The sequence below is a fragment of the Nocardiopsis flavescens genome (assembly GCF_900141985.1).
GTDB lineage: Bacteria > Actinomycetota > Actinomycetes > Streptosporangiales > Streptosporangiaceae > Nocardiopsis > Nocardiopsis flavescens.
In genome coordinates this window covers 173,015-230,685 of sequence record NZ_FQZK01000008.1, presented here as the reverse complement: position 1 = coordinate 230,685, position 57,671 = coordinate 173,015, and the positions used below count along the sequence as shown (strand labels likewise).

At 76.7% G+C, this 57,671-nt stretch carries 42 protein-coding genes and 3 tRNA genes (1 of these 45 cut by a window edge); 32 read left to right on the top strand and 13 right to left on the bottom strand.

Annotated features, from left to right (window positions below; translation table 11 throughout):
• From BUE45_RS15560 to BUE45_RS15465, 20 genes are all read left to right on the top strand, one after another.
• A protein-coding gene (locus BUE45_RS15560) for a non-ribosomal peptide synthetase (protein ID WP_073380033.1) crosses the window boundary here: on the top strand, positions 1–6,039 show its 3' portion. It extends 510 nt beyond the left edge of the window; 6,039 of the gene's 6,549 nt are visible here — the last part of the coding sequence; its start codon lies beyond the left edge, outside the window; its stop codon occupies positions 6,037–6,039.
• A 52-nt stretch (positions 6,040–6,091) separates the two neighbouring features.
• Entirely contained in the window at positions 6,092–11,584 is a 5,493-nt protein-coding gene (locus tag BUE45_RS15555) for a non-ribosomal peptide synthetase (protein WP_084737324.1), read from the top strand.
• Positions 11,581–12,717: a saccharopine dehydrogenase NADP-binding domain-containing protein gene (locus tag BUE45_RS15550; protein WP_073380032.1), complete on the top strand. Its 1,137-nt coding sequence runs from the start codon at positions 11,581–11,583 to the stop codon at positions 12,715–12,717. Before BUE45_RS15555 ends, BUE45_RS15550 begins: the two co-directional genes overlap by 4 nt.
• The gene (locus tag BUE45_RS15545) at positions 12,714–13,805 is read left to right on the top strand and encodes a Gfo/Idh/MocA family oxidoreductase (RefSeq protein WP_073380031.1); all 1,092 of its coding nucleotides are present in this window, start codon (positions 12,714–12,716) and stop codon (positions 13,803–13,805) included. Before BUE45_RS15550 ends, BUE45_RS15545 begins: the two co-directional genes overlap by 4 nt.
• Positions 13,802–14,587, top strand: coding sequence for a thioesterase II family protein (locus BUE45_RS15540; RefSeq protein ID WP_073380030.1), 786 nt, complete (start codon positions 13,802–13,804; stop codon positions 14,585–14,587). The genes BUE45_RS15545 and BUE45_RS15540 overlap by 4 nt, the downstream gene beginning before the upstream one ends.
• A 63-nt stretch (positions 14,588–14,650) precedes the next feature.
• Positions 14,651–15,385 carry a class I SAM-dependent methyltransferase gene (locus BUE45_RS15535; RefSeq protein ID WP_245833236.1) on the top strand — a complete coding sequence of 245 codons (735 nt, stop codon included), beginning with the start codon at positions 14,651–14,653 and terminating at the stop codon, positions 15,383–15,385.
• Positions 15,382–17,199, top strand: a complete 1,818-nt coding sequence (locus BUE45_RS15530; RefSeq protein ID WP_073380029.1) for an ABC transporter ATP-binding protein — start codon at positions 15,382–15,384, stop codon at positions 17,197–17,199. Before BUE45_RS15535 ends, BUE45_RS15530 begins: the two co-directional genes overlap by 4 nt.
• On the top strand, positions 17,196–18,932 hold the full coding sequence (locus BUE45_RS15525) for an ABC transporter ATP-binding protein (RefSeq protein WP_073380028.1): 1,737 nt from the start codon (positions 17,196–17,198) through the stop codon (positions 18,930–18,932). The genes BUE45_RS15530 and BUE45_RS15525 overlap by 4 nt, the downstream gene beginning before the upstream one ends.
• A 37-nt stretch (positions 18,933–18,969) precedes the next feature.
• Positions 18,970–20,202: a cytochrome P450 gene (locus BUE45_RS15520; protein ID WP_073380027.1), complete on the top strand. Its 1,233-nt coding sequence runs from the start codon at positions 18,970–18,972 to the stop codon at positions 20,200–20,202.
• Positions 20,199–20,411 carry a ferredoxin gene (locus tag BUE45_RS15515; RefSeq protein WP_073380076.1) on the top strand — a complete coding sequence of 71 codons (213 nt, stop codon included), beginning with the start codon at positions 20,199–20,201 and terminating at the stop codon, positions 20,409–20,411. Before BUE45_RS15520 ends, BUE45_RS15515 begins: the two co-directional genes overlap by 4 nt.
• Positions 20,412–20,503: 92 nt before the next feature.
• Positions 20,504–22,018, top strand: coding sequence for an ABC transporter substrate-binding protein (locus BUE45_RS15510; RefSeq protein WP_073380026.1), 1,515 nt, complete (start codon positions 20,504–20,506; stop codon positions 22,016–22,018).
• Positions 22,015–23,013: an ABC transporter permease gene (locus BUE45_RS15505; protein WP_073380025.1), complete on the top strand. Its 999-nt coding sequence runs from the start codon at positions 22,015–22,017 to the stop codon at positions 23,011–23,013. Before BUE45_RS15510 ends, BUE45_RS15505 begins: the two co-directional genes overlap by 4 nt.
• Positions 23,010–23,822 carry an ABC transporter permease gene (locus BUE45_RS15500; RefSeq protein ID WP_073380075.1) on the top strand — a complete coding sequence of 271 codons (813 nt, stop codon included), beginning with the start codon at positions 23,010–23,012 and terminating at the stop codon, positions 23,820–23,822. The genes BUE45_RS15505 and BUE45_RS15500 overlap by 4 nt, the downstream gene beginning before the upstream one ends.
• The gene (locus tag BUE45_RS15495; RefSeq protein ID WP_073380024.1) at positions 23,809–25,224 is read left to right on the top strand and encodes an ABC transporter ATP-binding protein; all 1,416 of its coding nucleotides are present in this window, start codon (positions 23,809–23,811) and stop codon (positions 25,222–25,224) included. The genes BUE45_RS15500 and BUE45_RS15495 overlap by 14 nt, the downstream gene beginning before the upstream one ends.
• A 171-nt stretch (positions 25,225–25,395) precedes the next feature.
• Positions 25,396–25,998: a helix-turn-helix domain-containing protein gene (locus tag BUE45_RS15490; protein WP_073380023.1), complete on the top strand. Its 603-nt coding sequence runs from the start codon at positions 25,396–25,398 to the stop codon at positions 25,996–25,998.
• Between the two features lie 72 nt (positions 25,999–26,070).
• Positions 26,071–26,736 (top strand): SAM-dependent methyltransferase, encoded by a 666-nt coding sequence (locus tag BUE45_RS15485; protein WP_073380022.1) that lies wholly within the window; start codon positions 26,071–26,073, stop codon positions 26,734–26,736.
• A 121-nt stretch (positions 26,737–26,857) separates the two neighbouring features.
• Complete coding sequence (locus tag BUE45_RS15480; protein WP_073380021.1) at positions 26,858–27,349, top strand: DinB family protein; 492 nt, start codon at positions 26,858–26,860, stop codon at positions 27,347–27,349.
• An 86-nt stretch (positions 27,350–27,435) separates the two neighbouring features.
• Positions 27,436–28,056 carry a helix-turn-helix domain-containing protein gene (locus tag BUE45_RS15475; protein ID WP_073380020.1) on the top strand — a complete coding sequence of 207 codons (621 nt, stop codon included), beginning with the start codon at positions 27,436–27,438 and terminating at the stop codon, positions 28,054–28,056.
• A 2-nt stretch (positions 28,057–28,058) separates the two neighbouring features.
• Complete coding sequence (locus BUE45_RS15470) at positions 28,059–28,946, top strand: CPBP family intramembrane glutamic endopeptidase (protein WP_084737322.1); 888 nt, start codon at positions 28,059–28,061, stop codon at positions 28,944–28,946.
• A 239-nt stretch (positions 28,947–29,185) separates the two neighbouring features.
• Entirely contained in the window at positions 29,186–30,430 is a 1,245-nt protein-coding gene (locus BUE45_RS15465; RefSeq protein WP_073380019.1) for an acyltransferase family protein, read from the top strand.
• Between the two features lie 490 nt (positions 30,431–30,920).
• Here BUE45_RS15465 and BUE45_RS15460 read toward each other — a convergent pair whose 3' ends face one another.
• Positions 30,921–32,345: a sensor histidine kinase gene (locus BUE45_RS15460; RefSeq protein WP_073380018.1), complete on the bottom strand. Its 1,425-nt coding sequence runs from the start codon at positions 32,343–32,345 to the stop codon at positions 30,921–30,923.
• Positions 32,342–33,016, bottom strand: a complete 675-nt coding sequence (locus BUE45_RS15455; RefSeq protein WP_073380017.1) for a response regulator transcription factor — start codon at positions 33,014–33,016, stop codon at positions 32,342–32,344. The genes BUE45_RS15460 and BUE45_RS15455 overlap by 4 nt, the downstream gene beginning before the upstream one ends.
• A 112-nt stretch (positions 33,017–33,128) precedes the next feature.
• On the opposite strand from BUE45_RS15455, the gene BUE45_RS15450 reads away from it, so the two are divergent.
• Entirely contained in the window at positions 33,129–33,914 is a 786-nt protein-coding gene (locus tag BUE45_RS15450; RefSeq protein ID WP_073380016.1) for an SGNH/GDSL hydrolase family protein, read from the top strand.
• A gap of 194 nt (positions 33,915–34,108) precedes the next feature.
• On the top strand, positions 34,109–34,897 hold the full coding sequence (locus tag BUE45_RS15445; RefSeq protein WP_073380015.1) for a 2-keto-4-pentenoate hydratase: 789 nt from the start codon (positions 34,109–34,111) through the stop codon (positions 34,895–34,897).
• Between the two features lie 16 nt (positions 34,898–34,913).
• Here the strand turns inward: BUE45_RS15445 and BUE45_RS15440 are convergent, their stop codons facing one another.
• On the bottom strand, positions 34,914–35,606 hold the full coding sequence (locus BUE45_RS15440; RefSeq protein ID WP_073380014.1) for a TetR/AcrR family transcriptional regulator: 693 nt from the start codon (positions 35,604–35,606) through the stop codon (positions 34,914–34,916).
• Between the two features lie 466 nt (positions 35,607–36,072).
• On the opposite strand from BUE45_RS15440, the gene BUE45_RS15435 reads away from it, so the two are divergent.
• Positions 36,073–36,531, top strand: a complete 459-nt coding sequence (locus tag BUE45_RS15435) for a nitroreductase/quinone reductase family protein (RefSeq protein WP_073380013.1) — start codon at positions 36,073–36,075, stop codon at positions 36,529–36,531.
• Positions 36,532–36,547: 16 nt separating this feature from the next.
• Here the strand turns inward: BUE45_RS15435 and BUE45_RS15430 are convergent, their stop codons facing one another.
• Together BUE45_RS15430 and BUE45_RS15425 are read right to left on the bottom strand one after the other, a co-directional pair.
• Positions 36,548–37,000 (bottom strand): hypothetical protein, encoded by a 453-nt coding sequence (locus BUE45_RS15430; RefSeq protein ID WP_073380012.1) that lies wholly within the window; start codon positions 36,998–37,000, stop codon positions 36,548–36,550.
• A 135-nt stretch (positions 37,001–37,135) separates the two neighbouring features.
• A complete protein-coding gene (locus tag BUE45_RS15425; RefSeq protein WP_084737321.1) occupies positions 37,136–38,092 on the bottom strand; it encodes a D-2-hydroxyacid dehydrogenase in 957 nt (318 codons plus the stop codon).
• A 78-nt stretch (positions 38,093–38,170) separates the two neighbouring features.
• Between BUE45_RS15425 and BUE45_RS15420 the strand changes: the two genes are divergently transcribed.
• The 8 genes from BUE45_RS15420 to BUE45_RS15385 all read left to right on the top strand — a co-directional run bounded on the left by BUE45_RS15420 (position 38,171) and on the right by BUE45_RS15385 (position 48,501).
• The gene (locus BUE45_RS15420) at positions 38,171–38,935 is read left to right on the top strand and encodes a FadR/GntR family transcriptional regulator (RefSeq protein ID WP_073380010.1); all 765 of its coding nucleotides are present in this window, start codon (positions 38,171–38,173) and stop codon (positions 38,933–38,935) included.
• Positions 38,936–39,039: 104 nt separating this feature from the next.
• Positions 39,040–39,870: a hydroxypyruvate isomerase family protein gene (locus tag BUE45_RS15415; RefSeq protein WP_084737317.1), complete on the top strand. Its 831-nt coding sequence runs from the start codon at positions 39,040–39,042 to the stop codon at positions 39,868–39,870.
• A 25-nt stretch (positions 39,871–39,895) separates the two neighbouring features.
• Positions 39,896–40,969 (top strand): 2-hydroxy-3-oxopropionate reductase, encoded by a 1,074-nt coding sequence (locus BUE45_RS15410; RefSeq protein ID WP_342746025.1) that lies wholly within the window; start codon positions 39,896–39,898, stop codon positions 40,967–40,969.
• Between the two features lie 176 nt (positions 40,970–41,145).
• Entirely contained in the window at positions 41,146–43,272 is a 2,127-nt protein-coding gene (locus tag BUE45_RS15405; RefSeq protein WP_073380008.1) for an alpha-amylase family protein, read from the top strand.
• Positions 43,269–45,299 carry an alpha-amylase family protein gene (locus tag BUE45_RS15400; protein ID WP_073380007.1) on the top strand — a complete coding sequence of 677 codons (2,031 nt, stop codon included), beginning with the start codon at positions 43,269–43,271 and terminating at the stop codon, positions 45,297–45,299. Before BUE45_RS15405 ends, BUE45_RS15400 begins: the two co-directional genes overlap by 4 nt.
• A 113-nt stretch (positions 45,300–45,412) precedes the next feature.
• Positions 45,413–46,699, top strand: a complete 1,287-nt coding sequence (locus tag BUE45_RS15395; RefSeq protein ID WP_073380006.1) for an ABC transporter substrate-binding protein — start codon at positions 45,413–45,415, stop codon at positions 46,697–46,699.
• A 3-nt stretch (positions 46,700–46,702) separates the two neighbouring features.
• Positions 46,703–47,623, top strand: a complete 921-nt coding sequence (locus BUE45_RS15390; protein WP_073380005.1) for a carbohydrate ABC transporter permease — start codon at positions 46,703–46,705, stop codon at positions 47,621–47,623.
• Positions 47,623–48,501 carry a carbohydrate ABC transporter permease gene (locus BUE45_RS15385; RefSeq protein WP_073380004.1) on the top strand — a complete coding sequence of 293 codons (879 nt, stop codon included), beginning with the start codon at positions 47,623–47,625 and terminating at the stop codon, positions 48,499–48,501. The genes BUE45_RS15390 and BUE45_RS15385 overlap by 1 nt, the downstream gene beginning before the upstream one ends.
• A 6-nt stretch (positions 48,502–48,507) precedes the next feature.
• On the opposite strand, the gene BUE45_RS15380 is transcribed toward BUE45_RS15385, so the two are convergent.
• The 8 genes from BUE45_RS15380 to BUE45_RS15345 all read right to left on the bottom strand — a co-directional run bounded on the left by BUE45_RS15380 (position 48,508) and on the right by BUE45_RS15345 (position 55,898).
• Entirely contained in the window at positions 48,508–49,188 is a 681-nt protein-coding gene (locus tag BUE45_RS15380; RefSeq protein WP_073380003.1) for a GntR family transcriptional regulator, read from the bottom strand.
• Between the two features lie 382 nt (positions 49,189–49,570).
• Positions 49,571–50,308 (bottom strand): SDR family NAD(P)-dependent oxidoreductase, encoded by a 738-nt coding sequence (locus tag BUE45_RS15375; RefSeq protein ID WP_073380002.1) that lies wholly within the window; start codon positions 50,306–50,308, stop codon positions 49,571–49,573.
• 878 nt (positions 50,309–51,186) lie between these two features.
• Complete coding sequence (locus tag BUE45_RS15370) at positions 51,187–52,188, bottom strand: phosphatidylinositol-specific phospholipase C (protein ID WP_245833233.1); 1,002 nt, start codon at positions 52,186–52,188, stop codon at positions 51,187–51,189.
• 312 nt (positions 52,189–52,500) lie between these two features.
• Entirely contained in the window at positions 52,501–54,807 is a 2,307-nt protein-coding gene (locus tag BUE45_RS15365; protein WP_073380001.1) for a transcriptional regulator, read from the bottom strand.
• 1 nt (position 54,808) lies between these two features.
• Positions 54,809–54,880 (bottom strand) — tRNA-Gln (locus BUE45_RS15360).
• A 40-nt stretch (positions 54,881–54,920) separates the two neighbouring features.
• Positions 54,921–54,993, bottom strand: a tRNA-Arg gene (locus tag BUE45_RS15355).
• Between the two features lie 18 nt (positions 54,994–55,011).
• Positions 55,012–55,084: transfer RNA gene (locus tag BUE45_RS15350), tRNA-Met, on the bottom strand.
• A gap of 61 nt (positions 55,085–55,145) precedes the next feature.
• Positions 55,146–55,898: a hypothetical protein gene (locus BUE45_RS15345; protein ID WP_245833231.1), complete on the bottom strand. Its 753-nt coding sequence runs from the start codon at positions 55,896–55,898 to the stop codon at positions 55,146–55,148.
• Between the two features lie 1,077 nt (positions 55,899–56,975).
• Here BUE45_RS15345 and BUE45_RS15340 point away from each other — a divergent pair.
• Positions 56,976–57,470, top strand: a complete 495-nt coding sequence (locus BUE45_RS15340; protein WP_073380000.1) for a hypothetical protein — start codon at positions 56,976–56,978, stop codon at positions 57,468–57,470.
• The last annotated feature ends 201 nt before the right edge of the window (positions 57,471–57,671 follow it).

Sequence of the window (57,671 nt, the reverse complement as noted above, 5' to 3'; positions counted from 1 at the left end):
CTCACCGTCCACGACCTGCGCGACGCCGACCCCGAGCGGGTCCGGCGCACCCTCGACCGGCTGCGGGACGAGAACACCCACCGGCGCATGGACCTGTCCCGCGGGCAGGTCCTGGACGTCGCGCTGACGCTGCTGCCGCGGGGCCGCACCCGCCTGCACGTGGACCTGGACATGGCCGTGGCCGACGCCCTCAGCCTGCGCGTCCTGCTCGACGACCTCGTGGCCGCCTACGAGGGGCGCGACCGCGCCCCGCTCGACTACGACTTCGCCCGCTACCTGGCCGACCGCGCCGCCCGCGACACCGGAGCCGCCGAGCGGGCCCGCGCCTGGTGGCACGGGCGCCTGCCCGACCTGCCCCCGGCCCCCGCGCTCCCCACGGTGGTCGACGCCTCCCGGCCCACCCCCGCCGGCTCCCGCCTGGCCCGCTCCACCCGCCTGCACCACCGGCTCACCCCGGAGCGCACCCGGGCGCTGGCCGACCGCGCCCGCGCCGCCGGGTCCACCCCCGCGGCGGCCCTGGCGGCGGCCTTCGCCGAGGTCCTGGGCGCCTGGAGCGCCGCACCCGCGTTCACCCTCAACCTGCCGCTCTTCGACCGCGCCCCGCTGCACCCCGACGTGGACCGGCTGGTCGGCGACTTCAGCGGTTCGGTGCTGCTGTCCGTCGACACCGCCGACGCGGTCCCCTTCGCCGAGCGCGCCAGGACGGTCCGGCGCGACCTGCACGCCGCCGTCGACCACGGCGCGTACGGGGGCGTTGAAGTGCTGCGCGACCTGGCCCGGCTCCACGGCGGGCCGATGGTCCCCATGCCCGTCGTCTACACGAGCGCGATCGGCCTGGGCCCGCTGTTCGGCGACGCCGTCCAGCGCGTTTTCGGCGCACCGGTGCACATCATCTCCCAGGGCCCCCAGGTGTGGCTGGACGCCCAGGTCACCGAACTCGACGGCGGCCTGCTGCTCAACTGGGACCTGCGCGAGCACGCCTTCGAGCCCGGGACCGCCGAGGCGGCCTTCGACGCCTACCGCGACCTCGTCGAGTCCCTCGTCGACGACCCGGGGGCGTGGTCGCGGCCGTTCCGCCCGCACGTGCCCGCCGCCCACGACGGCACCAGGGACACCCCGGCCGCCGGCCCGCCCGCCCCCGCCCCCCGCACCCTCCACGCGCGCTTCTTCGAGCACGCCCGCACCGCGCCCGCGGCCCCGGCGCTGGTCGCCGCCGACGGCACGGAGACCTCCTACGGGGAGCTGGCAGACCGCGCCCTGCGCATCGCCGGGGCGGTGGCCGACGCCGCCCCGCCGGGGGAGGCCGTCGCCCTGTGCCTGCCCCGGGGCGCCGACCAGGTCGCCGCCCTGCTGGGGATCCTGGCGGCGGGCCGCGCCTACCTGCCGGTGGGCGCGCAGCAGCCCCCCGCCCGCCGGCGCGCGATCCTGGAGCGCGGCGCCCCCGCGCTGCTGCTCTCCGACGACCCGGCCGTCCTGGCCGGCGCCGACGTCCCCGCGCTCACCCTCGCCCAGGCCCTGGAGGGCCGGGCCGCCGCGCCCCGGGAAGCCTCCCCGGACGCCCCCGCCTACGTGCTGTTCACCTCCGGGTCCACCGGGGAGCCCAAGGGCGTGGAGGTCCCCCACCGGGCCGCCGCCCACACCGTGGACGTCCTCAACGCCCTGCTGGGCACGGGGCCGCGGGACCGCACCCTGGCCCTCGCGGAGATCGACTTCGACATGTCCGTCTTCGACCTGTTCGCGCCCCTGTCGGCCGGCGGGTCCGCCGTCCTGGTGGACTCCGACGCGCGCCGCGACGCGGCGGGGTGGGCGCGGACCGCCGCGCGCACCGGGGCCACCCTCCTCAACTGCGTGCCCGCGCTGCTCGACATGCTCCTGACCGCCGCCGAGTCGGGCCAGGCCCCGGCCCCGCCGCTGCGCGCCGTCCTGCTCGGCGGCGACCGCGTCGGCGCCGACCTGCCCGGACGCCTGCGCGCGCTCGCCCCGGAGTGCCGCTTCCTGGCGCTGGGAGGCATGACCGAGGCCGCCGTCCACTCCACCCTGCTGGAGGTGGCGGAGCCCGACCCCGCGTGGGGCCACGTCCCCTGGGGCCGCCCGCTCCCCGGGGTGCGCTGCCGGGTCGTCGACACCCGGGGAAACGACCGCCCCGACCTGGTGCCCGGCGAGCTCTGGGTGGGCGGGGCCGGCCTGGCCCTCGGGTACCGCGGCGACCCCGGCGCCACCGCCGACCGGTTCGTCCGGGCGGACGGGCGGCGCTGGTACCGCACCGGCGACGGGGCCCGGTACCTGCCCGACGGCTCCCTGGAGTTCCTCGGCCGCCTGGACCACCAGGTCAAGGTCAACGGCGTGCGGATCGAGACCGGCGAGGTCGAGGCCGCCCTGACCGCGCACCCCGGGGTCGCGGCGGCCCTCGCCCTGGTCCTGCGCGGCCCGGCCCCCGTGCTCGCCGCCGCCGTCGTCCCGGCGCCGGGCGCCGACCCCCTCGACCCGGCCGCGGCGCTCGGCGCCCACCTGCGGGACCTGCTGCCCGCGTCCATGGTCCCCGCCGTCCTGGAGGCCGTCCCCGCGCTGCCGCTCACCCCCAACGGCAAACCCGACCGCGCCGCCCTGGAGCGCCTGCTGCGCGACCGCGCCGCCGGCGCCCCGGACGCGGGCGACCCGCCCCGCGGGGAGCGCGAACGGGAGGTGGCCGACCTCTGGTCCGGCCTGCTCGGAGCCGCCTCCGTCTCGCGCACCTCGTCCTTCTTCGCCCTGGGCGGCGACTCGCTGCTGGCCACCCGGCTGGTGGCGGCGCTGCGGGAGCGCGGCTACGCCGGCGCGGGCGTGGCCGACCTGTTCGTCCACCCGGTCCTGGCCGACTTCGCCGCGGCCCTGCCGGAGCCGGGCGAGGCGGACGGCCCGCGGGTCCTCGCGCACGACCCCGGCTCCCGCCACGAGCCCTTCCCCCCGACCGGCGTGCAGCGCGCCTACCTGACCGGCCGCGACCCCGCCTTCACCCTGGGCGGCGTCGGCACCTACCACTACACCGAGTTCGACGGCGCCGACGTGGACCTGGGACGGCTGGAGCGCGCGCTGGACCGGCTCGTCGCCCGGCACGACATGCTCCGCGCGGTCTTCGACGACAACGGGGACCAGCGGGTCCTGCCCGAGGTCCCCGCCGTCCGCATCCCCGTGCGGGACGCCGGCCCCGGCGACCCGGGGGCGGCGCTCGACGCCTTCTTCCACACCATGTCCCACCGCGTCCTGGACCCCGCCCGCTGGCCCCTGTTCGACATCCGCGCACTGCGCTACACCGACGGCGGCACCGAACGCGTCCGGCTGGGCGTGGGCCTGGACTACCTGGTCCTGGACGCGCTCAGCATCATGACCTTCTACACCGAGCTGGACCTGCTGTACCGCGACCCCGACGCGCCCCTGGAACCCCTGGAGGTCACCTTCCGGGACTACGCCACCGGTGTCGCGCAGGACCCGCGGCGGCGGGAGCGCGCCCTGGAGTACTGGCGGGAGCGCGTGCGCGACCTGCCGCCCGCCCCGGCCCTGCCCCTGGCCGCCGACCCGGCGCGGGTCGAGGCGCCCCGCTTCACCCGCCGCGCCGACCACCTGGACCCCGGCCAGTGGCGCGCCCTCACCGCCCTGGCCCGGGCCGAGGGCCTCACCCCCTCCGCCCTGCTCCTGGCCTGCTACGGCGAGGTGCTCGCCGCGTGGAGCGGGCAGACCCGGCTCAGCGTCACCCTCACCCTGTTCAACCGCCGCGACGTCCACCCCGGCATCGGCCGGGTCCTGGGCGACTTCACCTCCCTGTCCCTGGCCTCCTACGGGCGCGAGCCCGGCCAGGACCCGCTGGAGGCCGCCCGCGAACTCCAGCGCGGCCTGGGCCGGGACCTGGACCACCGGGAGGTGTCGGCCGAGGAGGTCCTGCGGGAGCTGACCCGGCGCGACGGCACCGCCCAGGCCGGGGTCCCGGTGGTGTTCACCGGCTCCCTGGGCGTGGGGGAGGGGGTCTCCCTGGACCTGTCCCCGGAGTTCCCCGCCCGGGTCCGGGGCCTGTCCCAGTCCCCGCAGGTCCACCTGGACAACCAGGTCCTCGAACGCGAGGGCGGCCTGGACGTGTACTGGGACGCGGTCGAGGAGCTGTTCCGCCCCGGCGTGCTGGACGGCATGTTCGCCGCCTACCTCGACCTGCTGCGCGGCCTGGCCCGCGGCGGCGCGCGGGCCTGGCCCGCCCTGGCGGCCGACCCGGTGCCCACCGCCCAGGCGCGGGTCCGGGCCTCCATGAACGACACCGGCGGGCCCCTCCCGGCGGGGACCCTGCACGGCGCCTTCTTCGCGCGGGCCGCGCGGCGCGGCGCCGACCCCGCCCTCATCACCGCCGACGGCGTCCTCACCCACGCCGGGACCGCGGAGCGGGCCCTGCGGATCGCGGCCGGGCTGCGCGCCCGCGGCGTGCGCCCCGGCGACGCCGTCGGCGTCCACCTGCCCAAGGGCGCCGACCAGGTCTGCGCCGTCCTGGGCGTTCTGGCGGCCGGGGCCGCGTACGTGCCCGTCGGCACCGGCCAGCCGCCCCTGCGCCGGGCGCGCGTGCACGCAGCCGCCGGGACGGTCCTGACGGTCGGCGCCGACGAGGCCGCCGGGCGCTCCGTGGAGGTCGGCGAGCTGGCGGCGTCCGAGCCGCTGGAGGCCCCCGTCCCGGTCGCCCCCGGCGCTACCGCCTACGTGGTGTTCACCTCCGGGTCCACCGGCGACCCCAAGGGGGTGGAGATCACCCACGCCGCGGCCCTGAACACCGTCGCGGAGATCAACGACCGCTACCGCGTCGGCCCCGGCGACCGCGTCCTGGCCCTGTCGGCGCTCGACTTCGACCTCTCCGTCTACGACGTGTTCGGCCTGCTCGGCGCGGGAGGCGCCCTGGTCGTCCCGCGGGAGGAGGAGCGGCGCGAGCCCCGGCGATGGCTGGAGCTGTGCGCCGAGCACCAGGTGACGGTGTGGAACACCGTGCCCGCCCTGCTGGACATGCTGCTCCTGGCGGCCGGCGACGCCGGGCCCTCCCGCTCCCTGCGCCTGGCCCTGGTCTCCGGGGACTGGGTCGGTACCGACCTGTCCCGCCGCCTGCGCGCCGCCACCGGCGGCCGCACCCACCTGGTCGCCCTGGGCGGCGCCACCGAGGCGTCCATCTGGTCCAACGCCTTCGACGGCGGGCACGCGCCCCCCGGATGGCCCTCGGTGCCCTACGGGACCCCGCTGCGCGGCCAGCGCTACCGGGTCGTCGACCCCCACGGCCGGGACTGCCCCGACTGGGTGCCGGGCGAGCTGTGGATCGGCGGCGCCGGGGTGGCCCGCGGCTACCGGGGCGACCCCGGGCGCACCGCCGAGCGGTTCCCCACCGTCCGCGGCGAGCGCTGGTACCGCACCGGCGACCTGGGCCGCTACCGCGCGGAGGGACTCCTGGAGTTCCTGGGCCGCACCGACCGCCAGGTCAAGGTCGGCGGGCACCGGCTCGAACCCGGCGAGGTCGAGGCCGCCCTGGAGGACCACCCGGCGGTGCGCCGGGCGGCCGTGGTGGCGGTCGGGGACCGCGCCGCCCGCAGGCTCGCGGCCTTCGTGGCCGCCGGGGACCCCGCCCCCTCCCACGGCGACCTCGCCGCCCACCTGGCCCGGCGGCTGCCCGCCCACGCGATCCCCGCCACCGTGCGCGTCCTGGAGGACATCCCGCTCACGCCCAACGGCAAGGTCGACACCGCCGCGCTGGCGGCCCTGGCCGCGCGCGAGGCCCCGGCCCCGGGCGCACCGCCCGCCGACGACGCGGAGAAGCGGATCGCCCGGGTGTGGGAGGAGGTGCTCGGCGTCCCGGTGGACGACCGGGAGGCCAACTTCTTCGCCCTGGGCGGCAGCAGCCTCCTGGCCATCCGCATGATCACGGCCCTGCGCCGGGAGACGGCCGCGGAGATCTCCACCCGCTCCTTCCTGGCCGTCCCCACCCTCGCCGCCCTCGCCGGCCAGGTCCGCGCCGCCGAACCCGGCGACGTGAGCACCGGCGTCATCTGACCCCGCCCCACCCGACCGGGGACCGCCCCCGGACCCCTGAGGAGAACACACCGTGCAGCCCACCCCCGCCACCCCCGACGACCCGCGCGCCCTGCTCGACGCACTCCGTGCGGAGGGCGTCCACCTGTGGGCCGACGCCGGACGCATCCACTTCCGCGCGCCCTCGGGCACCCTCACCGACGAACGGCGCGCCCTGCTGCGCGAGCACCGCGACGCGGTCCTGGCCCTGCTGGAGGAGCCGGCCGCCCCCGCCCTGGTCCCCGACCCCGGGGCGCGCCACGAGCCCTTCCCCCTCACCGACGTCCAGGGCGCCTACCTGGTCGGCCGGGGCTCGGCCTACGACTACGGCGGCGTCGCCTGCCACGCCTACGCCGAGCTGGAGTTCGACGACCTGGACCCGGACCGCCTGCGCACCGCCTGGAACGCCCTGGTGGACCGGCACGACATGCTCCGCGCCGTGGTCTCCCCCCAGGGGCACCAGCAGGTGCTCCCCGATGCCCCCGGCGAGTCCCTCACCGTCACCGACGTGGGCGCCGCCGACCCCCGCCCCCACGCCGGGCGGACCCGGGAGCGCCTGCGCGACCTGGTCCCCGACCCCTCCTCCTGGCCGCTGGTGCGGCTGCACCTGACCCGCGGGGCGGACCTGGCGGTCCTGCACCTGTCCGCCGACCTGCTCGTCGCCGACTACACGAGCGTGCGCCTGCTCCTGGAGGAGCTGCGCGCGCTCTACGACGACCCCGCCCTCGCCCTGCCCGCCCTGGAGGCGACCTTCCGCGACCACGTCCTGGCACAGCGGGCGCTGCGCGACGGCGCCGGGTACCACCGCGACCGCGCCTACTGGGCGGACCGCGCGGACACGCTGCCCCCGGCGCCCGAACTCCCCCTGGCCGACCACGCCGCCGACGCCTCGGCGCGGTTCACCCGGCTCTCCGCCCGCCTGGAGCCCGACGTCTGGAAGGCGCTGCGCACCCGCGCCGCGGACCGCGGGCTGACGCCCTCCTCGGTCGCCCTGGCCGCCTACGCCGAGGTGGTCGGCCTGTGGTCGCGCCGACCCGACTTCACGCTCAACCTGCCGGTGCCCCGGCGCCCGGACACGCACCCGGACCTGGGCCGCGTTGTCGGCGACTTCACCTCGCTGACCCTGCTGGCGGTGCGCGCCGACGACGGCGCCACCTTCACCGAGCGCGCCGCCGCCCGCCAGGCCCGGCTCATCGAGGACCTGGACCACGGCCTGTACTCGGGCGGCGAGCTGCTGGCCGAGCTGTCCCGGCGCCGGGACGAGACCGCCGTGCTGATGCCGGTCGTCTTCACCGGCGCGCTGGGCGCCGACGACGGCGAGCCCGACCCCGGCGCGTGGGCGGCCCGGGAGGTGTACGGACTCTCCCAGACCCCCCAGGTGTGGGTGGACTGCCAGGTCTCCCTGAACGGCGACACCCTGGCCCTGCGCTGGGACGTCCGCGAGGGCGTGCTCCCGGAGGGCATGGCCGGCGACGCCTTCCGCGCCTACCACGACCTGCTGCGCCGCCTGGCCGGCTCCGACGCCGCCTGGGACGCGGCGGACCCGGTCCCGCTGCCCGCCGAACAGGTGCTCACGCGCACCCGGGCCAACTCCACCGAGGGCCCGCTGCCCGACGCCCTGCTCCACGAGAACGCGCTGGCCCGCGCCCTGGAGACCCCCGGCGCCCCGGCCGTGCTGCACGGCGGGCGCGTGGTCTCGCACGGGGAGCTGTGGCGGCGCGCCGCGGGCACGGCGGCCCTGCTGCGCGGGGCCGGCGCCGCGCCGGGCGACCGCGTCGCCATCGTCATGGACAAGGGCCCCGAGCAGGTCGTCGCCGCCTACGCCGCCCTGCTGGCCGGAACCGTCTACGTCCCGGTCGACACCACCCAGCCCGCCGCCCGCCGCCGCGCCATCCTGGGCGACGCCGGGGTCCGGCACGTCCTCACCCAGTCCTGGCTGGCCGCCCTGGGCGACTGGGGCGCGGACACCGCCGTCATCGAGGTGGACACCGCCCCCGAGGGCCCCGCCCCCACCGCGCTGCCCGAGCGGCCGGTCTCGCCCGACGACCCGGCCTACGTCATCTACACCTCCGGCTCCACCGGCACCCCCAAGGGCGTGGTCATCGCGCACCGCGCCGCCCTGAACACCGTGGAGGACATCGACCGCCGCCTCTCCGTGGGCCCCGGGGACCGCGTGCTGGGCCTGGCCGCCCTGGGGTTCGACCTGTCCGTGTACGACCTCTTCGGCCCCCCGGGCCGGGGCGGCGCGATCGTCCTTCCCGACGCCGAGCGCCGGGGGGACCCCTCGCACTGGGCCGAGCTGGCCCGCGAGCACGGGGTGACCCTGTGGAACTCCGTGCCCGCGCAGATGGCCATGCTCGCCGACTACCTGGCCACCGCCCCCGACGGCGCCCCCACCGCGCTGCGGGCGGCGCTGCTCTCCGGCGACTGGATCCCCCTCACCCTGCCCGGGCGCGTCCGCGCCCACCTGCCCGGCACCGAGCTGTACGGCCTCGGCGGGGCCACCGAGGGCTCCATCTGGTCCATCCACCACCGCATCGGGGAGCCGGACCCCGCCTGGCCGAGCGTCCCCTACGGCCGCCCCCTCACCAACCAGACCTTCCACGTGCTCGACGAGCGCATGCGGGACCGCCCCGACTGGGTCGCCGGGGAGCTCTACATCGGCGGCGCGGGCGTCGCCACGGGCTACCTGGGCGACGCCGCCCGCACCGCCGAGCGCTTCGTCACCCGCCCCGGGACGGGGGAGCGGCTCTACCGCACCGGCGACCTGGGACGCTACCGGCCCGGCGGCGACATCGAGTTCCTCGGCCGCGAGGACGACCAGGTCAAGATCCGCGGGCACCGGGTCGAACTCGCCGAGATCGAGGCCGCGGTGCTCTCCCACCCGGCCGTGGCCTCGGCCGCCGTCCTGGCCGTGGGCGACCGCAGGGACCGGCGCCTGGCCGGCTTCGTGGAGACGGCCGTCCGCGGGGCCGGCCCGCGCGCCGCCGTGGAGGACGCCGTCGCCGGCGCCGCCCGCACGGCGGTGGAGCAGGCCGCGGCCGGACTCGACCGCGCCGGGCTCGAAGCCTTCCTGGAGCGGATGCGCACCACCGCGCTGGAGGCGATCACCCTCACCCTGACCGGGGCAGGCCTGTTCCGGGGCACCGCCCACACCGCCGCCGAGGCCGCCGCCGCGCTGGGGGCGGACCGCAGGCACCACCGGCTGGTCCGCCGCTGGCTGGGCGCGCTCGCCGACGCCGGCCGCCTCACCCGCGACGGCGACGCCTTCCGCGACCCGGTCGCGGTCACCCGCGAGGAGCACGCCCGCGGCTGGGAGGAGCTGGCCGGCCTGGAGGCGCGGATCGACTACGGCACCGAGGTCCTGGACTACATGCGGGCCTGCTCCGAGCGGCTGCCCGAACTCCTGCGCGGCGACCTGGACGTGCGCACCCTGCTGTTCCCCGGCGCCGCGCTCGACACCGCCGGGGCCGCCTACCGCGACAACCTCGCCATCCGCCACCTCAACGCCTCCGCCGCCGCGGCGCTCGCCGAGATCGCGCGCCGCCGCACCGGCGACACGCCCCTACGCGTCCTGGAGGTCGGCGCGGGGGTGGGCGGCACCACCGAGGCCGTGGTCCACGCCCTGGCCGGACACGCCGTCGAGTACCTCTTCACGGACGTGTCGCCGTTCTTCCTCACCGAGGCCAGGGAGCGGTTCGCCGACTTCCCGTGGGTGTCCTTCGGCCTGTACGACCTCGACCGCGACCCCCGCTCCCAGGGGCGCGAGCCCAACTCCTTCGACGCGGTCGTGGCGGCCAACGTCCTGCACAACGCCGTCAGCGCCGACACCGCGCTGGCCCGCACGGCGGAGATGCTCGTCCCCGGCGGCCACCTGCTCTTCATCGAGACCACCCTCGAAGCCGACCCGGCCCTGCTGGTCTCCATGGAGTTCCTGGAGGGCCTGGACGGCGGCCACCGCGACGACCGCACCGAGGACGACCGCACCTTCCTGGACCGCGGGCAGTGGGCGCGGGCCCTGGAGCGCGCCGGGGCGGCGCCGCCGCTCGTGCTGCCCGACGCCGCCGACCCGCTCTCGGGCACCGGGCAGACCCTGTACCTGACCCGGCTCAAGACGGACCGCGCCCCGGTCGGGCCCGACGAGCTGGTCCGCCACACCGCCGCCCGCCTGCCGGACTACATGGTGCCCGCCCGGTGGCGGGTCCTGGACTCCCTGCCGCTGACCGGCAACGGCAAGGTCGACCGCGCCGCGCTGGCCCGCGACCTGCCCCGGGACGAGGGTGTGGACGCGGTGGAGACGCTGTCCGCCGAGCCCGCCGACGACCTGGAGCGCGCCCTGGCCGGGCTGTGGGCCGGGCTCCTGGAGCGCACCCGGGTGGGACGCGACGACGACTTCTTCGACCTGGGCGGGGACTCCCTGCTGGTCGCCCGCATGGTCGGCCGCCTGGGCGAGGTCCTGCCCGGCACCGGCGAGGACATCGAGTGGGAGGTCGTGCTGCGCCACATGCTGCGCACGCCGACCGTCGCGGGCCTGGCCTCCTACCTGCGCGACCTCTCCGGACAGCGCGAGGCCGCCCCCGGCGGCGCCGCGGACCCGTACGTGCCCCTCAACGGCCCCGGCGGGGGCACGGTCACCGCCCTCGTCCACGCGGGCACGGGCACGCTCATCCCCTACCGGGCCCTGATCACCGAGATCCGCCGCCGCTCCGCCGGCCGCGGCACCCTGGTCGGCCTGGAGCTGCCCGACGTGCCCGCGTTCCTGGCGGCCGACCCGGCCGCGGTCATCGAGACGTGGGCGGCCGACTACGCCCGCGCGCTGCTGGAGCGCGGCGGCGACCGCTTCCACGTGGTGGGCTACTGCCTGGGCGGGCTCCTCGCCACCGAGGTCGCCCGCACCCTCACCGAGGCCGGCGCCGAGGTCGCCTCGCTCACCGCGATCAGCACGCACCGCCCGCCCTTCCGCCTCGACGACGAGCTCATCTCGGAGTACGCGTTCGCCGTGATGATGGGCATCGACCCGGTCTCGGTCGGGTTCCCGGCGGACGAGAACCGCGTCTCGGCCGCCTCCGACCTGCTGCTGGAGGCCACCCCGGGGCTGCTCCCGGACGGGGCCATCGGCCGCCTGGAGGGGGAGTACGCCGACGTCGCCGCGGCCTTTCGCGCCCTGGCCGGGGTGCCGCGCGAGGTGCGGGTGGCGCGCATGTGCGCGGCCGTGCCGCCCTCGGCGGGCACCTACGAGCCCGAGGCGCTGGACGAGATGTTCCGCATCTTCCGCCAGAGCGTGTTCTCCATCTCGCGCTACGAGCCGCAGCCCTACGCGGGCGACGTCACCTTCGTCCGGCACGGCGGCGCCTACCCCTTCCCCGGGAACAAGGAGAGCGTCACCGACTACTGGGAGCGCCTGGTCCTGGGCGACCTGCGGATCGTGGACGTCCCCGGCGACCACTTCGGCATGCTGTCGGTGCCCTACGCCCCCGGCATCCTCAAGCACCTGGACACGGTGACCGGCGGGGACGTGGTCCGGTGACCGGCGGGGACGCCCTGATCGGGGTGGTGGGGGCCTCGGGCGCGGTCGGCGCCCCCGCCGCCCGCTTCCTGCGCGCCCTGGGGCACGCCCGCCTGCGGCTGGGCGGGCGCCGCCCCGGGCCGCTGGACGCCCTGGCCCGCGAGCTGGGGCCGGGGGCCGAGGCGGTGCCCGTCGACGTGCACGACCCCGCCTCCCTCGCGCGGTTCTGCGCCGGGTGCGCGGTGGTGCTCAACTGCGCGGGGCCCTCCTACGCCCTGGTGGACCGGGTCGCGCTCGCGGCCCTGGCCGCCGGAGCCGACTACGTGGACGTCACCGGCGACGAGCCGGTGGTGGCCGCCCTGACCGGGAGCCCCCTGCTGGAGGGGCGCACGGCGGTGGTGTCGGCCGGCCTGCTGCCGGGCCTGTCCGCGCTGCTGCCCCGCCGGGCCGCCGCGCGGCACGGGCTGACCCGGCTGCGGGCCCACGCCGGGGGCCTGGAGCGGTGCACCGAGGCCGCCGCCGGCGACCTGCTGCTCTCGCTGCCCGGGGCGGCCGACGCCTCCGCCGTGTTCGGGACGCCGCTGGCGGCCTGGCGGGACGGGGCGGTGGCGCCCCGCGCCCTGCGCGCCGCCGACGGGGTGCGGGCCCCGCACTTCCCGCTGCCCGGCTTCGTGCAGCCGTTCCTGACGGAGGAGGTCCGCAGGCTCGCCCGCGACCTGGGGCTGCGCGAGGCGGAGTGGTCCAACGTGCACCTGGGGGCGCGCACGCGCACCCTGCTGTCCTCCCTCGCGGGGCGCCCGGTCGCCGACCTCCCCGGGGCCGCCGCCGACCTGCGCGGGGCCGCCGACCTCGACCTGGCCGGACGCGAGCCGTTCTACCTCCTCGTGCTGGAACTGCGCGACGGCCGGGGGCGGGACACCACGCTGGTGCTGCGCACCGCCGACGGCTACCGCACCACCGGCCGCGTCGGCGCCTGGACGGCGCTGGAGGTCCTGCGGGGGCGGGTGCCCCGGGGCGTCGCCCACGCGGCCGACGTGCTGGACCCGGCGGCGGCGGTCGCCGCGCTCTTCGCCGACCCCCTGACCGGGAGCCTCAAGGAGTACGAGGGCGCCTTCGGGCCCGCCGGGGCCGCGGTCGAGGAGGGCGCCCTGTGAACGGCCGCCCGCTGCGCACCGTGGTCTGCGGGACGGGGTTCGGTCGCTTCTACACGCGGGCCCTGCGCCTGCTGCCGCAGGACTTCGAGCCCGTCGGGATCCTGGCCCGGGGCGGCGACTTCTCCCGGGCCTACGCCCGGGAGCAGGGCCTGCCGCTGTACACCTCCGTCGCGGACCTGCCCGGCGGCGTCGACGCCGCCTGCGTGGCCGTGGGCTCGGCGGTCTCGGGCGGGCCGGGCGCGGAGATCGCCCGCGCCCTGCTCGACCGCGGCGTCCACGTCCTCCAGGAGCACCCGGTCCACCACGACGAGCTGGCCGGGCTGCTGCGGGCGGCGCGCGGGGCGGGCCTGGTCTACCACCTCGACCCGTTCTACCGGTACGTCGCCCCGGTCGGGCGGTTCCTGGACGCCGCCGCGCGGATGCGGCGCCGGGGCCCGGTCCTGGCGGTGGACGCCACCTCCGCGCTCCAGGTCCTGTACCCCCTGCTGGACGTCCTGGGGCGCGCCCTGGGCGGGCTGCGCCCCTGGACGGTCGCCGCGCCCCCGCCCGCGGCCCCCGGGCCCTACCGCGTGGTCCAGGCCTCGGTGGCCGGCGTCCCGGTCACCCTCCGGGTCCAGAACCAGATCGACCCCTCCGACGGGGACAACCACGCCCTGCTGTGGCACCGGCTGTCGCTGGCCGCGGAGGGAGGGGTGCTGGCCCTGGCCGACACCCACGGCCCGGTGCTCTGGCACCCCCGGCTGCACGCGCCCCGGGACGCCCACGGCCGCCTGCTGTCGACCGGCCCGGGGACCGGCCACCTCGACGAGCCCGCGGTCACCGTCCTGGAGGGGACGATGCCGCCCTCCCACCGGGAGGTCTTCGACCGCGTCTGGCCGCGCACGCTCGCCCGGGCGCTGTCCGACTTCGCCGCCGACGTGCGGGCGGGCGCCGACCCCCTGCCGCGCGGCCAGTTCGACCTGTCCGTGTGCCGCCTGTGGCACGAGGTCACCGACCGCCTCGGCCGCCCCGACATCATCCGCCCCGCGACCCCCGTCCCCTGGCGGGCCGCCGACCTGGACCGCGCCGTCCCGAGGGGAACACCATGACCGCCGACCCGCCCGGAACCTGGCTCCGCCGCCCCCGGCCCCGCCCCGGGGCGGGGCTGCGCCTGGTCTGCCTGCCCCACGCCGGGGGAGGGGCCGGCGCCTACCGGGCGTGGGCGCCCCTGCTGCCCGACGGCGTCGACCTGGTCTGCGTGCAGTACCCCGGCCGGGAGGACCGCTTCGGGGAGCCCCCCGCACGGGACATGGCCGCCCTCGTCCGCGCGGTGGCCGGGGAGCTGGCGCCGCTGCTCGACCGCCCCTACGCCCTGTTCGGGCACAGCATGGGATCGGCGGTCGCCTTCGAGCTGGCCCGCGCCCTGCGCGCCGGGGGCGCCCCCGGCCCCGAGCGCCTGTTCGCCTCGGGCCGCCGGGCCCCGGCGGACGCCCCGGCCGGCCGGGTCCACGAGGGGGACGACGACGCCCTGGTGGACGAGCTGCTGCGCCTGGGCGGCACCGAGGAGGAGGTCCTGGCCGACCCCGGGCTGCGCGAGGCCGTCCTCGGCTACATCCGCGCCGACTACCGGCTCATCGAGCGCTACCGGCCCCTCCCCGGGCCCGTCCTGGACTGCCCCGTGAGCGTGTTCCTGGGCGACGCCGACCCCGAGGTCGACGCGCAGACGGCCGCGCGGTGGGCGGCGACCACCACCGGCCGCGTCGACGTCCAGGTGTTCCCGGGCGACCACTTCTACCTGGTACCGCGCCGCGGGGCCGTGCTGAGGGCCCTGCTGCGCCGCCTGGACCCGGCTCTGGCCGCCGCCGCCTCGCCCTGGCCCAGCACACCCTGACCCGGCACACCCTGCCCCCCCGACCGACCGCCCCCGCCCACCGAACCCCTGGAGGACGTGCCTGTGACGGCCACCGACTACTACTCACCGGCCGCCGAGTTCTTCGACCTCGTCGGCCACCGCCACCTGGTCTCCAGCGCCCCCGCCCTGCGCGCGGCGCTGGCCGGGCTGGACACCGGCAACGGGCCGGTCCTCGACATCGGCGCCGGCACCGGGCTGGTGACCGCCACCATCGCCGACGTCCTGCCCTCGGCGCGCATCGTCTCGGCCGAGCCCTCGCCGGTCATGCGCGCCGTCCTGACCAGCCGGGTGTTCTCCGACCCCGCCTTGCGCGGGCGCGTCACCGTCCTCCCCGAGCCCGCCCAGGAGCTGCCCCTGCCCGACTCCCTGTCCGCCGTCGTCATCTTCGGGGTCGCCGGGCACATCCCCCGGCCGGAGCGGATCGCCCTGTGGAAGCGCCTGGCCGACCGGCTCCCGGAGGGGGCGCCGATCGTGGTGGAGCTGATGGGGGTGGACACCCCCCGGTCGATCCCGTTCGTGCGGATGTGCCGGGAGGCCGTGGGCGAGCAGGTCTACGAGTGGTGGATCTCGGGCGAGCCCGCCGGCGAGGGCGTCATGCGCTGGCGCACCGAATGGCGGGTCTTCCGCGGCGGGGAGCGGGTCAGGACGGTCGCCGACGAGTACGACTGGGAGACCTTCGGCGTCGAGCGCCTGGCGGAGGAGTCCGGCCTGACCGTCAAGCGCCTCGCGCGGACCGGCCGCGAGTCCACCCCGGAGATCGGGGTGCTCCTCAAGTGACCCGGAACGACACGGCCGCCGCGGCCCCGGGTCGGGCGGAGCCCGGTCCCGGCGCCCCCGCGCCCTCCCCCCTGAAGGTGCTCCTGGCCCCCGTACGGGGGAGAGTCGCCGCCGCGGTCGCCCTCCAGGGGGCCGCCGGGGCGCTCGGCCTGGTCCCCCTCGTGTGCGTCGCCGAGATCGCCCGCGCCCTGCTGGGGCCGGGCGCCCCCGACCACGGGCGCGCGTGGGCCCTGGTCGGCCTCGCCCTGGCCGGGGCGGTGGCCGCCCTGCTGGCCGGCGCGGCCTCGACCCTGGTCGGCCACCTGGCCGACAACGACATGCAGCTGGCGGTCCGGCGCTCCCTGGCCGCCCACCTGTCCCGGGTCCCCCTGGGGTGGTTCTCCGGCCGGGGGTCGGGCCGGGTCAAGAAGGCCCTGCACGACGACATCGGCGAGGTCCACTCCCTGGTCGCGCACACCCTGCCCGACCTGGCCGCGGTCGTCGCCGTCCCCGCGGTCGCCCTGGTCTACCTGGCCGCGACGGACTGGCGGCTCGCCCTGGTCGCCGCGGCCCTGGTCGCCGCGGGTATCGCCCTGTTCGCCCGGGCCATGGCGGGCGGGAACGCCAAGCTCGCCGAGTACGCGCGGGCGATGAACGACATCAACACCTCGGCGGTGGAGTTCGTCGAGGGCATCCAGGTGGTCAAGCACTTCGGCGGCCACCGCCGGTCCCACGCGCGGTTCCTGCGCGCGGCCGACGCCTTCGCGGACTTCTTCGTCTCCTGGGCCCGGGCCACCACCCCGGTCACGGTCGCCTCGTTCCTGCTGCTGTCCGCGCCGACGGTGACGGTGGCGGCGGTCCTGGCCGGGACCGCCTTCACCGCCGCCGGCTGGACCGACCCGGTCTCCGTGGTGGCCTTCGCCCTCGTGGCCCCCGCGCTGTGCGCGCCCATGAACGTCATCGGCTCCCGCGTCCAGCAGGTCCAGGCCGCGGGCGCGGCGGCGGCCCGGGTGGCCGCGGTGCTGGCCGTGCCCGCGCTCCCCGAGGGCGCGGGCGGTGTCCCGCGGGACGCGGGCGTGGTCTTCGAGGGCGTGCGCTTCGCCTACCCGGCGGAGGGGGACCGGGAGGCGCAGGAGGTGCTGCGCGGCGTCGACCTGGTGCTGGAACCCGGCACGGTCACGGCGCTCGTCGGCCCCTCCGGGGCGGGCAAGTCCACCCTGGCCGCCCTCCCGGCCCGCTTCCACGACCCCGCCTCGGGGTCGGTCTCCCTCGGCGGCGCCGACGTGCGGGACCTGCCCGCCGAGACGCTCTACCGCACCGTCGGGTTCGTTTTCCAGGACGTGCGCCTGCTGCGCGAGTCCGTGGCCGACAACATCTCCCTGGGACGCCCCGGCGCCACCCGCGCCGAGGTGGAGGCCGCCGCCCGCGCGGCGCGCATCCACGACCGGATCGAGCGGCTGCCGCGCGGCTACGACTCGGTGGTGGGCGAGGACGCCGACCTGTCCGGCGGCGAGGCCCAGCGCGTCTCCATCGCCCGCCTGTTCCTGGCCGACCCGCCCGTCCTGGTCCTGGACGAGGCCACCGCCGCGGTCGACCCCGTCGCCGAGGCCGACATCCAGGACGCCCTGGCCGACCTCGCCCGGGACCGCACCGTTTTGGTCATCGCCCACCGGCTGGCCACGGTCACCGGGGCCGACCGCATCGCCGTCATGGAGGACGGCCGGATCACCGAGTCGGGCACCCACGGGGACCTCCTCGCCGCAGGAGGCCGCTACGCGGCCCTGTGGAACGCCCGGCACCGGCACGACGGCACCGAAGAAGGAGAAGAGCAGTGATCCGCGCGTTCCTCCGAGCGGTCGGCCCCGACCGGGCCCGGCCCCTGGCGGCGGCCCTGGCGCTCACCGCGTTCGTGTCCGCCGTCCAGGGGGTCGTGTTCGCCCTCCTGGTCCCCGTCCTGGAGCGGCTCCTGGGCCCGGCCCCGGGCACGGCCGCCCCCTGGGCGCTCGCCCTGGCCGCGGCCACCGCCGTGTACGCGGTGCTGCGGGCGGCGAGCCTGTACCTCAACTTCCGGGTCGGGGGCTCCATCTCGCGGGCCCTGCACCACCGCCTCGGCGACCACGTGGTCCGCCTGCCCCTGGGCTGGTTCACCGGGGCCCGGCTGGGCGAGCTCAACCGGATCGCCACCGAGGGCGTCTCCCGGACCACGAGCCTGCCCGTGCACACCTACCCCCCGCTGGCCGACGCCGTGGTCACCCCCGTGGTGGCGGTGGCCGCCCTGGCCCTCTTCGACTGGCGGCTGTCCCTGGCCTGCGCCGCCGCCCTGGCCGTTCTGTGGATGGTGTTCGACCTGTCCTCCGACGCGGTGGGGCGCGGCGACGCCGCCCGGGACGCGGTGGCCGACGAGGCCGCCGACCGGGTGGTGGAGTACGCCCGGGCGCAGCCGGTGCTGCGCGCCTTCGGCCGGGACGAACGGGGACGCACCAGCCTGGACCGTGCCCTGGCGGCCGAGCACCGCACCGCCCGCACCCTGCTGTTCCGGGCGGTCCCCGCCCTGTTCGCCTACTCCTTCGCCGTCCGGGCCGCCCTCACCGGCATCCTGGCCTTCACCCTCCACCTGGCCCTGGGCGGCACCCTGGCGGCGCCCACGGCCGTCGCCCTGCTCGTCCTGGCGGTCCGGTTCGCGCACCCGCTGTCCGCCGCCGCCGAGCACGGGGCGTCCCTGCGGATGGCCGTCAACGGCCTGGCCCGGATCAACGCGGTGCTCGACGCCCGCCCCCTGCCCGAGCCCGCCGAGCCCACCCCGCCGCGGGGGGCCCTGGTCGAGTTCGACGCGGTCCGCTTCGCCTACGACGGGGAGCCCGTCCTGGACGGCCTCTCCCTGCGGGCGGAGCCGGGGACCGTGACCGCGCTCGTGGGGCCCTCCGGCGCGGGCAAGACCACCGCGGCCCGGTTGCTGGCCCGCTTCCACGACGCGGACGCCGGACAGGTGCGGGTCGGCGGCGTCGACGTGCGCGACATCGGCGGCGAGGAGCTGTCCCGGCACGTGGCCGTGGTCTTCCAGGACGTCTACCTGTTCGACGCCACCGTCGCCGACAACGTCCGCGTCGCCGACCCCGGCGCCACCCTTGAGGACCTGGAGCGCGTCGCCGCCCGGTCCGGGCTGGACCGCGTCGTCGCGGAACTGCCCCGGGGCTGGGACACCCGGGTCGGGGACGGCGGCACCTCCCTGTCCGGCGGCCAGCGACAGCGGGTGTCGATCGCCCGCGCCCTGCTCAAGGACGCCCCCGTGGTGGTCCTGGACGAGGCGTCGGCGGCCCTGGACGCCGAGAACGAGGCCCTGCTCACCGCCACCGCGGTCGGCCTCGCCCGGGAGGGCCGCACCGTCCTGGTCATCGCCCACCGCCCCGCCACCGTCGCCGCCGCCGACCGGATCGCCTTCCTCGACGGCGGTCGCGTCGCCGAGGAGGGCACCCCCGGGGAACTCCTCGCCCTCGACGGGCGCCACGCCGCCCACGTCCGGGCCCGCGAGCGCGCCCGGGGGTGGCGGATCACCGCCGCCCGCCCCTGACCCCGTCCCCGTTCCGTATCCCCTGGAGGCCCAGCCCATGACCCCGTCCGCACCCCGAACCCCCGCCGCGGGGGAGTCCGCCGAACCCGTCGCCTTCCCCCTCGCCCGCTCCTGCCCCTTCTCCCCGCCCGAGGCCTACGCGGCCATGCGCGGGAACGGCGGCCTGACCCGGGCCGCCGTCCCCGGCGGCAAGGAGGCCTGGCTCGTCACCGGCTTCGACGACGTGCGCACCGCCCTGTCCCACCCGGCGTCCAGCTCCGACGCCCGCCACCCCGCGTTCCCGGCGCTGGGGGACGGCGAGCAGGCCGTGGCCGCGGAGCTGCGGCCCTTCATCCGCATGGACCCGCCCGAGCACACGCGGGTCCGCCGCATGCTCGTCGGCGAGTTCACCGTCCGGCGCGTCCAGGCGATGCGCCCGGCCGTGGAGGAGATCTGCCGCGAACAGGCCGACCACCTGCTCTCCCTGCCCGCCCCCGCCGACCTCGTCGGCGAGTACGCCAACCGCGTCTCCACCACCGTCATCTGCCGGCTGCTCGGCGTCCCCATGGAGGACCTGGAGTTCTTCCGCCGCGTCACCTCGGTCTCGGGGGCCCGTAGCAGCACCGCCGCGGAGGTGGGCGCCGCCCTGTCCGACCTCTTCGGGCTCATCGACCGGCTCATCGACGAGAAGGCGCAGGACCCGGGCGACGACCTCATCAGCCGCCTGGTGAACGGCCCCCTGGCCCGCGGGGAGATCACCCGGACCTCGCTGCTGTCCCAGATCGGCATCACCCTCAACGCCGGCCACGAGACCTCCCGCAACATGATCCCCCTGGCCGCTCTGGACCTGCTGCGCCACCCCGACCAGCTGGAGCTGCTGCGCGAGGACCCCTCGCTGTGGGCTGCCGCGGTGGACGAGCTGCTGCGCCACCTGTCGGTGGCCGACGTCATCACCCTGCGCGTGGCCACCGAGGACATCCCGCTGGAGGGGGCGACCATCCCCGCCGGGGACGGCTACATCGCCCTGCTGGCGGCGGCCGACCACGACCCGCGGGCCTTCCCCGAGCCCGAGCGCCTCGACATCACCCGCACCCGGCGCAACCACGTCGCCTTCGGGTACGGCGCCCACCAGTGCGTCGGCCAGAACCTGGGCCGCCTGGAGATCGAGGTCGCCCTGCGCGTCCTCTTCGAGAAGGCCCCCGGCCTGCGCCCGGCGGTGCCGCTGGAGGACCTGCCGCTGCGCTCCTCCTCGGCGATCTTCGGCCTGGAGGAGGTGCCGGTGTCGTGGTGAGCCCCGCCCCCGGGAGCGGCCCGCGCCTGCACGCCGACACGGACGTGTGCGCCGGCGCCGGGCAGTGCGTGCGCGCCGCCCCCGAACTCTTCGACCAGGACGACGGCGGGCTGGTGGTCCTCCTCGCCGCCGACGTCCCGCAGGCCTCCCTGCCCCGCGCCCTGGACGCCGTCGACCTGTGCCCCTCCGGCGCGATCGGACTCCGGTAGCGCCCCGGGACCCCCGCCACCGACGCGCGGGGCGACCGCATCCCCCCTGGGCCGTGACCGCCACGGCCCCGAACAGAAACGAGAATCCACCGATGCGACGACGATCCCTCCTCGCGGCCCTGTGCGCCGCGACCCTGGCCGCCTCCGGGTGCTCCGGGGACGGGGACGCCCCGGCCGGCGCCGACCAGGGGTCCACCCTGCGCTACGCGGCGGTCGGCGCGCCCGCGGCCACCACGAACGACCCGCACGGACGGGTCGCCAACGAGGCCGACTACCTGCGCTTCGCCATGCTCTACGACGTGCTCACCGTCCTGGACGAGCGAGGCGGGGCCGTGCCCCGGCTCGCCGAGTCCTGGGAGCCCGAGGGCGAGGACCTCACGCACTGGCACGTCGCGCTGCGCGAGGACGCGGCCTTCTCCGACGGCACGCCGGTCACCGCAGACGACGTCCTCTTCTCCCTGCGCCGCATCCAGGGCAAGGGCGCCGAGAACAACGGCCGCCTGTCCATGTTCGACCTGGAGGCCTCCGCGGCCTCGGGCGAGCACGGGCTGGACCTGGTCACGCACCAGCCCTACGCCGAGGTCGGCGCCGCCCTGGCCTCCCTGACGTTCGTCGTCCCCGAGGGCAGCGACGACATCACCGAGCCGGTCCCGGGCTCGGGCCCCTACGTGCTGGACCGGGCCGACGACACCACGGCCGTCCTGTCCCGCAACGCCGACTGGTGGGGCCCCGCGGGCGGGGCGGACCGCCTGGAGGTCACCGCCATGCCCGACCCGGCGGCCCGCGCCGCGGCGGTCGCCTCCGGACAGGCGGACGTGGCCGGCAGCGTGGCGCCCGCCACCGCCGAGCAGTACGCCGGGGACGGGGGCGTCGAGGTGGTCACCCGGCCCGGCGGGGTCAACTACCCGCTGGTGATGGACCTGGAGACCGAGCCCTTCGACGACCCCGCCGTCCGCGAGGCGGTCAAGCTCGCCCTGGACCGGGAGGCACTCGTCGACACCGTGTTCCTCGGCTACGGGGAGCCCGGAGCGGACCTGGTCGCCCCCTCGGAGCCCTTCGCCCCGCGGGCCGAGCCGGTCGCCCGGGACCTGGAGCGGGCGCGCGCGCTGCTGGAGGAGGCGGGGCACGGGGACGGGGTCTCCCTCACCCTGCACGCCACCAACTCCTACCCGGGCATGGAGGAGGCCGCGGTCCTGGTCTCCGAGCAGCTCTCCGAGGCCGGCATCGAGGTGACGGTCGAGGTCGGCCCGCCCGACACCTACTGGACCGAGGTGTGGAACGTCGAGCCGTTCTACCTCAACAGCCTGGGCGGGAACGGGTTCGTGGACTTCTCCCGCATGGCCCTGCTCGCCGACGGCCCCATCAACGAGACCGGCTGGAACGACGGGGAGTGGGACGCGGACTTCCACCGGGCCCTGGCCACCGCCGACGAGGGCGAGCGCCACGCGCTCCTGGCCGATCTCCAGCAGCGCCTCGCCGACGACGGCGGATACGTGGTCTGGGGGCTCGGCGACGGCATCGACCTCACGGCCTCCGGCGTCACCGGCCTGCCCACCGGACCCGGCTTCCACCGGCTCCGGATCGAAGAGGCCGAGGTCTCCGGTTGACGGTCCCCACCGGGGCGGCGCCCGCGGGCGCCGCCCCCCGGCACCGGGCCTGGGCGCCGCTGTACGGGGCGCTCACGGCCGCGGTCCGGGCCCTGCTGCTGCTCGTCGCGGTGTCCGCGGTCGTCTTCGCGGCCACCGCGCTGCTGCCCGGCGACGCCGCCGAGATCCGGGCCAGCCCGGGCGCCACCACCGAGGAGGTGCGCGCCCTGCGCGCGGAACTGGGCCAGGAGGCCGGGCCCCTGCGGCTCTACGCCGACTGGGCCGGGGGCGTGCTGCGCGGCGACCCGGGGGTCTCCCTGGTCAACGGCCGCCCCGTCCTGGACGCGGTCGCGCAGCGCCTGCCCGCCACGGCCACCCTGGTCGGCGCCGCCCTGGCACTGGCAGCCCCGGCGATGCTCCTGCTGGGCTGGTGGGCCGGCACGGCGCGGCGGGGCCGCGGCGCGGCGACCGCTCTGCTCACCGGAGCGGCGGCCGTGCCGACGGCGGTCACCGCCGCGGGGCTGGCCGCCCTGCTGTCCGGGGTGCTCGGCCTGGTCCCGGCGGTGTCCCTGCTCCCCCCGGGGCAGGCCCCCGTGCACAGCCCCGAACTGCTGGTGCTGCCGGTGCTGTCCATGGCCCTGCCCACCGCCCTGTTCGGCGGCGGGCTGCTGGCCGGGGCGGTCGCCGACACCGCGTCCCGCCCCCACGTGGCCGACGCCCGCCGCCGCGGCCGATCCCCCTGGGCGGTCGCCGCGGTGGACGTGCTGCCGTTCCTGCTGGCCCCCTTCCTGCGGGTCCTGGCGGTGAGCGCGGGCGGCCTCATCGCCGCGGCGACCGTCGTGGAGACCCTCTTCGGCTACCCCGGGCTGGGCTCCCTGCTGGTCTCCTCCATCGCCTCGCGGGACACCCCCGTGATCCAGGCGGTGGCCGTGTCCGCCGCGGCCGTCGTCCTGGCGGGCACCGCGCTCGCCGACGCCGTCGCCGGCGGCACCGACCCCCGGGGGCGGGCGTGGTGAGCCGCACGGCCGCCGCCGTCCTCCTCCTCGCGGTCCCGGCCGCCGCGGTGCTGGGCGGCCTGGCCGCCCCCCACGACCCCACCGCCCCGCTCGCGGCCCCCTGGCAGGGGCCCGGACCGGGGCACCTCCTGGGCACCGACGCCCTGGGCCGCGACGTGTGGTCCCGGGTCCTCGCCGGGGGCGCCGGGCTCCTCGCGGTCTCCGTCGCCGCCGCCCTCGCCGCCTCCGCGGCGGGCGTCGCCGCCGGCCTGGCCGCCGGCTGGTACGGCGGCCGTACCGACCGGGTCCTGGGCTCCCTGGCCGACCTGCTGCTGGCGGTGCCCTCCCTGCTGCTGGCCCTGGTGGTGGCCGTCGCCCTGCCCGGCCACGCGGCCGTCGTCACGGCGACCGTGTGCGGCGGGGCGCCGCTCACCCTGCGGGTGGTCCGCGACGCGGTGCGCGCGATCCGCGGCGCCGGGTACGTGGAGGCGGCCCGCGGCAGGGGGGAGCGCGGCGCGGCCCTGCTGGTCCGCGAGGTGCTGCCCGCCATGAAGGGGGTCGTCACGGCCGACCTGGGCCTGCGCGTGGTGGTGGCGCTCCAGATCGCCTCCGCGCTCAACGTCCTCGGGTTCGGCCCGTCCCCGCCCGCGCCCGACTGGGCGCTGATGCTGCGGGAGAACATGCCCGGCGTCGGCGTGAACCCGTGGGCCGTGGCCGCTCCGGCCCTGGCGATCGGCCTCACCACGGTCGCCCTGGTGCTCGCGGTCCATCTCGTCACCGCCCGGGCGCCCGCCGCCCGGACAAGGAAGGACACCCGTGTCGGGACTTGAGATCAGCGGCCTGCGGGTCGTGGACCGCTCCGGCCGCACCGTCGCCGGACCGCTCGACCTGCACGTCCCCGCCGGGGGAGTGGTCGCCCTCATGGGGGAGTCCGGCGGCGGCAAGACGAGCGCCGTCCTGGCCGCGCTCGACGCCCTGCCCGACGGACTGCGCCGGACGGCGGGGCGAGTGCGCTGGGAGGGGGCCGCCGTCCACCCCGGGCGCGCCGCCCGCCGGTGGCGGCGCTCGGCGGTGGGCTTTTTGGGCCAGGACCCCGCCTCGGACCTGCACCCGCTGCGCACCGTCGCGGGGCTGGTGGCCGAGGGGCGGGCCGCCGGGCCGCGCCGCGAGCGCGCCCGCGCCGCGCACCGGACGCTGGCCGGCCTGGGGCTGGACGCCCGGCTGCTGGCCCGCCGCCGCCCGCACGAGCTGTCCGGCGGCCAGGCCCGCCGGACCGCCCTGGCCCGGGCGCTGGTGGGCGATCCGGGACTGCTGGTCCTGGACGAGCCCACCAGCGGCCTGGACCCGGCGACGCTGGAACTCGTGGTCCGGGCGCTGGACGGGCGGCGCGGGGCGCCCGGGCGGGCCACGGTCGTCATCACCCACGACCGCGCCTTCGCCGAACGGGTGGCCGACAGGGTGGTCGTGCTCGGGGACCCGCCCCCGGAGCGGCCCGGGGCGCGGCGGGCCCTGCCGGGCCCCGGGGCGGGCGGCCCCGCGGCCCTGGAGCTGCGGGGGCTGTCCGTCGACACCCCCGGCGGCGGCCCCGCGCTGCTGGAGGGGGTCGACCTGGCCGTCCCGGCCGGCGGGTTCGTCGCCGTGGTGGGCCCCTCGGGCAGCGGGAAGTCCACCCTGCTGCGGGCGCTCGCCGGTCTGCACGGGACGCGGTCCGGGAGCGTCTCGGCCGCGGGCCGCCCCCTGCCGGCCCGGGTCGAGGACCGGCCGCGCGACCTGCTGCGCGCGGTGCAGTTCGTCGGCCAGGACCCGGTGGACGCACTCCACCCCTCCCACCGGCTGGGGGCGGCCCTGGCCCGCCCGGCCCGGGTCCTGCTGGGGGAGTCGCGGGAGCGGGCGCGTCAGCGGGCCGCCTCCCTGGCCGCCGAGGTCGGCCTGCCCCCCGACGCGCTGGAGCGCACCCCCGGCGGGCTGTCGGGAGGGCAGCGCCAGCGGGCGGCGATCGCCCGCGCCCTGGCCGCCGGGCCGCGGGTCCTGCTCGCCGACGAGGTGACCTCCGCGCTGGACGCCCGCAGCGCCCGGACGGTGCTGGACCTGCTGGACGCCCTGCGCGCCGAGCGCGGGCTGGCCGTGCTGCTGGCCACCCACGACCGCGCGGTCGCGGCCCGCGCCGACCGCGTCCTGGTGGTGGACCCCGGGTCCCGGGCCCTGGTCCCCGAACCGCCCGCCCCCCGGTGACCCGCCGGTCCCCTCGGCACGGTACGGTCCGGTGGCCCGGGGCGCCCGCGGCGCGATGCGTTCCCGGGGGCGCCGTGCCCACGGCGTGGCGCGCCCCGCGGGCTCGGCCTCGCCGTTCGGCCCCCGGTACCCGCCAGCCCCCTCCAACCGGCCGCGGGGTAGATTGCGGATATGGACGAAGCCGGGGGACACGGGTCCGACAGGGACGACGCCGCGGTGCTGGGCGCCGTGGGCGAGCGGCTGCGGCGGCTGCGCGCCGGGGCGCGCCTGACCCTGGCCGGGCTGTCGGAGCGCACGGGTATCACGCAGAGCACCCTCTCGCGCCTGGAGACCGGCCGGCTGCACCCCACCCTGGGACAGCTGCTGCCGCTCTCGCGCGTGTACCGGGTGCCGATCGACGAACTCGTGGACGCGCCCCGGGTGGGCGATCCGCGCGTGCACCTGCACCCGGTGCGCCGCTTCGGCCTCACGTTCGTCCCGCTCACCCGGCGCCCGGGCGGGGTCCAGGCGTACAAGGTGGTCTACCCGCCCGCCCGGACGCTCCCGCCCCCGCGCCAGCGCACGCACGAGGGCCACGAGTGGTTCTACGTGCTCGCCGGGACCGTCCGGCTGGTCCTGGGAACCGACCAGGACCTGCTGCTGGGCGCGGGCGAAGCGGTCGAGTTCGACACCCGGGTCCCGCACTGGATCGGCAACCCGGCCGAGAACGAGCCCGCGGAGGTCATCGCCATCTTCGGGACCCAGGGCGAGCGCATCCACCTGCACGGCGACTGAGCGGGCCGCCCCGCCCTTGCACATCCGCAACAAAGCGTGCCCTCCGCGCCTGTTCCGGCCCACCATGGGCACATGGAACCGAACACGAGACCCACCGCGTACGACCGCGCCTTCTGGGAGGACCGGTACCGGGACGACGACCCCTCCGGACCGGCGCCCGCGCCGAGCCCCGCCTTCACCGCCCTCGTCGCGGAGCTGGACCTGACGTCCGCGCCGGGCGCCGGACCGCAACCCCGGGCCCTGGAACTCGCCTGCGGGCGGGGCGGCGACGCCCTCTGGCTGGCCGCCCAGGGCTGGCACGTGACCGCCGTCGACATCGCGGGGGCCGCCCTCACCGCGCTGTCCGACCGGGCCCGGGCGGCCGGCCTGGGGGACCGCGTCCGCGTGGAGCGCCACGACCTGGGGCGGACCGCGCCGGGCCCCGGGCCGTGGGACCTCGTCTACGCCAACCACTTCCACACCGGCCAGGCCCTGGACCGGGACGCGGCGCTGCGCCGGGCGGCCGGGTCCGTCGCCGCGGGCGGGGTGCTGGCCGTCGTCGACCACGGCTCCAGCGCACCCTGGTCGTGGGAGCAGCGCGAGGACCACCCCACCGCCGACGACCTGTGGCGCTCCCTCGGCCTGGGGCCGGGCTGGAGCGCTCTGGTGTGCGAGCGGCGCGAGCGGATCGCCCGCGGCCCCGACGGGCGGACCGCCCCGGTCGTCGACAACGTGGTGGCGGCGTGCCGCCGCGCCTGACCCGGCCGGAGCCCGGCACGGGCGCGGGACGCACCGTCCCGCGCCGGGCACGGCCACCGGCGCGGAGCGCCGGACCGGCGGGGAGTACCCGCGGAGCACACCACGGAGAGGACGTACACCCATGACCGCACCGGCGCCACGGCGCGACCGGCCGCCGCCCCGGACCGGCCCCACCGAGAGGGAGGTCCTCACGGGCTTCCTCGACTACCTGCGCGACAGCGCACTGGCCAAGGTGGAGGGGATCGCCGAGCGCGACCTGCGCACCCCCGGCGTGCCGTCGGGCACCCGGCCGCTCGGGCTGATCGCGCACCTGGCCCGCGTCGAGCGGTTCGTCTTCCTCGGCGAGCACCCCGGCGACTGGCAGGCCACCTTCCACGCCGCGCCGGACCGGAGCGCCCAGGACGTCCTGCGCGACTACCGCGAGGCCGTCGCCGCCGCAGACCTGGCGATCGCCGCCTGCGGCGACCTCGGCCGGCCCGTCCGCCCCGGCGGCCCCGGGAAGCCCGCGCCGTCCCTGCGGTGGTCCCTGGCGCACATGATCGAGGAGACCGGCCGCCACGCGGGGCACCTGGACATCCTCTGCGAGCTGATCGACGGCCGCACCGGCCGCTGACGCCCGCCGGTGCCCTGCGGGCGGGATGTCCGGGGAGTACGCATTCTCCGATTTGAGAATGTTCTCAGTATTGATAACGTACGGGCATGGCGAGCACCGACGTCCTCCTGCACCCGGTGCGGCTGCGCATCGTGCAGTCGCTCTTCGACTCCGAACCGCTGACCACCGCGCAGCTCCGCGACCGCCTCGGCGACATCCCGCCCGCGACGATGTACCGGCACGTCGCCGTCCTCGTCGAGGCGGGCGTGCTGGAGGTGGTCGCGGAACGGCGCGTGCGCGGGACCGTGGAGCGCCGCTACCGCGTGAGCGGAGGGCGGGTCGAGGTCGACGGCGCCGCCCGCGCGGCGATGACCCGCGAGGACCACCGGCGGGCGTTCACCGCGTTCGCCGCCTCCCTGACGGCAGACTTCGACCGCTACCTCGCCCACGAGGACGCCGATCCCGTCCGGGACGGCGTCGCCTACCGGCAGGCGGCGGCCTGGCTGACCGACGAGGAGGCCGCCGAGCTGGTCGCGCAGATCGGGGCGCTGGTCCTCGCCCGGGCCGGCCGGGGGCCGGGCGGCGGGCGGCGGCGCAGGATGATCAGCCACCTCGCGGTGCCCGACGCCTACCGGGAAACCGACCGGGCCCCCGCGGAACAGCCCCCCGCGGCTCCGCCCCGTGGGACCACCGCCGGGGCCGACCGCGCCCCGACAGAAGGAAAGTGACCATGTCCCAGACCCTCCCGCCCGCCCCGGTGCCCGAGACGAACCGGTGGGGGGCGGTACCGGCGCGCAACGGCCCCCGCCTGCTGCGCCCGGCCCCCGTGCGGATCGTTCTGCTGGTCGTCCTCTTCTTCGCCGTCCAGGCGCTCGCCGCCGGGCTGGTCCTGCCGGTGATGGACCGCCCGCTCCTGGCCCAGGCCCTGGGGGTGGGGGCCGCGGTCCTCACCCTGCTCCTCTACGCCGCCGCGGTCCGCCTCACCGAACGGCGCAGCGCCACGGAACTGCGCCTGCGGGCCCTGCCCCTGGGACTGGTGGGCGGCACGCTCCTGGGCGTTGCGCTGTTCGCGGCGGTGATCGGGGTCATCGCCGTGTTCGGCGAGTACCGGATCACCGGCCTGGGCTCCGCCGACGGCGTCATGGCCGCCATCGGCATGATGTGCGCGGTCGCGGTCATCGAGGAGGTGATCTTCCGCGGGGTCCTGCTGCGCATCCTGGAGGAGGCCACCGGGCCCTGGGGCGCGCTGGGCCTCTCCTCCGTGCTCTTCGGAGCCATGCACATGGTCAACCCCGGGGCCACCCTGTGGACCGGTACGGCGATCGCCGTCCAGGCGGGCCTGATGCTGGGCGCCGCCTACCTCCTCACCCGGAGCCTGTGGCTGCCCATCGGCCTCCACCTGGGCTGGAACTTCGCCTCCGCGGGGATCTTCGGCACCGCCGTCTCCGGGGTGGACCACGGGGAGACGAGCGTGTTCACGTCGACGACCGCGGGCCCGTACCCGCTCACCGGCGGCGCCTTCGGCCCCGAGGCGAGCGTGACCGCGGTGGTCCTGTGCACGGTTCTCACCGCGCTGCTCCTCGTCCTGTTCGTCCGCAGGCACCGCCGCCCCGCCTGAGCGTGCCGCCCGGAGCGCGCCCCTTCCGCGGGCCAAGGCCCGCGGCGGAGCGGGTCCCCGGCGTAAGCGGCGGTCGCCGCGCCGTGCCCGCCCACCGGCCCGGCAGGGGTATCGCCGGGGCGGCCGGTGCGCGGGCGGCGCCGGCGAGGGCGGCCGTGGCGGTCCGCCCCGGGCGGTCGCGACACGGACGGGACACGGCGGGGACGGCCCCCGGACACCGCTCCGGGAACCTCGGCCCCATGACCACAGACCCGCGGGCCGCGTCCGCCCGCCCCCTCCCCGGCCGCCGCGCCCACCTGCCCGCCCTGGACGGGCTGCGGGGCGCGGCGGTCATCGGCGTCCTGCTCTTCCACACCGGCCGGCTGGACGGGGGCTTCCTCGGCGTCGACCTGTTCTTCGTCCTGTCCGGCTACCTGATCACCGGACTGCTCCTGCGCGAGGCCGCCGCGACCGGGCGGGTCGACCTCCCCGCCTTCTGGGGGCGCCGCCTGCGCCGCCTGCTCCCGGCGCTGGCCCTCATGCTCGCCTGCGTCACCCTGGCGGTCCGGGCGGTGGGGCCGCCCGGGCTGGTGCGCAGCACCCTGGCCGACGGGCCGTGGGTACAGGCGAACCTGGCCAACTGGCACCTCCTCGCCTCCTCTGCCGGGTACTGGGACCGGTTCGGGGCGGACCGCGTGTTCGGGCACCTGTGGAGCATCGCGGTGGAGGAGCAGTTCTACCTGCTGTGGCCGCTGCTCGTGGCCCTGGTCGCCCTGGCCGTCGGCCGCGGTAACGGCCGCGGGGACGCCGCTGGGGTCCCGGTCGCGGCGCTCGCCGCGTGCCTGGGCGCCGCCTCGGTGCTGGCCATGGCGCTGCTGGCCGACCCCGCCGACCCCACCCGGGCCTACACCGGCACCGACACCCGCGCCTTCTCCCTGCTGCTGGGGGCGCTGGCCGCCGCGCCGCCGGTGCGGGACCGGCTGGCCCGCCTGGTCGAGCGGAACCCGCGGGCCGCGGCGGCGGCCACCGCGGCGTCCGCCGCCGCCATCGCCGCGCTGTGGCTGCTCGCGGACGGGTCGGACTCCTTTTGGCTGTACCGCGGCGGGCTCCTCGCGCACGCCCTGGCCTGCGCCCTGCTCATCGGACTCCTCGCGCACGCCCCCGGCGGGCCGATGTCGCGGGCCCTGGCGTGCGCCCCCCTGCGCTGGACGGGCGGGATCTCCTACAGCCTCTACCTGTGGCACTGGCCGGTCATCGTCCTGCTGTCCCCCGAGGCCACCGGGCTGAGCGGCTGGTGGTGGACGGCCGCGGTGTGCGCGGTGTCGGTGGCACTGGCGGCGCTCTCCACCCGCCTGGTCGAGGACCCGGTCCGGTACCGCGCCCGGTGGGCCCGGGGCCGCGGCGGGGCGGTCGCCGTCGCCGCGGTCACGGTCGCCCTGGCCGCGCTGTGGATCGCGGTCCCCGCCCCGGAGCCGCCCGCCGTGGACATCACCGCCCTGGACTGACCCCGCCGGCGGGGGCAGCCGATCACCGGGCAGCCGCGGACCTCGTCCGACTCCGGGGAGGGCAGGGTGAAGCGGACCCGGACGCCGGTGTCGGGCGACCCGCCCGACTGCACGTGCACCGCCAGCGCCGTGCACACGATCTGGTCGATCCCCGCCGGGGTGACCTCGTCGGCGGCCAGCGGCGTCATCAGCTCGATCTCGTCCTCGCGCACGGTCACCGTCATGCGCTGGGCGCCGGTGGCCGCGATCCCGGTGTCCAGCTCCGAGTCCCCGGGCCCCGAGAGCAGCAGGGACATGGCCTCGGAGATCGAGCCCAGCCGGCCGGTCTCCCGTACCTGCGCCGTCAGCTCCCCCTGTGCGTCGAGGAAGTACAGGGTGACGCCGGGCGCCACCCCCGTGGGCGCCTCCCCGCCCCCGGCGACCTCGGAGGGGCCGGCCCCGCAGGCCGTGACCAGGGCGAGCACCGCCGCCGCCGCCGTCCCCGCGCGCCTCACCGCCCCTCCTCCGGCCCGTCCCGCTCCGGCAGCACCAGGTCGAAGCGGGCCCCGGAGCCGGTGTCGGCCGCGGTGAGGTCGCCTCCGTGCAGGCGCGCGTTCGCGCGCGCGATCTCCAGCCCCAGACCGCTGCCGGGGGTGCGCGTGCGGGACCCGTCCGCCTTGTAGAAGCGGTCGAACACCCGCGGCAGCACGTCCCGGGCGAGCCCCGGGCCCGCGTCGGTGACGCCGACGCGTACCCCGCCGGCGAGCCGGTGCACCTCCACGCGTACCGGGGGCGCCCCGTGCCGCAGCGCGTTGCCGACCAGGTTGGCCAGGACCACGTCCAGCCGGCGGCGGTCCAGCCGCAGCACGATCCCCGCCGGCGCCGCCACCTCCACCCGGTCCGCCCAGCCGCGCAGCCGCAGGCAGTCGCGGACGGCGGCGGCCACGTCGACCGGCTCGGTGCGCAGCAGCGCGGTGCCGGCGTCGAACCGGGACACCTCCATGAGGTCCTCCACGAGCCGGACGAGGCGGTGGGTCTCGCCGATCGCCATCCGGGCGGACTCGCGGGAGTCCTCGTCCATGTCCGCGGACGAGGACTCCAGCACCTCCATCACCGCCGTCAGCGTGCTCAACGGGGTGCGCAGTTCGTGGGAGACGTCCGCGGCGAACCTGCGGGCGTCGGCCCGCATCCGCTCCATGGCCGCCATGGACTCCTGGAGGGAGGACGCCATCTCGTTGACGGCGACCGCCAGGTCCGCCAGCTCGTCGGCGCCCCGCGGTTCCGCGCGGGCGCCGAGGTCCCCCGCGGCCAGCGCCCCGGCCGTGTCCCGCAGGTCGCGCACCGGCCTCAGGACGCTGCGCGCGGCCAGCAGCGCCAGCAGCACCGACAGCGGCAGGGCCGCGGCGGAGGTGGCGACCGCGGCCAGGGCGAGCGCGTCGACCTCGCGCTCCACCGCGGCGAGGTCGCGCAGGGTGTAGACCTCGATCCCGGACGGCGTCCGGGAGCCGTCCGGGGCGGTGAGCATCACCGGGGTGCCCACCAGCAGTTGCGCCCGTCCCTGCGCGGTGACCCGCTGGGAGGCGGGCCGGCGTCCCCCGCGCACGGCCGCGCGCAGCTCGTCGGTGATCAGGGCGGTGTCGAACCCTCCGGTGGAGGCCAGGCCGCCGAAGGTCACCAGGGTGTCGCCCCCGACGGCCCGGCGGAGCCGGTCCAGCGCCTCCCGGTCGGGCGGGTAGGTCAGCTGCGGGGCGACGGCGGTGATGCCCCCGGTGACGGCACCGGTGGTCCGCTCGCGGTGGGAGGAGAGCAGGGCGGCCCCGGCCGACCCCGCGCCCGACCAGGCGGCTGCTGCTGCTCCGAGCACGGTGACCAGGATGAACGCCGTCAGCAGCCGGGCCCGCAGCCCGCGCGGGCGTGCCCGCCGGAGCGCCCTCACAGCGGACCGAACCGGTAGCCGAACCCCCGCACGGTCTGCACGTACCTCGGGTCCGCCGGGGAGTCCTCGATCTTGGCCCGCAGCCGCTGCACGCAGTTGTCGACCAGCCGGGAGTCGCCGAGGTAGTCGTGCTCCCACACCTCCTCCAGGAGCCGCTGGCGGTCGAACACCCGGCCGGGGGACCGCGACAGGACCAGGAGCAGCCGCAGTTCCGTCGGCGTCAGCGCCACCGGCCCTCCGCGCAGGGTCACCAGCAGGGTCGCGGTGTCGACGCGCAGCTCGCCGTGGACGCGCACCCCCTCGGCGTCCCCGGGGGCGCGGCGCAGCACCGCCCGCACGCGCGCGTCCAGCACGGTGGGCTGGACCGGCTTGACCACGTAGTCGTCCGCGCCCGCCTCCAGGCCGGCGACGACGTCGAAGTCGTCGCCCAGCGCCGTCAGGACGATCACCGGCGTGTCGCCCAGGGCGCGGATGCGGCGGCACACCTCGAACCCGCCCACCCCGGGCAGCATCACGTCCAGCACCACCAGGTCGGGGGCCCCGGAGCGGAAGGCCTCCAGGCCCTCCTCGCCGGTTCCGGCGGTGAGGACGGCGTGCCCGTGCCGGGACAGCGCAAGTTCGAGGCCCCGCCGCACCATGGGGTCGTCTTCGATCAGCAGGAGTCGTGCCACCCGGCCAGTATCGGCCGGGCCGGGCGGGAGCGCGCCCCCGCCCTGCCGGTCGCGACACGACTGCGACACGGCGGCGGACCGGTCGGGACGCGGCTCCCCGACGGTGGATCCCATGAACACGACCCTTGCCAACACGGCCCTGCGCGCGCTCACCGCCGCCGTTCCCGTCCTGCTGCTGACCGCCGCCTGCGCGGGGGCGCCCGCCGGCTCCGCGGACCCCGCGGGGCCGGCGGCCCCGGAGCCGACCGCCGCCGGTCCCTCCGGTGTCCTCTTCGCGGGCGACTCCATCGCGGTCGGCCAGTCCCTGCCGCTGGCCGCGGCCTTGGCGCAGACCCCCGTGGACTTCCACTCGATCGCCTCCGAGGGCGGCGGCAACGTCGTGGGGCCCTTCTCCGAGGAGAACTGGAAGACGCTGCCCGGGGAGATCGCGGAGGCGGCTCCGGACGTGGTGGTCTACCAGATCACCACCTACGACTGGGGGACCCGCGAGGAGCAGGAGGAGGGCTACCGGCGGCTCCTGGACACCGTGGCGGACGCCGGGGCCGACCTGGTCGTCGTCACCGCTCCGCCGATCCGCCCCGACGACTTCTACGCCCCGCACATGGAGGACCTCGAACGCGCTCCGCTGGCGGCGCGCGAGGCGGTGCGGGAGGCGGGCGGACGGACGGCCCCGGTGCTCGACGCGTCCGCGGTGTGGGGCGGGGAGTACACCCGGGAGCGGGAGGGGACCGCCGACCGCAGCCCCGACGGCATCCACACCTGCCCCCAGGGGGCGGCGCGCTTCACGCGGTGGCTGCTCGACGAGCTGGCCGTGCTCTACCCCGGGTTCACCCCGCCGGAGCCCGAGTCCTGGGCCGGAGGGGACTGGGCGGCGGACGAGCACTTCGCCGCCTGCTGACCCCGGGCGGGGCCGGCCCCGCGGCGCCCGGGCGGCGGGCGCCGTCGTGCCCGGGCAGGGGGGTCACTACTGTGGGGGCGACCCCTACCCGGGGGCGGTGCCGCCGGGCCGTCCGGGGCGCGTGCGCGGCGGCACCGCCCGCCGCGCCGGCCGCCCGGCCCCGGCGGGCCCCCGGACCACCAGAAGGAGAACCCGTGACCCTGGACGACGAGTCGCGTCGGGAGATCGCCGAGACGCTGCGCGAGGCCGAGGCCCTGGTGCGCCCGGTGGAGCCGCCGAGCCGGACCCGCCCCGGCCTGGACACCGCGGGCGCCTACGGCGTCCAGATGCACAACATCGCCCGGCGGGTGGCCGGCGGGGCCCGCCCCGTCGGCTACAAGGTGGGCCTGACCTCCGCCGTCGTGCAGGAGCTGATCGGCGTCGACGAGCCCGACTTCGGGCACCTGCTGGACGACATGCTCGTGGAGGAGGGCGGCGCCACCGAGGCCGCACGCTACTGCGCGCCCCGGGTGGAGCCCGAGATCTGCTTCCGCCTCGGCCGGAGCCTGCGCGGCCCGGGCGTGACCGCGCAGGACGCGCTGGCCGCCACCGACGCCGTCGCCCCCGCCCTGGAGATCGCGGACAGCCGCGTCCGGGACTGGGAGATCACCCTGGTCGACACCGTCGCCGACAACGCCAGCGGGGCCGCCCTGGTCCACGGCCCCTGGACGCCCCTGGCACAGGTCCCCGACCTCGCCTCGCTCGCGGTCGACCTGCGCATCGACGGCGAGAGCGTCGCCCGGGGCGAGGGCAGGGCCGTGCTCGGCCACCCGGCCGAGGCCCTGGCCTGGCTGGCCAACGCGCTGGCGGAGTTCGACACCGCCCTGGAGCCCGGGCAGGTGGTGCTCACCGGGTCCATGACCACGGCGCCCTTCGTCGCCGCGGGCAACAGCGTGGAGGCGCGCTTCGACACCCTCGGCCCGGTCTCGGTGTCCTTCACCTGACCGGTCCCCGGGGGCCTCAGGCCCCCGGGGCCGCCTCGGCGGCCAGGGCGAGCACCCGGTGCCGTTCGAGGCCCTCCAGGACCAGGTCCAGGGAGAACGCGAACTCCACGTCGTCGTCGCAGCCGCCCAGCGCGCCCCCGTGGCTCGCCTCCAGCACCATCTCCGCCACCCAGGGCATGTGCGGGGCCAGGGCCGCGGCCTGGGCCCGGGCCGCCGCGGGGTCGGTGTCCCCGCCGTCGTCGTACAGGTCCTGGCTGAAGCCGAGGAGGCGGCTGCCCAGGGCGTGCAGGGCGTGGTGGGCCAGCGCCGGGCTCAGACCCCCGCCGCGCAGGATACCCAGGACGGTGTCGACGTAGCGCAGGGCGGCCGGGGTGGGCACGGGCCGGGCCTTGAGCACCTCGGCGGTCCAGGGGTGTCGGAGCACGGTGCGGCGCGCGGCCAGCATCTGCTCCCGGGCGGTCTCCATCCAGGTCGCCCCCGGCTCTACCCGCTCGATGCGCGCGATGACGGCGTCGGTCATGAGGTCGAGCAGGCCGTCCTTGGCCCCCACGTGGCGGTAGAGCGACATCGGGTCCACCCCGAGTTCCTGCGCGATCCGCCGCATGCTGACCGCCGCCGTCCCGTCGGCGTCGGCGACGCGGATCGCGACGTCGACGATGCCCTCCCTGCTGAGCCCCGCCGGGGCGGTCTTCGATCGTCGCGTCGTCATCCGCCACAGTGTAGGGCCTGGCCTCCCCGTGCCCTGTCGGGATGCGGGGGTCCGTCCCGGTGTCGGCGGGGCCCGCTCGGGCACGGCGTGCGCGGCTCCTGTCGCGGCCCCGGGGGCCGGCCCGGTCCCGGTCGGTTTCGCCCCGGCACGGCGTGTGCGAGTCCCGTCGTGGCCCCGGAGGTCGATGGTGTCCCGTCGAGTGGTGTCACCTTTCCGGCCCTGTCCCGAAGGATGCGCATCGGCGGCTTCCGGGGCGGCTCGCCGGCGTGTGGTGGCCGGCCGATACCGGCCGACCATCGCGATGCCCTGCAAGGACGCGGGCGCGAGAAAGCCACACCATTCCAGGGGACGTGAACTGGAGGTCCGCAAGGAAGCCTCCCCGGACCCGTTGACCGTGCGCGGACGTCGTTCTACGCTGTAGGTCTACGGCGTAGGCCTACGCCGTAGGCACGCCGAGGAGGGCGACATGACCGATCGGAACGAGACCCCCGCCTTACCCCCGCGCTGGTTCGTCCGCGGGGCGTGGACCGGCCACCGGCTGCTCTACCGCGCCACCGGCCGCGGGCTGTCGCTTCCGCGGCCCGGCGGCCGGATGGGGATGCTGCGCCTGCGCACGGTGGGGCGCAGGACCGGGCGCGAGCGCGCCGTCATCCTCGGCTACCACCTGGTCGGGGACTCCTGCGTCACGCTCGCGATGAACGGCTGGGCCGAGGCCGACCCCGCCTGGTGGACCAACCTCCGCGCCCACCCGCGGGCCGCGGTCGACACCGTGGACGGCACGTTCGCCGTGGTCGGCCGCGAGGCCGCGGGGCAGGAGCGCGACCGGCTGTGGGCCCGGTTCGACGACTACGAGGGCTGGGGCGACATCGACGCCTTCTCCTCCCGACGGACGCACACCCCCGTCGTCGTGCTCGACCGCGCCTGACCCGCACCGCGGTCCGTCAGGGGGAGAACTCCACGACGGCCTCGGAACCCTCCACGGCGACGACGGCGACGGTGAACCCGTTCATGACGAACGACGCGTCGGGGCCGGGGAGGCGGCCGCTCATCCGTGTCCCGGGGCCCTCGCCCCGGAAGGACACCCCGCCCCCGCCCACCGCCTCGAACACGAAGAGGTCGACGCCGTGGGAGCCGTCCATGGCGAACTCGTCGCCCGCCGACACCAGCACCTCGCAGTCGGCGTCGGCGCAGGCGTCCAGGTCGGTGCCGTCGGCGGCTTCGAGCGGCGCGGGGCCGGCGGGGGACGCGGGGGCGCCGGAGCCGCCCGCGGTCGGGTCGGCCGGGGCCGCCGGCCCCGTCGGGCCGGCGGGGGCTCCGCCGGAGCAGCCGCCGAGCAGCGCGGTGGCGGCCAGGGCGGCCAGGGCGGGGACGGTACGGGGCGGGGCGAGGGGCATCGGCGGGTCGGGGCGGTCGGGCCCCTTCCTCCTTCTGCGGCTGCGGCGGGCGACGGGGGCCGTCGGCGGGGCGGCCGGGCGGCCTCCCCGGGGGAGGTCTTCCCCCCGAGGGGCCGCCGACCCCTCCGCGGGCGGTCAGTATCCCGCGGACTTGTCCACGATGTTGGACAGCGCCAGCCCCCGGGTGCGGCGCTCCAGGTTGTCGACGAAGATGTCCACCCCCCGTCGCCGGGTCGCCTCGGTCGTCGCCCCGTTGTGCGGGGTGACGACCACGTTGGGCAGGTCCCAGAAGGGGCTGTCGTGCGGGAGCGGCTCGACGCCGTGGGCGTCCAGCCCGGCCCCCGCGATCCGCCCCCCGGTGAGGGCGCGCAGCAGGGCGTCGTCGTCGATGATCCCCCCGCGGGAGAGGGAGACGATGTGGGCCGTGTCCTTCATGGCGGCGAACTCGGCGTCGCCGATCAGCCCCGCGGTGGCGGGGGTGAACGGCGCCGTGACCACGACGAAGTCCGACTCCGCCAGCAGGGCGTGCAGATCCCGCGCGGCGTAGACGCGGTCCACCCCCGGCGCGGGCAGGTCCGCGCGCCGGCGCAGCCCGACCACCCGCATGTGGAAGGCCTGGGCCTTGGCCGCCAGGTCCAGGCCCGAGTTGCCCAGACCGATGATGCCGAGGGTGCGGCCCTTCAGCTCGCCGTGGGTGAAGCGGTCCCAGCGGTGCTCGCGCTGGGCGCGCGCCCAGCGGGGCGCGTCCCGGTCGAGCATGAGCATGAGGAGCAGGGCGTGCTCGGCCAGGGGGACCGCCCCGTTGCCGACCGAGGAGGTCAGCACCGCCGGGTGGTCGGCCAGACCCCCCTCCAGGGCCGCGTCGACCCCGGCGGCCCAGCTGTGCACCCACTCCAGCGCGCCCGCCCGCACCAGGTCCTCCGGGCCCGGGGAGCCCGCGACCACGACCGCCCGGGCCAGGAGGTCGGGCCGCTCGCCGAGCCGGTCCACGAACTCCACCTGCGCGCCGGGGGCCGCGGCCCGCACCCGCTCCCGGTCGGGGGCGCCCGGCAGGCCGCTCACGAGGATCACTTCGCCGTCTGACACGCGCATCACGTCCCTGGGTGCTCTGATAACTTGAGCCTCGATTGGTCGGACCGGTCCGGTGAGTATAGGGAAGGCGGAGCGCCGATGGGTGAGCGGGGTCGCGCGGAGGCGTTCCGGGCCGTGGAGAGGTCCAAGGTCTACTCGTCCGTGGCGGAGGAGATCCTCGCCGGGGTCCGCGCGGGCGTGTTCCCGCCCGGCGACCCGCTGCCCGCCGAACGCGTCCTGGCCGAGCGGTTCGAGGTCGGCCGGGGGTCGGTCCGCGAGGCGATCCGCGTCCTGGAGCACGCCGGGATCCTCGACGTGCGGGTGGGCAGCGGCACCTACGTGGTCGGCGGCGGGGACTCCCGGACCACGGTCCTGCGGGCCCGGGCGGCGATGGCCGGCGAGCACAGCCCCCTGGACCTGGTCGTGGCCCGCGCCTCCCTCGAACCCTCCTGCGCCGAGCACGCCGCGGCCGCCCGGACCTCGAAGGACCTGCGGGCCATCGAGGAGGCGCTGCTGCGCCAGGAGCGGATCACCCGCGAGGGCGGCGACCCCTCCGGGGCCGACGCCGACTTCCACCTCGCGGTGGCCGCGGCCTCGCACAACAGCGTGCTCTCCGCCCTGGAGCGGTCCCTGGTCGACCTCATGCGCGAGCCCATGTGGAGCGAGATGAAGCACCGCTCCCGCAGCCGGGGGGAGCGGGCCGAGCGCTACCTGGAGCAGCACCGCCAGGTGTTCCGCGCCATCGGGCTGGGCGACCGCCGCCGGGCCCGGCAGGTGATGGCCGCGCACATGTGCGACATCGAGACCGACCTGCTCACCGACCTGGAGTCCGCCCGGGACGGGGAGGACCCCGCCGCGCCCTGACCGGTGTTGACAGGCCGCGGGGTCGCCCCCTAGCTTCACGATCGGTCAGGTGGTCGGACCGATCCGGTCCTACCACTCCCGGTGCCGGAGCGAAGGAGAGCGCTGTGGACACGCCGCGTTACGCCGTGAACTGTTCGATCATGATGAAGGACCGCCCCCTGGAGGAGCGCCTGTCGGCGGTCCGGGAGGCCGGGTTCGGGGCCGTCGAACTCTGGTGGCCCTTTCCGACGGCGACGCCGTCCGAGGCCGAGACGGCGGCGTTCACCGCCACCGTCCGTGACTCCGGACTGCGGCTGGTCGGGCTCAACCTGTACGCGGGGGACATGCCCGGGGGCGACCGCGGGGTCCTCTCCTGGCCCGGTCACGAGGACGAGGTGCTGGCCAACGCGAGGACCGTGCGCCGCATCGCCGAGGAGCTGGACTGCCGCGCCTTCAACGCCCTGTACGGCAACCGCCGGCCGGACGCGACCGCGCAGGACCAGGACGCCGTCGCCGTGCGCAACCTCGGGCTCGTCGCCGCCGAGCTGGGCGCGATCGGCGGGACGGTGCTGATCGAGCCGGTCAGCGGCACCGAAGCCTACCCGCTCAAGACCGCGGACGACGCGGTCGCGGTGATCGAGCGCGTCGAGCGGGAGACCGGGGCGACGGGCCTCGGGCTGCTGCTGGACGTGTACCACCTGGCGACCAACGGCGACGACGTATCCGCCGCCCTGGAGCGCCACCGGGGGCTGATCCGCCACGTCCAGCTGGCCGACGCCCCCGGCCGGGGCGCGCCCGGCACGGGCGGGCTGGCGCTGGCCGCATGGGTCGAGGACCTGGTGGGCGGCGGCTACGACGGCTGGATCGCCCTGGAGCACGCGGGCGGGGGCGACGATCCCTTCGCCTGGACGCGGGAGACGGACCTGCCGGGCGTCCCCGCGGCGCCGGCCCGGTGACCGCGGCCCGCGCACCCGGCCGTCCGTGCCGAAGGGGCGGCGCCGGCGGCGGCCGACAGCGGGACGCACACCGGACCGCCCGCGGCGGACCCGCGGGAACCGGGCCCGGGCGGTGCCGCGGGGCGGCCCGCCCCGGCGACACCCGCCCCGGCGGGGCCGGACCGAGACAGAGCACAGGCACGACACGCAGGAGAACGTCATGAGTACGCACACGATCGCTTTCATCGGCCTCGGCGTCATGGGCGGCCCGATGGCCGCCAACCTCGTCCGCGCGGGTTTCGACGTGGTGGGGTACAACCGCAGCCCGCAGCGGGCGCAGGCCCTGGCCGCCGCTGGCGGCAGGGTCGCCGCGTCGGCGATCGAGGCGGCCACCGGGGCCGACACCGTCATCACCATGCTCCCGGACTCCCCGGACGTGGAGTCCGTGGTGCTGGGGGAGGGCGGGGTGCTGGAGTGCATGCGCCCGGGGTCCCTCCTGGTGGACATGAGCACCATCCGCCCCGACGTGGCGCGCCGCCTGGCGGAGACCGGCCGGGACAGCGGGGTGCGCGTCCTGGACGCGCCGGTCAGCGGCGGCGAGCAGGGGGCGGTCGAAGCGAAGCTGTCGATCATGGTCGGCGGCGAGGAGGAGGCCTTCGAGGCGGCGCGCCCGGTGTTCGACGCGCTGGGCACGACGGTGGTCCACGTCGGACCGGCCGGCGCGGGGCAGACCGTCAAGGCGGCCAACCAGCTGATCGTCGCCGGGGTGATCGGGCTCGTCTCGGAGGCCCTGGTCTTCGTCGACGCCCACGGCGTCGACCCCGACCAGGCCGTGCGCGTCCTGGCTGGCGGGCTGGCCGGCAGCACGGTCCTGGACCGCAAGGCCGCGTCCATGCTCGCCCGGGACTTCACCCCGGGCTTCCGCGTCGACCTGCACCACAAGGACCTGGGCATCGTGACGGCCGCGGCCCGCGAGGCCGGGGTGGCGATCCCGCTGGGCGGCCTGGTCGCCACGCTCATGGGGTCGCTCCGGGCGCAGGGCCACGGGGCGCTGGACCACTCCGCGCTCCTGCTGGAGCTGGAGCGGATGTCCGGCCGCGGGGAGACCGCGGACTCCTGATCCCGGCCCCGGCCCGCGGTCCGGACCACGGGCCCCTCCTCTGAAAAAATATTGTCAGTCTTGAATTCTTGTCTGACAAGATGCCTATACTGTCGTGCCGCCGTCGCGGATCGGCACCCGTGCCGACGACCGGCCCGGGGTCCGGGGCGGCGGCAACGACGAGAGGACGGGCCCATATGGGGCGGGACCTGCAAACGGACGCGGGCACGGCGGCGGCCGGGGGGCTGCGCTCACCCGACTGGCACCTGGGTGCCACGCGGTGGACACAGCTGACGCTGACCGAGAACGACCCGGGGAGGTTCGACCCCGGCTTCTGGATCGACGTCATGCGCGAGAGCCGGTCGAACGCCGCGTGCATCAGCGCCGGCGGCTACATCGCCTTCTACCCGACGCGGATTCCTTACCACCACCGCAGCGTCCACCTCGGGGACACCGACCCCTTCGGCGCCCTGGTCGAGGGGGCCCGGAGCCTGGACATGCACGTCATGGCGCGCGTGGACCCCCACGCCGTGCACGCCGACGCCGCCCGGGCCCACCCGGAGTGGCTGGCCCGCACCGCCGACGGCGACCCCGTCGAGCACTGGGGCTTCCCGGACATCTGGCTCACCGACCCCTTCGGTCCCTACAACCGCGACTTCATCACCGAGGTCGCCCGCGAGATCGTCACCGACTACGACGTGGACGCGGTGTTCGCCAACCGCTGGCAGGGCCACGGCATCTCCTACAGCGAGGCCGCGCAGCGCGCGTTCCGCGACGACACCGGGCTCGACCTGCCCCTGCGGTCCGGTGACGAGACCGACCCCGCCTGGCGCGCCTACGTCCCCTGGCGCCGGCGCAGGCTCACCGAGCTGGTGGGCCTGTGGGACGAGGCCGTCCGCGACATCCGCCCGCACGCCCGGTTCATCCCGAACCTGGGCGGGGTGGGCGCGTGGGAGCTGGACCGCGACATGCTGGCCAGGCACTACCCGATCTTCTTCATCGACAAGCAGGGGCGCTCCGGGGTCGAGGCCCCGTGGTCGGCCGGCCGCAACGGCAAGCGCAGCCGCGCCGTCTTCCGCGACCGCCCCATCGGGCTCATCACCTCCGTCGGGCCCGAGGACCACCGCTACCGCTGGAAGGACTCCGTCGCCCCCGGCCCGGAGACGGCCACCTGGATCGTCGACGGCTTCGCCCAGGGCGCGCTGCCCTGGTTCACCAAGTTCAACGGCATGGTCCCCGACCGGCGCTGGGTGCGCCCCATCGTGGAGTCCTTCACCCTGCACGCCCGCCTCGAACCCGAGCTCGCCGGCACGGCCGTCACGGCCGACGTCGCGCTGCTGGAGACCGGCGACCGCCCCGACGAGGAGGGGACCCGCGGCCACCAGGACGGCTTCTACCACGCCCTGGTCGAGGCGCGGATCCCGTTCGAGATCGTGGCCGGGGAGAACCTGACCGCCGACGAGCTGTCCCGGTTCAAGGTCCTGGTCCTGCCGGACGGCACCCGCCTGAGCGACGGGCAGTGCCGGACCGTCCGGGCGTTCGCCGAGCGGGGCGGCGGTCTGGTCGCCGCCCACCGCGCCTCCCTGGACGACGAGTCCGGCGCGCCCCGCGACGCCCTCGCCCTCGGGGACGTGTTCGGGGTCGACCTGGCCGCGCAGCCGCGCGGCCCGGTCAAGAACAACTACATCGCGCTCGCCGGGGAGCACCCGTTCCACCGCTCCCTCGACGGGGCCGACCGGATCATCGGCGGCACCGAGCTGACCGGGGTGACCGAGCGGCCCGGCACCGAGGTGCCCTTCCGCTTCGTCCCCGACTTCCCCGACCTGCCGATGGAGGAGGTCTACCCGCGGGCCGAGCCCGGCCCGGCCGCCGTGGTCACCCGGGAGCTGCCCGGGGGCGGGCGCTCGGTGTACGCGGCCTTCAACCTCGGCTCCCTGTTCTGGGAGGCGCTCCAGCCGGACCACGGCGTGCTCGTCGCCGACGCCGTGCGCTGGGCGCTGGGCGCGCCGGACCGGGTGACCGTCCGCGGCCCCGGCCTGCTCGACCTGGCGCTCCGCGAGGGGGACGGCGCGCTGTTCCTGTCGGTCGTCAACCTCACCAACCCCATGGCCCTCAAGGGACCCATCCGCGAGATCATCCCGGTCGGTCCCCTGGAGGTCTCGGTGGCCCTGCCCGAGGGCGCCGACGGGGCCCGGGCCCGCCTGCTCGTGTCCGGCGCCGACGCCGCGGTCCGGATCGAGGACGGCCGCGCCGAGGTCGTCGTGCCCTCCGTCGAGCTGCTGGAGACGGTGCGGTTCACCTGGACCGGGGGAGGCGCCGCATGACGCACCCCGAACCGTGGTGGCACCGGCCGTTCCGCATGTTCCAGACCAACCTGCGCGAGGTCGACGCGGGACTGGACGTGGAACGGGTGCTCGACCACCTGGAGGAGTTCGGCGCGGACGCCTGGCTGCTCAGCGTCGGCGGCATCATCGCCAACCACCCCACCGACCTGGACTTCCAGACGCGCAACCCCGCGCTGGCCGGACGCCCGTCCGGCGACCTGGTGGGGGACGCGCTGGCGGCGGCCCGGGCCCGGGGCGTGCGCCTCCTGGCCCGCATGGACTTCTCCAAGGTCGACCACCGCCGCGCCGAGCGCCACCCCGAGTGGTGCTTCGTGGACCCGGCGGGCGAACCGCAGGTCTACAACGGGCTGACCAGCGTGTGCCCCAGCGGCGACTACTACCAGCGGCGCCTCTTCGACGTGGTCGACGAGGTCCTGGACCGGTACCCGCTGGACGGCTTCTTCTTCAACTGGATGTCCTACAACGAGGTCGACTACGCGGGCGCCTACCGCGGGGTGTGCCGGTGCCTGGCCTGCCACCGGGCCTTCGCCTCCTTCGCCCCCGGCACGGACCTGCCGACCGGTCCGGACTCGCCCGCCTACCCGCTGTGGCGCCGGTTCGCCGCCGCCATGATCGACGACCTCACCGCCCGGGTCCGGGCGCACATCGGCGCCCGCCGCCCCGAGGCGCCGCTCATCCTGGGCGACCGCGCCGACATCGTCTTCCACGAGGCCAACAACGCGGTCGGGCGGACCCTGTGGCACCAGCGCACCGCCGAGCACGTCAGCGCGGCCAAGACCTTCCGGCCCGGGGTCCCGGTCCTGGTCAACTCGGTGGGGTTCGTGGACATGCCCTACCGGTGGGCGGGGGAGGAGCCGCACCACTTCGCGCAGTACCTGGTCCAGGCGATCGCCCGCGGCGCCAACCCGTCGACCTACATCATGGGCACGCCGGACGACGTCACCTACGAGTGCCTCGACGTGGCCGGGGAGATCACCCGCTTCCACCGCGACCACACCGAGGTGTACCGGGACCTCGTCCCCGCCGCCCGCGCGCTCCTGGTCCGCCCCGACCCCCTCGAATCCGGCGGGGGCCGGGACGAGGCGCTCGCGGAGTTCCGCGGCCTGTACTCGGCCCTGCTGGAACGGCACATCCCGTTCGACGTCCTGCCCGAGCCGCGGCTGCCCGACGTCGCCGCCCAGGGCCGCCTGGACGGCTACGGGGTGGTGGTGCTGCCCGACCTGGGCGCCCTGGACCCCGGGGCGGTCCGGGCGCTGGACGGCTTCACCCGCTCCGGCGGGGGAGTGGTCACCACGGGGTCGAGCGGCTTCGACGGCGACGGCTTCCAGCTGGCCGGGGCGCCGGTGCGCGGGCGGCTCGCGGTGCGCGACACCGTCGAGTCGGTCCGCTCACTGCACCTGCGCCGCCCGGACCCCGGCGGAGGGCGCCCGCGCGGGACCCTGCCGGTCGTCGGCGCCTTCCACGTGGTGGAGCCGGCGCCCGGCGCCGCGACCGGGCTGCCGGTGCTGTCCCGGGCACCCTACGGGCCGCCCGAGAAGTGCCACGGCCACGTCGACCTGGACCTGTACGGCTCGCTGTCCGCCGCCGTCGAGGGCGGGGGCCGGGTCCACGTCCTGCCCTGGACGCCGGGCCGGGCCTACCACGAGGTGGGCCTGAGCGGGCACCGCGAGGTGTTCGTGGAGGCGGTGCTGGCCGCCGCGGACGGGCCGGTCCAGGTCGACACCGACCTGCCCGAGCAGGTCCAGGTGGTGCTGGGCACCTCGGCGGCGGGCCGGGTGGTCCACCTCCTCAACCACTCCGGGGCGGTGCCCCAGGGCTTCCGCGCGCCGGTGCCGGTACGGGACCACCGCCTGCGCGTGCCCTGGTGGCCCGAGGAGGAGGGCGCGACGGTGACCGCGCTGCGGGCCGGGACCGCGTGCCCGGCGGACGGGGACGGCCGTCTCCGGATCCCGCGCCTGGACCTGTTCGAGGTGCTGGTGAGGGCGTCCGCCATCAAGGGTCTGTAACTTTGTCAAACAAGTATTCATGGAATATTGACATACCAGATTCGTGAGGGAAACATGGCCGATCAGCTGCACATTCCTCGGAGAGCGACCTCTCCGGCGGCGAAAGGACACTGATGGGAAATCTCGACAGGCGCACCTTCCTGGCGGCGGCCGGGCTGGGGACCCTGGGGGCCACGGGCCTCCTCTCCGCCTGCGGCACCGGGGGTGGGAGCGGTACCACGATCCGCTACGCCTGGTGGGGCAACAACGTCCGCCAGCAGCGCTACACCGAGGCCCTGGAGGAATTCCAGCGGGACAACCCGGAGATCACCGTCCAACCGGAGTTCGCCGAATACACCGCCTTCCAAGAGCGTATGACCACCCAGATGGCGGCCCGGGACGTTCCCGAGATCTTCTGGATCGCGTCTCCCCAGGTCATGACCTACGAGAAGAACGGACTGTACCGCTCCCTCAGCGACATCCCCACCCTCGACCTCTCCGACTTCTCCGACGCCGACATCGAGTCCTTCTCCCTCAACGGCGAGTTCGTGTCCATGCCGCACGGCGTCTTCGTCCCGGTGGTCCGCTACAACGAGACGTTCCTCGAAGAGGACGGCATCGAGCTGCCCGGCGAGGACTGGACCTGGGACGACCTGTCCGAGTTCCTCATCGACTACAGCGCCGAGAACTCCGCCGGGCGCCGCGCCGCCTCCTACAACCCCGACCAGGACATGGCGTTCGAGGCCTGGCTGCGCCAGCGCGGCCAGGACCTGTGGACCGCGGAGGGGGCCATGGGGTTCGACTCCGAGGCCCTCGCCGAGTGGTTCGAGTGGTGGCGTGTCCTCATGGACGCGGGCGCGCTGCTCACGCTCAGCGAGCAGGAGGGCATGCAGCCCGACTGGGCCGCCGTGGGCGGCGACATCCTCCTCAACTTCGGCAGCTCCAACCACATCATCGACGACGCCGCCATGTACCCCGAGAACCGCTTCCGGCTGCGCTCGGCCCCGGTAGCCTCCGACGCCGCGGACGGGCACAAGTTCCTCTACTACCCCCGGCTGGCCGTCTACCAGGGCATCGACGACGCCGACGTGGAGGCCGCGGGCCGCCTCATCGACTTCAACGTCAACAACGCGGACTTCCTGCGCACCGTCGGCCTCACCATGGGCGCCCCGCCCAACCCCCGCCTCCTCACGGAGGCCTACGACTTCGCCTCCGACGACGAGATCGAGATGCTGGCCGTGGTCGAGGCCGACCGCGAGTTCGACCAGCGCCCCCGGCACGAGGCGCCCCCCGGCACCAACACGTGGCGCGAGGCGCTGTCGCGGGTCTCGGAGGGGGTCGCCCTGGGAGAGACCGGGGTCTCGGAGGCGGCCGACGCGCTGATCGCCGAGATCCAGACCGGAATCGACCGAGAGGCCTAGGCCGTGGCGAGAGCAGTGGGGCGCCGCCGACCCTCGGGGGCGCCCGGCCACCGGCGGCAGGGGCGTGCCGCCTACGTCTTCCTCAGCCCCTGGCTCCTGGGCCTGGCCCTGGTGACCGCGGTCCCCCTGGGGGCCTCGCTCTACCTGGCCTTCACCGACTACAACATCCTGAGCACGCCCCGGTTCACCGGGTTCGCCAACTTCGAGCGCATGCTCGGGGACGACCGCTTCTGGGCGGCGGCCTCGGTGACGGCCCGGTACGTGTTCATCTCGGTCCCGCTCCAGCTGGCGTTCGCACTCCTGCTGGCCGTCGTCCTCGACCGCGGGCTGCGGGGCCTGGCGTTCTACCGCGGGGCGTTCTACCTCCCCTCGCTGCTGGGCGCCAGCGTGGCGGTGGCCATCCTGTGGCGTGAGGCCTTCGGCCACAACGGCCTGGTCAACAGCGTGCTCGGCTGGGTGGGCATCGAGGGCCAGAGCTGGCTCCAGAACCCCGCGACGGCGCTGTCCACCCTCATCGTCCTGAACGTGTGGACCTTCGGCTCACCGATGGTGATCTTCCTGGCCGGGCTGCGCCAGGTCCCCGAGGAGCTCTACGAGGCCGCCCGCGTGGACGGGGCCTCCTGGTACCGCCGCTTCCGGCACATCACCGTGCCCATGCTGACGCCGATCATCTTCTTCAACCTGATCCTCCAGACGATCGGCGCCTTCCAGACGTTCACCCAGGCGCACATCATCAGCGGCGGCACGGGCGGCCCCGTCGACTCGACCCTCTTCTACACGCTGTACGTGTACCAGCAGGGGTTCAAGTCCTTCGACATGGGCTACGCCTCGGCACTGGCCTGGGTGCTGCTGCTGGTGATCGGCGGAGTGACCGCGCTCCACTTCTTCCTGTCCAAGTACTGGGTCTTCTACGGAGACGACTGATGGCGAACGCCACCCCCACCGCGGACGCGCGCCGACCGCTGCGGCGCCGCCGCCGGCCCCCGTCCACCCTGATCAGGCACGGCGTCCTGCTGCTCTTCCTGATCGTGATGGTCTACCCGCTGGTCTGGATGGCGGTGAGCGCCTTCAAGCCGGCCCACCTGATCCTGACCGATCCGGGGCTGGTGTCCGACGAGTACACCTTCGAGAACTTCCGGGACGGCTGGCACGCCCTCAACCAGCCCTTCTCGGGGTTCTTCCTCAACTCGCTGGCCGTGACCGTCGGATCCATCGTGGGGAACCTGTTCTCCTGCTCCCTGGCGGCCTACGCGCTGGCCCGGCTGGACTTCCGGGGCAAGCGGCTGTTCTTCGCCATCACCCTGGTGTCGGTGATGCTGCCGATGCACGTCCTGATCATCCCGCAGTACATCTTCTTCTCGCAGCTGGGCTGGGTGAACACCTACCTGCCGCTGCTCATCCCCAAGTTCCTGGCCACCGACGCGTTCTTCGTCTTCCTGATGGTGCAGTTCATCCGGGGCATCCCCCGGGACCTGGACCGGGCGGCGGCCATCGACGGGGCGGGACCCTTCCGGGTCTTCTGGCACATCATCTTCCCGCTGATGCGCCCCGCCCTGGTGACCACGACCATCTTCACGTTCATCTGGACGTGGAACGACTTCTTCACACCGCTGATCTACCTGACCTCCACCGACATGTACACCGTGCCGGTGGCGCTGAACTCGATGGTGAGCTCGGAGAGCCAACAGGGGATCGGGATGCTCTTCGCGATGTCCCTGCTGTCCCTCGCACCGGTGCTGGCGTTCTTCGTCTTCGCCCAGCGCTACCTCATCCGGGGGGTGGCCACCACCGGCCTCAAGTGAGGCCCCCTACCCGGCCGCCTCCGCGGCGTCGGCCTCCAGCCGCGCCAGGAGGCGGTCGCGTGCGTGGTCGAGGTGCTCGGCCAGGTGGACGCGGGCCCGCTCGGGGTCGCGGGCCTCGATGCCGTCGAGGATCGCCGCGTGCTCGTGCGCGATGGTGCTGCCCTGCGTCGAGCGGTGCGCCTGGAAGCGCCCCATGGTCAGGTGCACCTCGCCCATGATCAGCTCGTGCATCCGGTTCAGGCGCCGGCTGCCGGCCCCCGAGACGAGCGCGGTGTGGAAGGCGATGTCGGCGTCCACCTGCCGCTCGAAGTCGCCGTCCCGGGCCGCCGCCTCGATGAGCACCTGGGCCTCGGTCGCCTCGACGGGCACCGATCCGCCGGAGGCCAGGACGGTGACGGCCGCGCTCTCCACGGTGCCCCGGCTGAAGAAGAGGTCCCGGACCTCGTCGGCGTCCAGCTCGGGCACCACCGCGGTCTTGTGGGCGGAGCGCTGGAGCAGGCCGAGCACGGTCAGCCGCTCCAGGCACACCTTGGCGGTGGGGCGTGCGACGTCGTACTCGGTGGCGATGCGCTGCTCGGTGAGTTTCTCGCCCGCGGCGATCTCGCCGTTGATGATGCGTCGACGCAGGGACTGGTAGAGGGCGTCGGTCAGGGACGAGGGGGCGAGAGAGAAGGCCTGTCGATTCACGGATTCATGGTGCCACAGCGGAGTCCCGAAAACATACATCTGTCTAGCCGGTGCACCGGTAAAACAAAAGGTCGATCGCTTTGCCGTGCGTCGGCTGTGACCACTCGCACACGGAAAAGGGCCCGGAACGGCGGAGTCCCGGCCGCGGGAAGCGCGAGCGGGGGACGTGGGAACCGGGCGGAAGCCGGGTGGGGCACCCGGCGGCCGGGGCGCGTAGGGCGGCGGAGCCGGCCTCCGCGTCGGCGGTCCGGTGCGGCGGAACCGTCCCCTGCGGCCCGCACCGGGCGGCGGAAGGCGCACGGGAGCCCGCACGCGGGTCCGCGCCGGGCCGCGTGCGACGTGCGCGGGGCCGCTCCGTCCACGGGGGCCGGGGAGCCCGGACTCAGCGCAGGTGGGAGGCGCCGTTGACGTCGAGCACGGCGCCGGAGGACCACACGGCGGCGGGGGAGGCGAGGTAGTGGACCGCCGCGGCGACCTCCTCGGGGGTCGCGACCCGGCCGAAGGGGCTCTGGGCGCGCACCGCGTCCGACAGGCGCCCGGCCACACGCTCGGTGTCCACGAAACCCGGGGCGACCGAGGCCACCGCGATTCCGTGCGGGGCCAGGGCCACGGCCAGCGACTGGCCGAGGGAGTGCAGGGCGGCCTTGGCCGCGCCGTAGGCGGGGTGGTCGGGTTCGCCCTTGTAGGCGCCGCGCGAGCCGACGTTGACGATCCGGCCGCGCACGCCGCGGTCGATCATGTGCCGGGCCGCGAGGTAGGAGACGTCGGCGGCCCCGAACACGTTCACGTCCATCGTCGCGCGCCAGGCCCGCCGCCACTCCCCGTAGGGGGTGTCGGCGACCGGGTGAGCGATGTTGACGGCGGCGTTGTTGACCACGACGTCGACCCCGCCCAGCAGCTCGACCGCGCGCCCGACCAGGCCGGCGGCGCCGTCGGGGTCTCCCAGGTCCGCGCCGACCAGGGCGTGGCCCGTGCCGGGCAGGGACTCCAGGGTCGCCTCGGCCTCCGCGCGCCGTGTGCCGTAGTGCACGGCGACCCGGTCGCCCGACTCCGCGAAGGCCCGGGCCACCGCCCGGCCGATGCCCCGGGCGGCACCGGTGACCAGGACGCTGCGGCTCATGGGGACCTCTTCACACGGGGGTGGACGACCCCGGCAGGCTACCGGACCGTTCGGACGCGCCCGCGCCCGGTCCGGGCACGCCGGGGGCCGGCCTCCCCGCCCCGGAGGTGCCGGGTTCCGGCGGAGGGGTCCGCCGTGTCGTCCGGGGAGCCGGGGGAGGATGCCCCGTCCACGGGACCGGGCCTCCCTGTCCCGGGGCGCTCGCCCCTGGCGGAAGGGTCCGCTGCGCCGTCCGGAGGCCGGGGAGGGGCCTGTGCCCGGGGCCGGGTGCCCCCGCCCTCGGAAGCCGAGGTCCGGGCCGAACGGGCCCGCCGCCTCGGCCGGTCCGCGTGGGCGGATCCGCGCCCGCCGGGGGCCGGCCTCCTACCGGGGGACCGGCCACCGCCGCGGTGTTCGTCCGGGGTACGGGAGCGGAGCGGCCGGCGCGGCCGATCGCCGCCTCCGGAGGCGGCGATCGGCGGCTGGAGGGGCACCGCCTCCGCCGGTGCGCTCGAACGGCGGGCACCGCGCTCCGGCACCGATCGTGCCCATCCTGTTGCAGTCGTGCGCCCGGTCCGGGCGGCGCGCGGCGGTCGGACCGCCTGACCGGCGTTCCACCGCCCCGCCCCTCATGTACACCGGTGTCCGTGATGTCACCCTGAATAACGGACAGGGAGAGACAAGAGCCACAACCGTCCCGCGTGTCTCACGGGTTTTCCGAAAGCGTTCACGTTCACTCCCTCGCATTCCGTAAGGTGTTCTCCGGGACCCGGGAGTCCCGGCGCGGGGCGGTGTGGACGGACGCCCCGCCCGGGCCCCGGATCCCACCCGGTCCCGCCGGCGCCGACCGTGCCCGAAGGGCGGACGGCGGTAGGCGCCGGCGGACCGGACCCACGGGTTCACCCCGTGTTGCGCGCGAGCACCAGGTCGATCAGCTCCCGGTCGGGGAAGTCCATCACCACGATCCCGGTCCGCTCCGGGGGCGCCTGCCGCAGGTGCGCCACCGCGTACGCGTTGACCCCGCGCGACCCCAGGAACCCCCAGGCCACCTCGCGCGGGTTCGCGAACGGCGCCCCGCTCCCGCTCAGGTGGTTGATGTACAGGGTCCCCGCCGGCCCCGAGGCCGCCTCGTTCAGGTGGGCGCGCACCTTGTCCCACTTGGCGGGGATGTCGAAGAGGGTGGGCACCCGGTAGTCGTCCTGGATGTCCGTCGCCGGGCCGTTCCAGCCGATCCCGTAGTCGCGCGAGGCCGGGAAGTCCTGCACGATGACGATCCGCCCGCGCACCTCGCCCAGGTCCGGGACGTACGCCCCGCCCTGCTGCGCGGGCCGCCACAGGCGCTCGCCGAGGATCTCCCGGGTACCCGGGTCCTCCTCGATGTAGTGGTCGAGGGTCTCCTCGTAGCTGCGGGTGTTCTCCTCCTCGGTGTGCTCCCGCTTCATCCGGATCAGCACCGTCTCGCTGGGGTTGCGCTCCAGGAACGCGCCGATCGCCACGACCACGTCGGTGAAGTTCAGGTGCAGGTACTCGGCGCCGTGGTGGATGGGGAAGGCGTCCCGGTAGTGGCGGGTGCGCACGTCCAGGAAGCGCACACCCGCGTCGAGCTGCTCGGTGATGGTGAGGTCCTGGGTGCGCGACCACACGGTGCCGCGCCAGGCCCCGCTGTCGTGGGTGCCCGGGATGGACAGCTCCGCCAGGCCCGCGCCGTCGGGCAGGGCGCCCATCCACGCGGCGGGCTCGGCGGCGGTCACGGTCTCGGCGGCGGCCGGGGCGGGGGCCATGAGGCCGGGCAGGACGACCAGGGTGATCAGGGCCGACCACAGCAGGGACAGGGGGGCGGGGCGCGGTCCGGCCGGCGCGGGGGCCGGGAGGGGGCGGGCGGGGGCGGACACGGGGGGCATGGGGTTCCTCCGTTCGCGGGGGGCGGACGCGGGGGAGCGCCCGGTTCCGCAACACTGTCACGGCGAAGGCCTCCCCCACACCCCCTATCGCACGAGCGGTGCCCTACCGTTCACGCTCCGGAACCGGACCCCCGTCCCCCCGGGCACCCGGCCGCCCCGAGGGGCGTGTGGGCCGGTCCTGCGGGGCCGGTTCCCGCGGCAGGGCGTCGCCCGTCCTCGTCCCCGAGCCCGGACCCGCTCCCCGGGGCGGCGGCCCGGGGAGCGGCCTCCTGCCCGCGGGCACCGCCCGCCGGCGGATCGGCGCCCCGCCGGTCAGAGCGGCCGGCGGCGGTACAGCGCCTCCGGGGCGATGTCCAGCATCCAGTGGCGCCCCGCCGACCAGCCCAGGAACCGCACCACCCCGTCCGCGTCACGTGCCGGGAGGTGGTCGCCCGCCACCGCCGCGCGCAGCCACACCAGCGCCGGGGCCAGCCTCTCGCGCACGTGGGACGGCGCCTCCAGGGACTCCATCCAGGCCAGCACCTCGCGCTGCTCCCGCACCGGGCACCGCGACAGCAGGAACACCGCCTGGCGCCAGGCGAACGCCGCGTTCTTCACGTGCGCGAGCGCGTCGTACACCCGGGGCAGCGCCCCCAGCAGCCGCACCGCCGTCAGGTGCGCCCGCCGCGCCGCGGCCGCCCACCCGTCCGCCGGACGGGACCCGGCCTCCGCCAGGGCCGCGAGGTTGTGCGTGGTGAGGATCTGCGCCTGCTCGATCACCGTGCCGTTCCCGGCCACCGACGTCGGCGGGTCCCCGGCGCGCTCCAGGCACAGCTCCGCGAAGCCCGGCCCGCCGCGGCCGGGATCCTCCTCCAGCGCGGCCAGCCGGCCGCAGTCGATCCCGTAGTACCGCGCGTACAGGGTCCCCTCCACCGTCCGCGCCGCCCGCCGCGCGGCCCGGGCGAACTTGGGGGAGAAGGCGCCCAGGAAGATGTCGGAGGCCAACTCCTCCACGAACGGGAAGTCCGGCTGGAGCGGCGGCGCCAGTCCCTCGGCGGTGCGGGCCAGCCCGCCGAGTTCGCTCACGAGGGGGTTCGGGGTGAGGGTCCCGGGGAAGTGGGTCAGTACCGTGTCGCCCAGCCGGGTGATGAGGGCGCGCGCGGCCTCCCGGCGCACCCGCGCCGAACCGTGGTGCGCCTCCAGCTCCCGTACCCACGGCAGCTCGCCCCGCCGCACCTGGGATCCCAGGTTCAGCAGCAGCAGCGACCGGCGCCGGGCGAACGCCTCGTGGTGGGCGGCCACCAGCCGCGCCGTCGCCCGGTCGCCGATCGCCGCGGTCTCCGCCGCGGCGGCCAGCGCGGGCACCAGCGAGGCCAGCACCTCGGCGGAGGGGACCACGCCCAGGTTCACCAGGTCCTCCAGCGGTGCGACCACGGCCTTCTCCACCCGGGCGCGCAGCGGGGCGGGGACCGCGGACCCCTCGGCGGCGTCGAAGTCCCGCGCCTCCCCGGCGGTGACGGGGGACAGCGCCGCCGCGGGGTCGGGCACCCCCGAGTTCTCGGGCAGCGCGGACAGCCGCTCGGCGAGCAGCGCGGCCAGCACGTCGTGGGTGGGCAGCGCCGCGTGGGCGGCCTGGCCGGCGCGCAGTGCGCGGTGCCCGGCGGAGCCGGGGACGCCGCGCTTGGCGGTCACGGCGGTCACCGCGTGCCGGAGCAGGCCCCGCCGCCGGGCGCCGAGCACCCCGGTGCCGTCGCCGTCCGGCCCCACGGCCTCGCGCAGCGCGGCCAGCAGGATCGCGGTGTTCTCCTTGGGGCGCCTGTGCTTGGTGCACAGCGTGTGCTCGGCGGCCAGCCGCTCGTACTCGTCGAGCAGGCCGGCGCCGCGCGCGGCCCACCCGTCGGGGCGGTGCGCGTCCACCCCGTCCTCGCCGCGGGTCTCCAGCCAGTGCGACAGCAGCCGGTCGGCGAAGGGGTTCCACACCGCCAGCGCCTCCCGCTGGGCGTTGGGGGCCCCGGGGCCGCGCGAGGCCACCGCCGCCAGGGTCGCCCGCACGTCGCCGACGGACCAGCGGAACACCGAGCCCGGGGGCAGGTCGCGCACGGGGGCCGGCCGCGGGGTGAAGCACAGGACCGCCGCGAAGGGGTCGAGTTCGGCGAGCAGGCGCAGCGCGGCGCCGGTGTCGCCCGCCCGCAGCAGCCGCACCACGGTGAGCAGGGCGCCCTGCTCGGGCTGGTCCAGCGCGTAGCCGCCGCCGTCCAGCAGCGTGCCCAGGTGGCTCAGCCCCTCCTCGGTGAGGTGGTGGGCGTACAGGGCGGCGCGGTCCTCGTCCAGGCCGTGCCGGCGGACGAGGTCCAGCTCGTGCGGGCGCAGCGGGCCCGCCGCGGCGGCCTCTCCGGTGGCGAAGCCGCCGTGTGCGACCTCGGGGGTCACCCAGGCGGGCAGGCCCGGCACGGGGGTGCGCGAGCCGATCGAGAGCCGCCCCGAGGCCATGCCCTCCACGACGCGCCGCCAGCCGGCGGCCCGGCGCTCGGCGGCCTCCCGTACGGCGGGGTCGTCGTGGGCGGCCGCGGTGGCCAGCTCCTTGAGCAGGCGGCCCGCCGGGTACCCGGGGCCCGCGTGCAGGGGGGTGGTGTCGTCCATGCCGGTGCGGCGGGTTCCGCCCCCGCGCCCCCCGGTCCAGAGCCGGGTGCTCTGCTGGCTGAGCTACACACCGTGTGGGCCGACGCGCGCGGTCGGGGGCGCGCGTCAGCCCGCCGGTACGGCGGGTTCCGCCCCCGCGCCCTCCCGGACCGAAGCCGGGCGCTCCACTGACTGAGCCACGTACCGTCGCCCCTGGCGGGGCCGTCGACGTGGCGGGCCCTGCCCCCGCGACCTCCCGGTTATGAGCCGGACGCTCTCCTGACTGAGCTACACGTCGTCGATGGGTGGAACCGTAGCGTTTCGGGGGTGCGGTGGGGAAGCGGTTTTCCGCGGGCCGGTCAGGCCCCGGCCGCCAGTCCGTAGGGGACGGAGAAGCGGGTCGCCAGCTCGAACACCGCTGCCGGGTCCGGCAGCGGGCCCCTGGCCAGCAGCGTCGCCAGGCACGGGCACCAGCGGGCGCGGCCCTGCACGGAGCAGGCCAGCACGCCCAGCAGCCGCAGGGACAGGGCCAGGTCTGCCAGGTGGGGCACCGGGCGCTCCACGGCGGCGCCGGGGGAGAACGCGCGCAGTGCCAGCTGCTCCTGCTTGGCCCGGGCCAGGTCGCGGGCGATGCGGTGCTCGGGGAGGGGGCCCAGGTCGGCGAAGCCGTCCTCGGCGATGCGGTGCAGCGCCCCGGAGGCGGGGGCGGCGGGGGACTCGCAGGCGCGGGCCAGGGCCTCCAGGGCGGGGCAGTTCGCGTGGTGCGAGGGGGAGCAGATCCGCGGCCGGCGCGCGGCCGGCAGCAGGGGGGCGAAGCAGTCCAGCGCGGCGCGGGTGCGGGGGGTGAGCCAGCGGCGGGCGCGCTCGGCGTTGCCCGGGGCGTCCCGGGCGACCGGCCAGCCGTCGGGGAGCAGGGCGCGCAGCAGCGGGCCGCTGCGGCGGGGGACCGCCAGCGGCGCGGGGCGGTGCCGCCAGGGGGCCGTGGCGACCCGGCGGGCCAGCGCGTGCGGGGTGTGGTCGGCGCAGGGCGGGACCAGGCGGGGGCGGCGGCAGCGGCCGCCGTGCAGGGTGGGACCGTCGCAGGGGCGGGCGCGCACGAGGTTCCGGGGCATGTCTTCGAGGATCTCCGACCGCGCCGGGGGCGGCCATGGCCGCGGCGGTGAGGTTCCCGGAACGGAGGGTAAGGGGAGCGCGGTCGCGGTGGAGGGGCTGCCGGGGCGGGTGGTCCGCCAGGGTTCCCAGCGGTATACGGGGGTAATTCCAGAGCGCTCGGATTGCGGAGTTCCCACCCGTTTCGGGGGTCCGGCGGCGTACGGTGGGGCTGTTCGGAGGGAGGACCCGTGGCGGGAGCCGACTGGCGGTGCGGGGTGTGCGCGGCGCTCAACGAGGTCGCGAACCGGGCGTGCCTGGTGTGCGACACCGTCCGCACCGTGACGCGGGACGGGGGACCGGCGGACCTCCTGGCGGAGCCGGCGGGGGCCGACACCTTCCACGCCCCGGCCGCCCCGCGACCGGCCGGGGAGCGGTTGCCCCCGGTCCGTGTGCTGGAGCCCCCCGAACTCCCGCCCCCGGGACCGCGGTCCGCGGCCGTTCCGCCGCACGCTACCGCCGCGGCCCCCCGCGGTGCCGCCGAGACTCCAGGGCTCCGTGAGGGGCCCGGGGTGGGGGGTGCCTCGGAGCCGCGGGGAACAGGCGGTGCGGCCCCGCCCGCCGTCACCGCCTCCGCTCCCGGAAGCGGTGCTCCGGAGGTGTCCGCGACCCCCGGGCCGTATGGTGCGCCTGTCGTCGGTGGTGTCCCCGGGGCTGCCGCGTCTCCGGATACACCCGTGCCCGAGGCCGCTGCCGGGCGTCCGGGTGCTCTTGTGCCGGGTGGTACGCCTGCGCCCGGTGGTGGTGATGGTCGGGGAGCGGGTGGAGCCCCTGAGCCATCCCGAGCAGCCGATGTGCCTGGGGCGCGTGGTGCGCCCGGGGTCGGTGGTGCGAGGACGGGCGGTGTTCCTGCGCCTCCCAGGGCCTTTGCGCCGGGAGGTGCGCCCGGTGCGCCCGGGGCCCGGATGCGAGGGGCCGCGCCTGGAGGGGATGGCGCGCTCGGGGCCGGGGGCGCGTCCGCGCCGGGCGGTGCACGGGGGACGCGTGGTGAGGGCGGTCCCGGCCGGCACCCCGGCGGCCCCGGGGCCATCGCCCCGGGCGTGTCCGGCGAGGCGCCCACGGAGCCGCTGCCGGTCGTCGGCGCCCGGAGCCGGCTGCGCCCGCCGGCCGGGACCGTGCGCGCGCTCGCCCTGGGCGCGGTCGGCCTGACCGCCTTGTCGCTGTGGTGGCTGCTGCCCCGGGACGCCCCCTCGGGGGCGCCGTCCGGACCCCCGCCCCAGCGACCCTGCCCCGAGCGGGTGGCCGCGCTGCTGCCCGGCGCGGCGGAGCCCGGGCCGCTGGTGGAGTCCTACGAGACCCCACGGCACCGGATCGTCCTGTGCGCCGACGGTGCGGGGGACCTCTACTACTTCGGCGAGTTCCTCGACGGCACCGGCGAGCCCATGGTGATCCCGGCCCGCAGGGAGGGGGACGGCTACACGGCCCTGGCCGGGGAGACCCGCTACGAGATCTCCGGGGGGCAGGTGGCCGTCATCGGCGGCGACGGCACCGAACTGGCCCGCCACGACCTCGTCGAGGCCGGGCCCGGGGAGTGAGGCGGCGGAGTGGGGCCGCGGGCGCACCCCTGGGGGCGCGCCCGGCACGCTAGCGGGTCTTGATCAGCGTGGCGATGAGGCCGGCGACGATCATCATCGACAGGCTCACGCACATCAGCACGACGGCGATGGTTCCGATCACGGTTGGGCTTCCTCACGTTCCATGCCGGCACTCGCCCGGCACCTACCTCTACGGTCGGT

Coding starts and splice junctions, on each gene's coding strand:
- BUE45_RS15540 (WP_073380030.1), top strand. CDS start 13,802: ATGACCGCCGACCCGCCCGGAACCTGGCTCCGCCGCCCCCGGCCCCGC.
- BUE45_RS15520 (WP_073380027.1), top strand. CDS start 18,970: ATGACCCCGTCCGCACCCCGAACCCCCGCCGCGGGGGAGTCCGCCGAA.
- BUE45_RS15510 (WP_073380026.1), top strand. CDS start 20,504: ATGCGACGACGATCCCTCCTCGCGGCCCTGTGCGCCGCGACCCTGGCC.
- BUE45_RS15490 (WP_073380023.1), top strand. CDS start 25,396: ATGGACGAAGCCGGGGGACACGGGTCCGACAGGGACGACGCCGCGGTG.
- BUE45_RS15485 (WP_073380022.1), top strand. CDS start 26,071: ATGGAACCGAACACGAGACCCACCGCGTACGACCGCGCCTTCTGGGAG.
- BUE45_RS15480 (WP_073380021.1), top strand. CDS start 26,858: ATGACCGCACCGGCGCCACGGCGCGACCGGCCGCCGCCCCGGACCGGC.
- BUE45_RS15475 (WP_073380020.1), top strand. CDS start 27,436: ATGGCGAGCACCGACGTCCTCCTGCACCCGGTGCGGCTGCGCATCGTG.
- BUE45_RS15470 (WP_084737322.1), top strand. CDS start 28,059: ATGTCCCAGACCCTCCCGCCCGCCCCGGTGCCCGAGACGAACCGGTGG.
- BUE45_RS15465 (WP_073380019.1), top strand. CDS start 29,186: ATGACCACAGACCCGCGGGCCGCGTCCGCCCGCCCCCTCCCCGGCCGC.
- BUE45_RS15450 (WP_073380016.1), top strand. CDS start 33,129: ATGAACACGACCCTTGCCAACACGGCCCTGCGCGCGCTCACCGCCGCC.
- BUE45_RS15440 (WP_073380014.1), bottom strand. CDS start 35,606: ATGACGACGCGACGATCGAAGACCGCCCCGGCGGGGCTCAGCAGGGAG.
- BUE45_RS15435 (WP_073380013.1), top strand. CDS start 36,073: ATGACCGATCGGAACGAGACCCCCGCCTTACCCCCGCGCTGGTTCGTC.
- BUE45_RS15430 (WP_073380012.1), bottom strand. CDS start 37,000: ATGCCCCTCGCCCCGCCCCGTACCGTCCCCGCCCTGGCCGCCCTGGCC.
- BUE45_RS15425 (WP_084737321.1), bottom strand. CDS start 38,092: ATGCGCGTGTCAGACGGCGAAGTGATCCTCGTGAGCGGCCTGCCGGGC.
- BUE45_RS15420 (WP_073380010.1), top strand. CDS start 38,171: ATGGGTGAGCGGGGTCGCGCGGAGGCGTTCCGGGCCGTGGAGAGGTCC.
- BUE45_RS15405 (WP_073380008.1), top strand. CDS start 41,146: ATGGGGCGGGACCTGCAAACGGACGCGGGCACGGCGGCGGCCGGGGGG.
- BUE45_RS15400 (WP_073380007.1), top strand. CDS start 43,269: ATGACGCACCCCGAACCGTGGTGGCACCGGCCGTTCCGCATGTTCCAG.
- BUE45_RS15395 (WP_073380006.1), top strand. CDS start 45,413: ATGGGAAATCTCGACAGGCGCACCTTCCTGGCGGCGGCCGGGCTGGGG.
- BUE45_RS15385 (WP_073380004.1), top strand. CDS start 47,623: ATGGCGAACGCCACCCCCACCGCGGACGCGCGCCGACCGCTGCGGCGC.
- BUE45_RS15375 (WP_073380002.1), bottom strand. CDS start 50,308: ATGAGCCGCAGCGTCCTGGTCACCGGTGCCGCCCGGGGCATCGGCCGG.
- BUE45_RS15370 (WP_245833233.1), bottom strand. CDS start 52,188: ATGCCCCCCGTGTCCGCCCCCGCCCGCCCCCTCCCGGCCCCCGCGCCG.
- BUE45_RS15365 (WP_073380001.1), bottom strand. CDS start 54,807: ATGGACGACACCACCCCCCTGCACGCGGGCCCCGGGTACCCGGCGGGC.
- BUE45_RS15345 (WP_245833231.1), bottom strand. CDS start 55,898: ATGCCCCGGAACCTCGTGCGCGCCCGCCCCTGCGACGGTCCCACCCTG.